At 72.8% G+C, this 57,671-nt stretch carries 51 protein-coding genes (2 of these 51 running past the window's edge); 28 read left to right on the top strand and 23 right to left on the bottom strand.

The genetic code is table 11. The features are described 5' to 3' along the window. A protein-coding gene (locus A8711_RS27420; RefSeq protein WP_043324375.1) for a cation diffusion facilitator family transporter crosses the window boundary here: on the bottom strand, positions 1-107 show its beginning. The gene continues 883 nt to the left of window position 1, outside the view; only the first 107 of its 990 coding nucleotides appear in the window; it begins with the start codon at positions 105-107; the stop codon falls past the left edge of the window. Between the two features lie 104 nt (positions 108-211). Between A8711_RS27420 and A8711_RS27415 the strand changes: the two genes are divergently transcribed. The 5 genes from A8711_RS27415 (at position 212) to tatC (ending at position 3,979) form a co-directional block, all read left to right on the top strand. Continuing rightward, on the top strand, positions 212-1,210 hold the full coding sequence (locus A8711_RS27415) for a YafY family protein (RefSeq protein WP_069089790.1): 999 nt from the start codon (positions 212-214) through the stop codon (positions 1,208-1,210). Further along, positions 1,207-2,214, top strand: coding sequence for a YafY family protein (locus tag A8711_RS27410; RefSeq protein ID WP_043324373.1), 1,008 nt, complete (start codon positions 1,207-1,209; stop codon positions 2,212-2,214). Before A8711_RS27415 ends, A8711_RS27410 begins: the two co-directional genes overlap by 4 nt. Positions 2,215-2,224: 10 nt before the next feature. After that, complete coding sequence (locus A8711_RS27405; RefSeq protein ID WP_043324371.1) at positions 2,225-2,473, top strand: hypothetical protein; 249 nt, start codon at positions 2,225-2,227, stop codon at positions 2,471-2,473. A 216-nt stretch (positions 2,474-2,689) separates the two neighbouring features. After that, positions 2,690-3,004, top strand: coding sequence for a Sec-independent protein translocase subunit TatA (gene tatA / locus A8711_RS27400; protein WP_043324368.1), 315 nt, complete (start codon positions 2,690-2,692; stop codon positions 3,002-3,004). Positions 3,005-3,025: 21 nt separating this feature from the next. Then, on the top strand, positions 3,026-3,979 hold the full coding sequence (gene tatC / locus A8711_RS27395; RefSeq protein WP_043324366.1) for a twin-arginine translocase subunit TatC: 954 nt from the start codon (positions 3,026-3,028) through the stop codon (positions 3,977-3,979). Positions 3,980-4,221: 242 nt separating this feature from the next. Here tatC and A8711_RS27390 read toward each other — a convergent pair whose 3' ends face one another. Further along, entirely contained in the window at positions 4,222-5,106 is an 885-nt protein-coding gene (locus tag A8711_RS27390; protein WP_069089789.1) for an ABC transporter substrate-binding protein, read from the bottom strand. 183 nt (positions 5,107-5,289) lie between these two features. On the opposite strand from A8711_RS27390, the gene A8711_RS27385 reads away from it, so the two are divergent. The 3 genes from A8711_RS27385 to A8711_RS27375 all read left to right on the top strand — a co-directional run bounded on the left by A8711_RS27385 (position 5,290) and on the right by A8711_RS27375 (position 7,783). After that, positions 5,290-5,988 (top strand): hypothetical protein, encoded by a 699-nt coding sequence (locus A8711_RS27385; protein WP_064446096.1) that lies wholly within the window; start codon positions 5,290-5,292, stop codon positions 5,986-5,988. 111 nt (positions 5,989-6,099) lie between these two features. Continuing rightward, positions 6,100-6,750, top strand: coding sequence for a fasciclin domain-containing protein (locus A8711_RS27380; RefSeq protein WP_176722893.1), 651 nt, complete (start codon positions 6,100-6,102; stop codon positions 6,748-6,750). Between the two features lie 106 nt (positions 6,751-6,856). Then, a complete protein-coding gene (locus A8711_RS27375) occupies positions 6,857-7,783 on the top strand; it encodes a diacylglycerol kinase (protein ID WP_069089787.1) in 927 nt (308 codons plus the stop codon). Here the strand turns inward: A8711_RS27375 and A8711_RS27370 are convergent. Further along, positions 7,746-8,702: a DMT family transporter gene (locus A8711_RS27370; protein WP_064446093.1), complete on the bottom strand. Its 957-nt coding sequence runs from the start codon at positions 8,700-8,702 to the stop codon at positions 7,746-7,748. The two genes, A8711_RS27375 and A8711_RS27370, sit on opposite strands and share 38 nt — an antisense overlap. A 57-nt stretch (positions 8,703-8,759) precedes the next feature. Then, complete coding sequence (locus A8711_RS27365; protein WP_043330167.1) at positions 8,760-9,524, bottom strand: HAD family hydrolase; 765 nt, start codon at positions 9,522-9,524, stop codon at positions 8,760-8,762. A gap of 86 nt (positions 9,525-9,610) precedes the next feature. Here A8711_RS27365 and A8711_RS27360 point away from each other — a divergent pair, with 86 nt between their 5' ends. Together A8711_RS27360 and A8711_RS27355 are read left to right on the top strand one after the other, a co-directional pair. Then, a complete protein-coding gene (locus tag A8711_RS27360) occupies positions 9,611-12,391 on the top strand; it encodes an RNA helicase (RefSeq protein WP_064446092.1) in 2,781 nt (926 codons plus the stop codon). 166 nt (positions 12,392-12,557) lie between these two features. Continuing rightward, complete coding sequence (locus tag A8711_RS27355) at positions 12,558-13,445, top strand: MHYT domain-containing protein (protein ID WP_064446091.1); 888 nt, start codon at positions 12,558-12,560, stop codon at positions 13,443-13,445. Between the two features lie 8 nt (positions 13,446-13,453). Here the strand turns inward: A8711_RS27355 and A8711_RS27350 are convergent, their stop codons facing one another. After that, positions 13,454-14,377: a 5'-3' exonuclease gene (locus A8711_RS27350; RefSeq protein ID WP_064446090.1), complete on the bottom strand. Its 924-nt coding sequence runs from the start codon at positions 14,375-14,377 to the stop codon at positions 13,454-13,456. A gap of 99 nt (positions 14,378-14,476) precedes the next feature. On the opposite strand from A8711_RS27350, the gene A8711_RS27345 reads away from it, so the two are divergent. The 4 genes from A8711_RS27345 (at position 14,477) to A8711_RS27330 (ending at position 18,111) form a co-directional block, all read left to right on the top strand. Continuing rightward, complete coding sequence (locus A8711_RS27345; protein ID WP_069089786.1) at positions 14,477-15,562, top strand: DUF4037 domain-containing protein; 1,086 nt, start codon at positions 14,477-14,479, stop codon at positions 15,560-15,562. 128 nt (positions 15,563-15,690) lie between these two features. After that, positions 15,691-17,055 carry a PHB depolymerase family esterase gene (locus A8711_RS27340; RefSeq protein WP_043324356.1) on the top strand — a complete coding sequence of 455 codons (1,365 nt, stop codon included), beginning with the start codon at positions 15,691-15,693 and terminating at the stop codon, positions 17,053-17,055. Between the two features lie 152 nt (positions 17,056-17,207). Further along, positions 17,208-17,330 (top strand): ribosomal protein bL36, encoded by a 123-nt coding sequence (locus A8711_RS27335; RefSeq protein ID WP_043324353.1) that lies wholly within the window; start codon positions 17,208-17,210, stop codon positions 17,328-17,330. Between the two features lie 4 nt (positions 17,331-17,334). After that, on the top strand, positions 17,335-18,111 hold the full coding sequence (locus tag A8711_RS27330; protein ID WP_069089785.1) for an SDR family oxidoreductase: 777 nt from the start codon (positions 17,335-17,337) through the stop codon (positions 18,109-18,111). Here A8711_RS27330 and A8711_RS27325 read toward each other — a convergent pair. From A8711_RS27325 to A8711_RS27310, 4 genes are all read right to left on the bottom strand, one after another. Further along, the gene (locus A8711_RS27325) at positions 18,071-18,826 is read right to left on the bottom strand and encodes a glycosyltransferase family 2 protein (protein ID WP_233607657.1); all 756 of its coding nucleotides are present in this window, start codon (positions 18,824-18,826) and stop codon (positions 18,071-18,073) included. The two genes, A8711_RS27330 and A8711_RS27325, sit on opposite strands and share 41 nt — an antisense overlap. A gap of 90 nt (positions 18,827-18,916) precedes the next feature. Then, entirely contained in the window at positions 18,917-19,555 is a 639-nt protein-coding gene (locus A8711_RS27320) for a YdcF family protein (RefSeq protein ID WP_069089783.1), read from the bottom strand. Positions 19,556-19,571: 16 nt separating this feature from the next. After that, complete coding sequence (locus A8711_RS27315; protein WP_069089782.1) at positions 19,572-19,841, bottom strand: DUF4873 domain-containing protein; 270 nt, start codon at positions 19,839-19,841, stop codon at positions 19,572-19,574. After that, positions 19,838-20,554 (bottom strand): TetR family transcriptional regulator, encoded by a 717-nt coding sequence (locus A8711_RS27310; protein ID WP_030504073.1) that lies wholly within the window; start codon positions 20,552-20,554, stop codon positions 19,838-19,840. The genes A8711_RS27315 and A8711_RS27310 overlap by 4 nt, the downstream gene beginning before the upstream one ends. A 48-nt stretch (positions 20,555-20,602) precedes the next feature. Between A8711_RS27310 and A8711_RS27305 the strand changes: the two genes are divergently transcribed. Beyond that, positions 20,603-21,493, top strand: a complete 891-nt coding sequence (locus A8711_RS27305) for a diiron oxygenase (RefSeq protein WP_069089781.1) — start codon at positions 20,603-20,605, stop codon at positions 21,491-21,493. Positions 21,494-21,536: 43 nt separating this feature from the next. On the opposite strand, the gene A8711_RS27300 is transcribed toward A8711_RS27305, so the two are convergent. The 5 genes from A8711_RS27300 to A8711_RS27280 all read right to left on the bottom strand — a co-directional run bounded on the left by A8711_RS27300 (position 21,537) and on the right by A8711_RS27280 (position 24,660). Next, a complete protein-coding gene (locus A8711_RS27300; protein WP_043324338.1) occupies positions 21,537-22,988 on the bottom strand; it encodes a cellulase family glycosylhydrolase in 1,452 nt (483 codons plus the stop codon). A 138-nt stretch (positions 22,989-23,126) separates the two neighbouring features. Next, positions 23,127-23,417 carry a BON domain-containing protein gene (locus A8711_RS27295; protein ID WP_043324334.1) on the bottom strand — a complete coding sequence of 97 codons (291 nt, stop codon included), beginning with the start codon at positions 23,415-23,417 and terminating at the stop codon, positions 23,127-23,129. Beyond that, the gene (locus tag A8711_RS27290; protein ID WP_043324331.1) at positions 23,411-23,977 is read right to left on the bottom strand and encodes an STAS domain-containing protein; all 567 of its coding nucleotides are present in this window, start codon (positions 23,975-23,977) and stop codon (positions 23,411-23,413) included. Before A8711_RS27290 ends, A8711_RS27295 begins: the two co-directional genes overlap by 7 nt. Continuing rightward, a complete protein-coding gene (locus A8711_RS27285) occupies positions 23,974-24,285 on the bottom strand; it encodes a hypothetical protein (protein ID WP_030504078.1) in 312 nt (103 codons plus the stop codon). Before A8711_RS27285 ends, A8711_RS27290 begins: the two co-directional genes overlap by 4 nt. A 9-nt stretch (positions 24,286-24,294) precedes the next feature. Then, complete coding sequence (locus A8711_RS27280) at positions 24,295-24,660, bottom strand: STAS domain-containing protein (protein ID WP_043324327.1); 366 nt, start codon at positions 24,658-24,660, stop codon at positions 24,295-24,297. A gap of 150 nt (positions 24,661-24,810) precedes the next feature. Between A8711_RS27280 and A8711_RS27275 the strand changes: the two genes are divergently transcribed. From A8711_RS27275 to A8711_RS27260, 4 genes are all read left to right on the top strand, one after another. Further along, the gene (locus A8711_RS27275; protein WP_043324324.1) at positions 24,811-25,485 is read left to right on the top strand and encodes a response regulator transcription factor; all 675 of its coding nucleotides are present in this window, start codon (positions 24,811-24,813) and stop codon (positions 25,483-25,485) included. Beyond that, the gene (locus A8711_RS27270) at positions 25,482-26,831 is read left to right on the top strand and encodes a HAMP domain-containing sensor histidine kinase (RefSeq protein WP_043324322.1); all 1,350 of its coding nucleotides are present in this window, start codon (positions 25,482-25,484) and stop codon (positions 26,829-26,831) included. Before A8711_RS27275 ends, A8711_RS27270 begins: the two co-directional genes overlap by 4 nt. Continuing rightward, positions 26,828-27,391, top strand: a complete 564-nt coding sequence (locus A8711_RS27265) for a GerMN domain-containing protein (RefSeq protein ID WP_064446082.1) — start codon at positions 26,828-26,830, stop codon at positions 27,389-27,391. The genes A8711_RS27270 and A8711_RS27265 overlap by 4 nt, the downstream gene beginning before the upstream one ends. 142 nt (positions 27,392-27,533) lie before the next feature. Further along, the gene (locus tag A8711_RS27260; RefSeq protein ID WP_069089780.1) at positions 27,534-28,343 is read left to right on the top strand and encodes a SigB/SigF/SigG family RNA polymerase sigma factor; all 810 of its coding nucleotides are present in this window, start codon (positions 27,534-27,536) and stop codon (positions 28,341-28,343) included. 56 nt (positions 28,344-28,399) lie between these two features. Here A8711_RS27260 and A8711_RS27255 read toward each other — a convergent pair whose 3' ends face one another. Further along, positions 28,400-30,397: a glycosyl hydrolase family 28-related protein gene (locus A8711_RS27255; protein WP_069089779.1), complete on the bottom strand. Its 1,998-nt coding sequence runs from the start codon at positions 30,395-30,397 to the stop codon at positions 28,400-28,402. A 199-nt stretch (positions 30,398-30,596) separates the two neighbouring features. On the opposite strand from A8711_RS27255, the gene A8711_RS27250 reads away from it, so the two are divergent. The 7 genes from A8711_RS27250 to A8711_RS27220 all read left to right on the top strand — a co-directional run bounded on the left by A8711_RS27250 (position 30,597) and on the right by A8711_RS27220 (position 44,383). Further along, positions 30,597-31,598 (top strand): LacI family DNA-binding transcriptional regulator, encoded by a 1,002-nt coding sequence (locus tag A8711_RS27250; protein WP_069089778.1) that lies wholly within the window; start codon positions 30,597-30,599, stop codon positions 31,596-31,598. Between the two features lie 376 nt (positions 31,599-31,974). Then, positions 31,975-33,351 (top strand): ABC transporter substrate-binding protein, encoded by a 1,377-nt coding sequence (locus A8711_RS27245; protein WP_043324313.1) that lies wholly within the window; start codon positions 31,975-31,977, stop codon positions 33,349-33,351. Positions 33,352-33,411: 60 nt separating this feature from the next. Next, positions 33,412-34,371 carry a carbohydrate ABC transporter permease gene (locus A8711_RS27240; RefSeq protein ID WP_069089777.1) on the top strand — a complete coding sequence of 320 codons (960 nt, stop codon included), beginning with the start codon at positions 33,412-33,414 and terminating at the stop codon, positions 34,369-34,371. A gap of 3 nt (positions 34,372-34,374) precedes the next feature. Continuing rightward, positions 34,375-35,262 (top strand): carbohydrate ABC transporter permease, encoded by an 888-nt coding sequence (locus tag A8711_RS27235; protein WP_069089776.1) that lies wholly within the window; start codon positions 34,375-34,377, stop codon positions 35,260-35,262. Between the two features lie 84 nt (positions 35,263-35,346). Continuing rightward, positions 35,347-36,972: a glycoside hydrolase family 13 protein gene (locus tag A8711_RS27230; protein WP_069089775.1), complete on the top strand. Its 1,626-nt coding sequence runs from the start codon at positions 35,347-35,349 to the stop codon at positions 36,970-36,972. 155 nt (positions 36,973-37,127) lie between these two features. Beyond that, positions 37,128-39,998 carry a discoidin domain-containing protein gene (locus A8711_RS27225; protein WP_069089774.1) on the top strand — a complete coding sequence of 957 codons (2,871 nt, stop codon included), beginning with the start codon at positions 37,128-37,130 and terminating at the stop codon, positions 39,996-39,998. A gap of 98 nt (positions 39,999-40,096) precedes the next feature. Further along, complete coding sequence (locus tag A8711_RS27220) at positions 40,097-44,383, top strand: discoidin domain-containing protein (protein WP_069089773.1); 4,287 nt, start codon at positions 40,097-40,099, stop codon at positions 44,381-44,383. A 213-nt stretch (positions 44,384-44,596) separates the two neighbouring features. On the opposite strand, the gene A8711_RS27215 is transcribed toward A8711_RS27220, so the two are convergent. Next, positions 44,597-45,820 (bottom strand): IS110 family transposase, encoded by a 1,224-nt coding sequence (locus tag A8711_RS27215; RefSeq protein ID WP_141707693.1) that lies wholly within the window; start codon positions 45,818-45,820, stop codon positions 44,597-44,599. A 232-nt stretch (positions 45,821-46,052) separates the two neighbouring features. Further along, entirely contained in the window at positions 46,053-47,444 is a 1,392-nt protein-coding gene (locus tag A8711_RS27210) for a PLP-dependent aminotransferase family protein (protein WP_069089772.1), read from the bottom strand. Between the two features lie 40 nt (positions 47,445-47,484). Between A8711_RS27210 and A8711_RS27205 the strand changes: the two genes are divergently transcribed. Then, the gene (locus A8711_RS27205) at positions 47,485-48,447 is read left to right on the top strand and encodes a DMT family transporter (protein WP_124778877.1); all 963 of its coding nucleotides are present in this window, start codon (positions 47,485-47,487) and stop codon (positions 48,445-48,447) included. Here A8711_RS27205 and A8711_RS27200 read toward each other — a convergent pair. Next, on the bottom strand, positions 48,385-49,596 hold the full coding sequence (locus A8711_RS27200; protein WP_069089770.1) for a hypothetical protein: 1,212 nt from the start codon (positions 49,594-49,596) through the stop codon (positions 48,385-48,387). The two genes, A8711_RS27205 and A8711_RS27200, sit on opposite strands and share 63 nt — an antisense overlap. A 330-nt stretch (positions 49,597-49,926) precedes the next feature. Here A8711_RS27200 and A8711_RS27195 point away from each other — a divergent pair, with 330 nt between their 5' ends. Further along, a complete protein-coding gene (locus A8711_RS27195) occupies positions 49,927-51,492 on the top strand; it encodes a polysaccharide lyase family 1 protein (RefSeq protein ID WP_069089769.1) in 1,566 nt (521 codons plus the stop codon). Between the two features lie 62 nt (positions 51,493-51,554). On the opposite strand, the gene A8711_RS27190 is transcribed toward A8711_RS27195, so the two are convergent. The 5 genes from A8711_RS27190 to A8711_RS27170 form a co-directional block, all read right to left on the bottom strand. Continuing rightward, entirely contained in the window at positions 51,555-53,285 is a 1,731-nt protein-coding gene (locus A8711_RS27190; RefSeq protein ID WP_069089768.1) for a cellulose binding domain-containing protein, read from the bottom strand. Between the two features lie 27 nt (positions 53,286-53,312). Then, positions 53,313-54,740, bottom strand: coding sequence for a non-reducing end alpha-L-arabinofuranosidase family hydrolase (locus A8711_RS27185; protein ID WP_069089767.1), 1,428 nt, complete (start codon positions 54,738-54,740; stop codon positions 53,313-53,315). Between the two features lie 261 nt (positions 54,741-55,001). Continuing rightward, complete coding sequence (locus A8711_RS27180) at positions 55,002-56,066, bottom strand: SRPBCC domain-containing protein (protein ID WP_064446069.1); 1,065 nt, start codon at positions 56,064-56,066, stop codon at positions 55,002-55,004. 21 nt (positions 56,067-56,087) lie between these two features. Continuing rightward, positions 56,088-57,419 (bottom strand): low temperature requirement protein A, encoded by a 1,332-nt coding sequence (locus A8711_RS27175; protein WP_069089766.1) that lies wholly within the window; start codon positions 57,417-57,419, stop codon positions 56,088-56,090. A gap of 87 nt (positions 57,420-57,506) precedes the next feature. Beyond that, positions 57,507-57,671, bottom strand: partial view of a TetR/AcrR family transcriptional regulator gene (locus A8711_RS27170; protein ID WP_069089765.1) — the 3' portion only. Its footprint extends 426 nt past the window's final position; the window shows 165 of its 591 coding nt (coding positions 427-591); its start codon lies off the right edge, out of view; the stop codon is at positions 57,507-57,509.

Here is a 57,671-nt window from a genome sequence, read left to right as displayed (position 1 = left end):
CCGGAGATCAGGCCCGCGACCAGCTTGGCGACGGCGATGGCGAGGTTCGCCGCGCCGGCCACCACGACCGTGCCGACGCTCTCGGTCTTGACCTCCGCTTCCACCATGCGCTCACCCTATGACCGGTCGATGCCCGTCGCCGGTCGGGAACACCTCCGCGCCGCGCCGCGCGGGTGCCCGCGCGCCATGCGCGGGCTGCTAGCGTTTGCACGTGTCCCGGACCCGTACCGAACGCCTGGTCAACCTGGTGATCTGCCTGCTGTCGACGCGACGCTTCCTGACCGCCGCGCAGATCGCCGCGACCGTGCCCGGCTACGAGCACGACCCGGACGACGCCAAGGACCACGAGGCGTTCCAGCGCAAGTTCGAGCGCGACAAGGCCGAGCTGCGTGAGCTGGGCGTGCCGCTGGAGACCGGCACGGCGAGCGTCTTCGACGCCGAGCCGGGCTACCGGATCGCGCCGCGCGCCTACGCGCTGCCCGACATCCCGCTCGAACCGGACGAGGCCGCGGCGGTGGGCATCGCCGCGCGGCTGTGGCAGCACGCCGGGCTGGCCGCTGCCGCGTCGTCCGGGCTGGCGAAGCTGCGCGCCGCCGGCATCGACGTGGACCCGCAGGCCACGCTCGGCCTGGAGCCCATGGTCACGGTCGACCCGGCGTTCGCGCCGCTGACCGCCGCTGCGCGGGACCGCCGCGAGGTCAGCTTCGACTACCGGGTGCCGGACCGGGACGCGCCCACCCGGCGCCGCCTCCAGCCGTGGGGGGTGGTCTGCTGGCGCGGCCGGTGGTACGTCGTCGGTCACGACCTGGACCGCGCGGCGACCCGCTGCTTCCGGCTGTCCCGGGTGGTCGGCACGGTCCGGGCGACCGGCGAGCCGGGCGCCTACGAGCCGCCCGTCGGCGTCGACCTGATCAGCCACGTGGCCCGCTGGTCCGGGCCGGTGGAGCGCACCGGCCGGGCCACGGTGCTGGCCACTCCGGGCCGCGCCGCCGGGCTGCGCCGCTGGGCGGTGGAGTGCCAGGCCGGCCCGGACGGCGACCGGCTGGTGCTGCCGTACGCCGACGCCGACTACCTCGCCGGCCAGATCGTCGGGTACGGCCCGGACGTGCGGGTCCTGGAGCCACCGGAGGTACGGGAGGCGGTCATCCAGCGGCTGAAGGAGGTCGCCGCCCGGCACGACGAGCTGGCGACCGCCGGGGGTGCCCGGTGACCCGCCCGGCGGCCCGCGCCGGCCGTGCCTCCGCCGACCGGCTGGCCCGGCTGCTCAACCTGGTGCCCTACCTGCTGGCCCGCCCCGGCATCGAGATCGCCGAGGCGGCGCACGACCTCGGGGTGACCGAGAAGCAGCTCCGGGAGGACCTGGAACTGCTCTGGGTGTGCGGGCTGCCCGGCTACGGCCCCGGTGACCTGATCGACATGGCGTTCGACGGCGACCGGGTCACCATCACCTACGACGCCGGCATCGACCGGCCGCTGCGGCTCACCCCCGACGAGGCGCTGGCCCTGGTGGTGGCGTTGCGGATGATCGCCGAGACGCCCGGGGTGGCCAACCGGGAGGCGGTCGAGCGGGCGCTCGCCAAGATCGAGAACGCCGCCGGTGACCTGGCCGGCGCGCCGGTGGAGGTCCGCCTGCCCGGCGACAGCGCCCGGGTACGCGAGCTGCGCGCCGCCGTCGAGCGCGGCCGGGCGCTGCGGATCACCTACTACACCGCGGCGCGGGACGAGACCACCGAGCGCACCATCGACCCGCTGCGGATGCTGATGGTCGGCGGCCGGGCGTACGTGGAGGCGTGGTGCCGCCGTGCCGAGGCGGTGCGGCTGTTCCGGGCCGACCGGATCGACGCGGTGGCCGAGCTGCCGGAGCAGGCGGTCGTGCCGCCGCAGGCCCGCCCGCACGACCTCAGTGACGGCGTGTTCCGCCCGTCGGCCGACCTGCCGCTGATCACGCTGCGGATCGGCCGGGGCGAGCGGTGGATCACCGAATACTATCCGTGCGAGCGCGTCGAGGCCGACGGCGAGCAGTGGCTGGTGTCGCTGCGCGTCACCGACCTCGGGTGGGCCCGGCGGTTCGTGCTCGGGCTGGGCCCGGAGGTGACGGTGGTCGCCCCGGCCGAGCTGGCCGAGCAGGTACGCGCCCAGGCCGTGGCCGCGCTCGACGCGTACGCGACCCCGGCCGGCACCGCCGACCCGGCGGCCGCCGGCGTCACCCGATAGGCTGACCGCCGTGGTGAAGTGGATCGTGCTCGGAGTCGTGCTGTTCGCGCTTGTCGTCCTGGCGCTGGCGGTCCGTCCGGTGGTGAGCCGCCTGTCCGGGCTGCGCCGTTCCGCGCTGGCGTTGCAGCGCCGGGCGGCCGAGGCGGAGTCGCTGCGTACCGCCGCCGAACAGCTGCAGGCGCGGGCCGAGTCGCTCCAGGAACGGATCGTCGTCGCGCAGGAGCGGATGACGTTGATCAAGGCCAAGCGCGGCGACTGATCGAGGGCCCCCGGCCCGGTGAGCGTCGTTTGCGCGTAACCGGGCGGTTGCGCGCAGAAATGCGCGGACCTGGACGGTTGACGGGACACTTCGGGTTGGTCGAAACTTCACCGATCGGGCCCGCACCAGCAGGCCCACCGGGGTGGCAAGCCGCTGCGACGCACGTACGATGGGCGGCGACCCACCCTCACCGACACAGAGCGACTGGAGCTTCCCATGGGTGCCCTCAAGCCGTGGCACATCGCCGTACTCGTGGTCGTGCTGATCCTGCTGTTCGGCGCGAAGCGGCTCCCCGACGCGGCCCGCTCGCTGGGCCGATCCCTGCGGATCATCAAGGCCGAGACCAAGAGCCTGCAGGACGACGACCGTAACCTCGCCGAGAAGGCGGACGCGCAGGCCGGCTACCAGCCGCTCCCGCCGCAGCAGCCGGTGCAGGGGCAGCCGTACGCGCAGCAGCAGCCGTACACGCCGCAGCCGCAGCAGCCGGTCGCGCCGCCGGCCGACCCGGTGCAGCGCGTCCGCGAGAACTGATCCGAGAGGGCCCCAACCACCGTGGCCTTCGGGTTGAAGAAGCGCGGCCCGAGCAACTTCGCGCGGGCCGCCGACGGCTCGATGACGCTCATGGAGCACATCCGTGAGCTGCGCAACCGGCTGTTCCGCGCGTCGCTGGCGATCCTGGTCGGCTTCGGCTTCGGCGTCTGGCTGTCCGGGCCGGTGCTGCACATCCTGCAGAAGCCCTACTGCGACCTGCCCAAGGCGCGGTTGATCGACGGCAACTGCAACTTCGTCCAGCTCGGTCCCGCCGACCTGTTCCTGCTGCAGATGAAGGTGGCCCTCTGGGTCGGCCTGATCATCGCCGCGCCGATCTGGCTCTACCAGCTCTGGGCGTTCATCGCGCCCGGCCTGCACCGGCACGAGCGGCGGTACGCGTACTTCTTCACCGCGCTGGCGGCCCCGCTGTTCGCGGCCGGCGCGGTGCTGGCGTACTTCGTCACGTCCAAGGGCCTGGAGTTCCTGCTCAACGTCTCCGGCGGCGGCGACGTGACCACCACTCTCGACATCACCCGCTACGTCGGGTTCGTCACGAACCTGATCCTGCTGTTCGGGGTGGCGTTCGAGTTCCCGCTGATCGTGCTGATGCTCAACTTCGTCGGCCTGGCCAGCGCCAAGCGGCTGCTCAGCTGGTGGCGGGTGGCGGTGTTCGTGTTCTTCGCGTTCTCCGCCGTAGTCACGCCGACGCCCGACCCGTTCGGCATGACCGCGCTGGCGATCTGCCTCTGCGCGCTCTACTTCGCCGCGGTGGGGGTGGCGTTCATCAACGACAAGCGGCGCGGTCGCGGGCGTGAGGTCTACGCCGGCATCGCCGACGACGAGGTGTCACCGCTGGACCTGTCGACCGAGCCGGTGCCCGCCGGGGGCCGGATCGAGGCGTCCGAGCCGATCGGGGCGCCCGAGCCCGTCGTCGCCCCGAAGCCGATCGAACGCCGCTACGACGACATGACCTGACCGACCCCGCTCACCCGGACGCCGTCCCCATCGCACGGGGGCGGCGTCCGCGTTTCCGCAGCCGCCCCTCGCCGCCGCGCCGAGTGCCCTCCGCCGACCTTGAACTCGATGCCCGCGCGACGGCCCGCCCTCACGTTGATCATGGACTTGCTGCCCCTCGGATGACCGGTTTCCGCACTTTGCCCGGGCAGGAAGTGCAAGATCGCCGGGGCCGGGGCCGGGGCCGGGCCGGGGCCGGGGGGTCAGGTGATGCGGCGGGCTGCGTTGGGAGCGGCGGCGGGGAGCGCGTCGGGGTGGAGGATGGCGGCTATGGTCTCGGCGCCGTCGACCAGGCGCGGGCCGGCGCGCACGATCAGGCCGTCCGCGTCCAGCGCCCACACCTGCGCGCCGGGGAAGTGCCCGGCCACGCCGGCGGCCTGCTCGGCCGCGCCGTCGAGACGGAAGCCGCACGGCGCGACCAGCACCACGTCGGGGCGGGCGGCCCGCAGGGCGTCCCAGGTGGTCGGGCCGGACCGGGCGCCGCGATGGGTGCCCACCGGCTCGCCGCCGGCCACGTCGACCAGGTCGGGAATCCAGTGCCCGGCGCCGAACGGCGGGTCCACCCATTCGACCACCGCGACCCGGGGCCGGGGCCGGCCGGCCACCGCCGCGCGGACCGCCGCGAGCCGGCCGCGCAGGCCGTCGACAAGCGCCTCGGCGCGGTCCGGCACCCGGGCCGCCGCGCCCACCGCGCGGATCGACTCCAGCACGTCGTCCAGGGTGTACGGGTCCAGCGACAGCACCTCCGCCCGGCACCCGAGGTGGTCCACCGCGTCGGCGACCCGGCCCGAGGGCAGCGCGCAGACCCGGCACAGGTCCTGGGTGAGGATCAGGTCCGGGTCCAGCCCGGCCAGCGCCCCGGCGTGCAGCGTGTACAGGTCGGCCCCGGCCGCGACCTGCGCCTTGACGTAGGCGTCGATGTCGCCGGGACTCATGCCCCGGGTGTCCCGGCCGCCGACGACCACAGTGGTGCCCGCCCGGTACGACGGGGGCACCTCGCACTCGAACGTGACGCCGACCAGGTCGTCGCCGAGACCCAGCGCGTACACGATCTCGGTGGCGGAGGGAAGCAGGGAGACCAGCCGCATGCCGCCATCATGCCGGTCCCGCGGACCGCCCGGTGCGCGGCACATCGGGCCGCCCTCGGGCCTTGCCGCGACGCCGTACGCGCTTAGACTCTGCTGACTCCGCCGAGCCCCCCGGGCGGTGTGCCGGGGTGCGTCGGCGCCCCGTTCCGGTCAGTCCGTCTGACCTGCGCTCCGGAGAACCCGATGAAGAGCCGTACCGCCGCCGTCCTGACCGTCCTCTGCGCGGCCACCGCGCTCACCGCCTGCGGTGACGACGAGCCCGCGCCGAAGGGCCAGCAGGTGCCGGTGACCGCCACCGACACCAGTTGTGAGGTCACCACCACGCTGTTCACCCCGGGCACCGTCACGTTCACCGTGACCAACCGGGGTCAGCAGGCCACCGGGGTCTACGTCTACGGCCGCGAGGGCGACGCCTTCACCAAGGTGATCGCCGAGGTGGCGGACGTGCCGGCGGGCCGTACCGGCGACCTGCGGGCCTCGCTGCAGACCGGCACGTACGAGGTGGCCTGCAAGCCCGGCCGGCAGGGCGACGGCGTGCGTACGAAGATCACCGTGTCCGACGACGGCAACCTGGCCAGCGCCGCAGCCGAGGTGGCCTACGACCGGTCGGTGACGATCGAGCTGACCGACGACGCGATGACCGGGGTGGACGCCCTGATCGCCGAGCCGGGCGAGAAGCTGGCGTTCAAGGTGACGAACAAGACCGCCGGGGCCCGGACGCTGTACGTGCTCAACCCCGACGGCAAGCGGGTCGCGGAGATGAAGGCGGAGGCCAACGGCACCGCCGAGACGGTGGTGACGCTCGGCGCGGCGGGGGACTGGTCGCTGAAGGTCAAGGGCGACGGCGTGCCGTCGGTGAGCAAGCGGCTGGTGGTGCGCTGAGGCGGCCGCGAAAACACCATCGATCCGGCTGCATCCACCGGGGACGGTGCGGGCGAAGCATTGGTCGTGACGACAGTCACGGACCTGGTCGCTTCGACGAAAGGCTCCCCGATGAACATCGCTCGTCTCGCCGCCCGGCTGGCCGTGGGCGCCACCGCGGCGGCGGTGGCCACCACCGCCGTCGCCGTGCCCGCCCGGGCCGGCGCCAAGCAGCCGGGCACGCGGTCGCTGGCCGCCGTGCTCACCGCGGACAAGAGCGGCTTCGACCGCAACTCGCGGGACTTCGACGTGCTCACCAAGGCGGTCCTGACGGTGCTGCAGGCCAAGCCGGACTCGCCGGTGAAGGTGCTCACCGACGGTACCGTCGCGCTGACCGCGTTCGTGCCGAACGACTACGCGTTCCGCGAGCTGGTCCGGGACATCACCGCCGCGAAGAAGCTGCCCGGGGAGAAGGCCGCGTTCGACGCGGTCGCCGGCCTGGGCGTGGACACGGTGGAGGACGTCCTGCTCTACCACGTCGTGCCGGGCGCGACGATCGACCGGAAGGCGGCGCTGAAGGCGGACGGCGCGGACCTGACCACCGCGCTCGGCGCCACCGTCGAGGTGGACGTGAAGCGCTGCTGGTACGGCCGCGAGGTGCGCCTGGTCGACGCCGACACCAGCGACCGCAACGCCAAGGTGGTGCGGTACGACATCAACAAGGGCAACAAGCAGATCGCGCACGCGGTGGACCGGGTGCTGCGCCCGATCGACCTTCCCTGAACCACCCCCGCCACGGCGCCCGGCACCCCCTGCCGGGCGCCGTCGGCGTGTGCCGCCCGTTCGCGGCTGACCTGGCTCTGGTGGGCCGCGCGAGCCGTGCCGTACGGTGCTCGCCGTGACCGCGCACGATCGTGTCCCGCCCGGCCCCGTCGCCGTGCTCGCCAACCCGACCGCCGGCCGGGGGCGGCACCGCGGTCTGCTGCCCGGGATCCTGGAGCGCCTCGCCGGAGCGGGCCGCCCGGTCGAGCTGCTGCGCGCGCGTACCCCCGAGGAGGCGGAGGCGGCGTGCCACGCCGCGGTCGCCGGCGGCGCCGGGGCGCTCGTCGCGGTGGGCGGCGACGGCACGATGCACCGCGCGTTGCAGGCGGTCGCCGGCACCGATGTGCCGTTCGGGCCGGTACCGGCGGGCACCGGCAACGACTTCGCGGTGGACACCGGCTTCCCGGCCGACCCGGTGGCCGCGGTCGAGGTGATCGCCGACGCGCTCGCCGCCGGCCGTGCCCGGTCGGTGGACCTGGCGCGGCTGTCCCGGCGCGGCGAGGCCGACCGCTGGTTCGGCGCGGTGCTCGCGGCGGGCTTCGACGCGATCGTCAACGAACGCGCCAACCGGATGCGCTGGCCGCGCGGCCCGCGCCGGTACGACCTGGCGATAGTGGTCGAGCTGGCCCGGCTGCGGCCACGCCGCTACCGGCTGGTTCTCGACGGGGTGGCGCAGGAGGTCGACGCGGTGCTGGTCGCGGTGGGAAACACGGCCAGCTACGGCGGCGGCATGCGGATCTGCCCGGACGCCGACCCGCACGACGGCCTGCTGGACGTGGTGGTGGGCGGGCGGTTCGACAGGCGCACGCTGATGCGGGTCAAGCCGCAGATCTACCGGGGCACCCATGTCACGCACCCGCTGGCGCGCGTCTACCGGGCGCGGACGGTGGAGCTGGCCGCCGAGGGCATCACCTCGTACGCCGACGGGGAACGCTCCCTCGACCTGCCGGTGACCGTCACGGCCGTGCCGGCGGCGCTGCGGCTGCTGCGCTGACCGCCGCCACGCCCTCGGCGTCCGGTGGGCCGGGAACGGGCGGCGGCGCGGTGGACGGGGCGGCGGCGCGGACCGCGCCGGCGCTCGCGGCGACCACCAGCCCGATCGCGAGCACCTCGACCGGGTGCAGCGCCTGGCCGAGCACCAGCCAGCCGGCCACCGCGGCGATCGCCGGGCCGAGGCTCATCATGACCGCGAACGTCGCGGTGGGCAGCCGCCGCAGCGCCGCCAGCTCCAGGCTGTACGGCAGCACGGAGGCGAGCAGCGCCAGCCCGGTACCGAGCCCCAGCACCACCGGGTCGGCGAGGCGACCGCCGCCGTCGGCCAGCCCGAACGGCAGCGTCAGCAGCGCCGCGACGGTCAGCGAGAGGGCCAACCCGTCCGCGCCGGGGAACCGCGCGCCGATCCGCGCCGAGCAGACGATGTAGGCGGCCCACATCGCGCCCGCCGTCAGCGCCAGCGCCGCGCCGACCGGGTCGAGCCGGTCGAACCCGCCCTGCCCGAGCAGCGCCACCCCGCCCAGCGCCAGCGCGGCCCAGAACCAGGCCGCCGCCCGGCGCGCGCCGAACACCGACAGCGCCAGCGGGCCGAGCACCTCCAGCGTCACCGCCGGACCGAGCGGGATCCGCTCGATCGCCTGGTAGAAGATCGAGTTCATGCCGGCCAGGGCCAGCCCGAACGCGACCACTGCGGCCCAGTCCCGGCGCCCGTACCCGCGCACCCGGGGGCGGCACACCACGAGCATCACCAGCGCGCCGATGGTCAGCCGCAGCGTCACCGCCCCGGCCACCCCGGTACGCGGGAAGAGCAGCGCCGCCAGCGCGGAGCCGAACTGCACCGACAGCGCCCCGCCGAGCACCAGCGCGACGCCGCCGAGCCGGCCCGGCGCACGCGGCGGCAAGGGGTGGACACCGGTCATGCCCCTGACCGTAGCCGGTGCGCCGGGACGGGTTCGCGCCGCTGGCGGGGTGTGCGCTCAGCCGACCCCGGCCAGGTCGAGCACCGCGCCGAGCCCGTTCGGGCGGCCGGCGTCGGCGCACGGCAGCACCAGCACCCCGCACCCGGCCGCGACCGCGCCCGCGTCGGCCGGGGTGTCGCCCACCATGAGCGTGCGCTCCGGGTCGACGCCGAGCATCCCGCAGGCGCGCAGGAAGATGCCCGGGTCCGGCTTGCAGCGCCCCACCTCGTACGACAGCGCGTACGCGTCGACCAGCCCGTCGAGATCCCAGGCGGCGAACAGCGGTCGCAGGTCGAAGCCGATGTTGCTGACCACCGCCACCTTCACCCCGGCGGAGCGCAGCGCGCCGAGCACCGGCTCGGTGTCCGGGTACGGCACCCAGCCCTCGGGCACCAGCACCCGCTCGTAGAGCGCGTCGGCGAACCCGTCGATGCCGGTGTCCACCGTCTCGGCCAGCCCGGTGTACGCGCCCCGGTGGGCCTGCGGGTAGAGATCGCGGTCGGCCCACAGCTCGGCCAGCCGGGGCGGCACCCGGGCCGGCAGCGGGCCACCCGCGCGCCCGGCGGTGAGCAGCCGGTCGGCCAGCGACGTGGCCCGGATCCGGTCCAGCTCGACGCCGCAGGCGGACGCCGCGGCGAGCACCCAGGTCAGCGGCTCCTCCACCTGGGCGAGCGTGCCGTGGAAGTCGAAGAGCACCGCCTCCACGGGCCGGCGGGACGGGCGCGGGCCCACGACGTCGTCGGCGCCGCTGGCGGCATGGGGCAGTTCGGTACGGTCCGGCACGTCGTGCACCCTACCGACCCGCTCCGACCGTCCTGCCGGATGGCCTTGACCGGTACTCGTCGGCCGTACCGATTAATCTTGGATCCATGTCGAGCCCCGCCGAGCGGTACGCCGCGGCGCGCCGCCGGGCCGCGCAGGCCTCCGCCTTCCCGGCCCTGGACGAATTCTCCCTGGATCTCGGGTTCGATCTCGACGACTTCCAGCGCGAGGCGTGCGAGGCGCTGGAGCGGGGCAGCGGCGTGCTGGTCTGCGCGCCCACCGGCGCCGGCAAGACCGTGGTGGGCGAGTTCGCGGTGCACCTGGCGCTGCGCGGACGGCCCGGCGGCGACGCGCCGGCGGCCCGCCGCAAGTGCTTCTACACCACGCCGATCAAGGCGCTGTCCAACCAGAAGTACCACGACCTGGTGGACCGCTACGGCGCCGAGCAGGTCGGCCTGCTCACCGGCGACAACGCGATAAACGGCGACGCGCCGGTGGTGGTGATGACCACCGAGGTGCTGCGCAACATGCTCTACGCCGGCTCGGCCACCCTCGAGGGCCTGGCGTACGTGGTGATGGACGAGGTCCACTACCTGGCCGACCGGTTCCGTGGCGGGGTCTGGGAAGAGGTGATCATCCACCTGCCCGAGTCGGTCACGCTGGTGTCGCTGTCGGCCACCGTCTCCAACGCCGAGGAGTTCGCCGACTGGCTGGTCACCGTACGCGGCGAGACCGCCGTGGTGGTCTCCGAGCACCGCCCGGTGCCGCTGTGGCAGCACATGCTCGTCGGCAAGCGGATGTTCGACCTGTTCCACGACGCCGACGCGGCCCGCAAGCACGACGTGCACCCGGAGCTGCTGCGCTACACCCGGGACACGATGCGCCGGCTGGAGCTGGGCGAGGGCCGCAGCGCCGGCCCCGGTGGCGGCCGGCGCGGCCCGCGTTGGCGCGGTCCGATGCGCCCGGACATCGTCGACCGGCTCGACCGGGAGGGGCTGCTGCCGGCGATCCTGTTCATCTTCAGCCGGGCCGGCTGCGACGCCGCAGTGCAGCAGTGCCTGGCCGCCGGGCTGCGGCTGACCTCCCCGGAGGAACGCGCCGAGATCCGCCGGGTGGTCGAGTCCCGGGTCACCGCCATCCCCGGCGAGGACCTGTCCGTGCTCGGCTACTGGGAGTGGCTCGACGGGCTGGAGCGCGGGCTGGCCGCCCACCACGCCGGCATGCTCCCCGCGTTCAAGGAGGTCGTCGAGGAGCTGTTCGTCCGCGGGCTGGTCAAGGCCGTCTTCGCCACCGAGACGCTGGCGCTGGGCATCAACATGCCGGCCCGCTGCGTGGTGCTGGAACGCCTGGTCAAGTTCAACGGCGAGGCGCACGTCGACCTCACCCCGGGCGAGTACACCCAGCTCACCGGCCGGGCCGGCCGCCGGGGCATCGACGTCGAGGGCCACGCCGTGGTGGTCTGGTCGCCGGAGACCGACCCCCGGCACGTGGCCGGGCTCGCCTCCACCCGCACCTACCCGCTGCGCTCCAGCTTCCGGCCGTCGTACAACATGGCCGTCAACCTGGTCGGCAGCGTCGGCGCGGCGCCGGCCCGCGAGCTGCTGGAGTCCTCGTTCGCGCAGTTCCAGGCCGACCGGTCGGTGGTCGGCCTGGCCCGGCAGGTGCAGCGCAACACCGAGACCATCGAGGCGTACGGCGCGGAGGCCGCCTGCCACCACGGCGACTTCGACGAGTACTTCGCGCTGCGGGTGGCGATCGCCGACCGGGAACGCGCCATCGCCCGGCAGGGGCAGAGCCAGCGCAAGGCGGCGGCTGTCGCCTCGCTGGAGCGGCTGCGGGTCGGTGACGTGATCCGGGTGCCGTCCGGGCGGCGGGCCGGCCTGGCGGTGGTGCTGGACCCGGCCACCGGCGGGTTCGGCGAGCCCCGGCCGCTGGTGCTCACCCAGGACCGCTGGGCCGGCCGGGTCACCCCCGGTGACTTCACCACCCCGGCGGAGGTGCTGACCCGCATCCGGGTGCCGAAGCACTTCAACCACCGTTCGCCCGCGGCCCGGCGGGACCTGGCGGCGGCGGTCAGCGGCACCGGCCTGGACCGGCACGGCGGCCGGCGGGGTGGCCGGTCCCGTCAGGCGGCGGGGGAGGACCACCGCCTCAGCCAGCTCCGCGTCGAGCTGCGCGCGCACCCGTGTCACGCCTGCCCGGACCGGGAGGAGCACGCCCGCTGGGCGGAGCGGCGGCGCCGGCTGGAACGCGACACCGAGGAGCTGCGCCAGCGGGTGTCCGGGCGGACCGGCTCGCTGGCCCGTACCTTCGACCGGATCGTGGCGTTGCTCACCGCGCGCGGCTACCTGGCCGCCGACGGTGAGGTCACCGACGCCGGCCGGATGCTGGCCCGGATCTGGACCGAGGCGGACCTGCTGGTGGCCGAGTGCCTGCGCCGCCGGGTGTGGGACGGCCTGTCCCCGGCGGAGCTGGCCGCCGCCGTGTCGGTGGTGGTCTTCGAGGCCCGGCGGGACGTCGACGAGCGGGCGTCGTTGCCGCGTGGTGGGGTCGCCGACGCGGTCGACGAGACGCTCAAGCTGTGGGGCGACATCGAGGCCGACGAGGCGGCGCGCGGCCTGGCGGTGACCCGCGAGCCGGATCTCGGGTTCGCCTGGCCGATCTACCGGTGGGCGCGCGGCGAGGCGCTGGCCAAGGTGCTCGCCAGCGGGCACCAGATCGACGGGGAGATGCCGGCCGGCGACTTCGTCAGGTGGGCGCGACAGGTGGTCGACCTGCTCGGGCAGGTCGCCGACTCGGGTGGCGCTTCGGCCGAGCTGCGCGGCACCGCACGGCAGGCCATCGCGGCGGTCAACCGGGGCGTGCTGGCCTACCACGCCTCCGCCTAACGGTCACTTTCGGTCACCGATCTCCGGAAACCGACGCATCGCTGCGTCACCGCGCTGACACCCCGCGAATTGTCGGGGGGTCGATGCATGCCCTGGTCAGGGCCTATCCCATCATTGCCCCGGGGCGCCGTGGGTCGCGCTGCGTCGATGGTGAGGAAAGGGCGTCGTGGGCGAGATCAATCACTTCGAGTACGGGTGGATCACACCCGCGCTCAGCTACGCGTTGTCAGTGCTCGGCTCGGCGCTCGGACTGGTCTGCGCCGGGCGGATCCGGACCGCCACCAGCGGCGGCCAGCGCGCCTGGTGGGGCCTGCTCGCCGCGTGGGCGCTGGGTGGCACCGCGATCTGGGCCATGCACTTCATGGCGATGCTCGGGTTCGCCGTCTCCGGCACCCGGATCCGCTACGACGTGCCGCTGACGGCCGCCAGCACCGCGATCGCGGTGGCGTCGGTCGGCATCGGGCTGGCGATCGTGGGCACCGGCCGGCTCGCCGCGCCGCGTCTGCTGGCCGGCGGGTTCTTCACCGGCGCCGGGGTGGCCGCCATGCACTACACCGGCATGGCCGCGATGCGCCTGGACGGCTCGTTCGGCTACGACCCGCTGCGGGTGACGCTGTCGGTGGTCATCGCGATCGTGGCCGCCACCGTCGCGCTCTGGCTGGCGATGACCGTCCGGCGCGGGCTCGCCATCGCCGCCTCGGCGCTGGTCATGGGCATCGCTGTCAACGGCATGCACTTCACCGGCATGAGCGCGCTGTCGGTGCACCTGCACGAGAGCCGCGGCCCGGCCTCCGGCACCGAGGTGAGCGGACTGCTGGTGCCGATCGTGCTGGCAGTGGTCTTCGGCGTGGTCGGGCTCGTCTACGCGCTGCTCGCCGCGCCGTCGGACGACGACCGGGCCGGGGCCGCGTACGTCAGCTCGCGGCTCGGTGACGCGCCGCGGACGGTCGCCGCCGAGCCAGCGCCGGACCCGGTGGGCCTGCGTGCCCGGTCGACGCTGGCGCAGCCCGGCGCCCAGTTCCCGAGCCGCCGGAGCACCGACCGCCCTTCGTGATCAACTGATCACGATCGGTCGCCCGCCAGCGCGTCGACCAGGCGGCGGCAGGACCCGGCCAGGTTCCAGCGCTGCGCCAGCTCCAGCAGCCGCTCCGGGTCGGCGGGCGACGTCGGCAGCGTCGGGTCCAGCTCGGGCAGCGGCACGTCGGTGGCGACCCGGACCACCTTCGGCGCCACCGCCAGGTAGTCGCGGGCGGCGTCGAGCTTGGCCCGCAGCCCCGGGGCGAAGCCGGAGCCGGGGTCGTCGAGCGCGGCCAGGATGCCGTCGAGCCCGCCGTAACGGTCGATCAGCCGGGCGGCGGTCTTCTCACCCACCCCGGCCACGCCGGGCAGGCCGTCGCTGGGGTCGCCGCGCAGCGCCGCGAAGTCGGCGTACCGGTCGGCGGGCACGCCGTAGCGGGCCCGCACCGCCGCGTCGTCGCAGTCGTCCAGCTTGGCCACGCCCCGCCCGACGTAGAGCAGCCGCACCGGGCGCGCGTCGTCGACGAGCTGGAACAGGTCGCGGTCGCCGGAGACCACCTCGACCGGGCCGGGCTGGGTCACCGAGAGCGTGCCGAGCACGTCGTCGGCCTCGTAGCCGGTGGCGCCCACAACCGGGATGCCGAGCGCGTCGAGGACCTCCAGGATCATCGGCACCTGCGGGGACAGCGTGTCCGGCACGACCTCGCCGCCCTCGGGCGCGACCCGGTGCGCCTTGTACGACGGCAGCAGCTCCACCCGCCACGCCGGCCGCCAGTCGTGGTCCATCGCGCAGATCATCCGGTCGGGACGGCGGGTGCGGACCAGCTGGGCGAGCATGTCGAGGAAGCCGCGCACGGCGTTCACGGGCTGGCCGTCGCTGGTCTTCGCGGCCGACTCGGGAATGCCGAAGTAGGCGCGGAAGTAGAGGCTGGGGGAGTCGATCAGGAGGATCGGCTGTCGGTGTGCCACGGCGACAAGCCTTCCACAGCCCTCTGACGAGATGGGGGAGGCGACCGCGGGACCGGAAACCCGGGCGCGCGCGGGTCCCCGGATGCGCAGACTGGCGGGGTGAGCTTCGTACCCGGCCTGACCCTGGCCCGCCGGTTCCACGACGAGGTGGTGGGTCCGCTGCTGGCGCGGCGGCTGCCCGGCCTGCGGTACTCCGCCGGTCTGCTCGACGGCGGCTCCGAGCTGCTCGGCCTCGACACGCCCCGCTCCACCGACCACGACTGGGGTCCGCGTACCCAGGTCTTCGTGGACAGCGCGCACGACGTGGCGCCGGTACGGGCGGCGCTGGACGCGGACCTGCCGGCGCGGTTCCTCGGCTGGCCGACCCGGTACGCCGGCGGCCCGGCGGTACGGCTCGGCACGGTGCACGCCGACGGCGACCGGCACGGCGTGAGCGTGGACGAGCTGGGCGCGTGGCTGCGGGACCGGCTGGGCGCCGACCCGCGCGCCGGCATGTCGGTGGCGGACTGGCTGGCGACACCGACGCAGCGGCTGGCGGAGCTGACCGGGGGAGCGGTGTTCCACGACGGGCTCGACGGGGCTCTCACCGCCGCCCGCGCCGCGCTGGCCTGGTATCCGGACGACGTGTGGCGGCACGTGCTGGCGTCCGGGTGGCAGCGGGTCGCGCAGGCCGAGCACCTGGCGGGCCGGTGCGCCGAGGTCGGCGACGAGCTGGGCAGCCGGGTGGTGGCCGCCGGGCTGGCCCGGGACCTGATGCGCCTCGGGCTGCTGCTGCGCCGCCGCTGGCCCCCGTACGCGAAATGGCTCGGCACGGTGTTCGCGACGCTGCCGGGCGCGGCGCCGGTGGTGGACGGGCTCGCCGCCGCGCTCGGTCCGGGCGAGTGGGCGGTCCGCGAGCCGGGCCTGGTCCGGGCGCTGGAGACGGTGGCCGGCTGGACCAACGACGTCGCGCTGGCGCCACCGGTGGACCCGGCCGCCCGGCCCTTCCACGGCCGGCCGTTCCTGGTGCTCGACGCGGGCCGCTTCGTCGAGGCGCTCCGCGCCGCGATCACCGACCCGCGGCTGCGCGACCGGCCGCCGATCGGCGCGGTGGACCAGTACGTCGACAGCGTGGACGTGCTCACCCACCCGGACCGCGCCCGCCGGGTGGCCGCGGCTGTTGTCCGTCCGCCGGGCGCGGCCTAGACTCCGATTCGAGTCGCATCGATCCGCGACTGTCTATCTCGTCTCCGAGGGTCCGGGCCGCCCGTCGCAGGCGCCTCGCCGGCGAGAACGCCGCTCCGTGCGGCGTTCCCACCACCGAGGAGAACAGCATGCTGTCCAGAATGAGCAGACTCCGGCTGCTCGGCGCGGCGCTCGCCGCCGCCGGGCTCGCCGTCGGAGCGGCGCTCGCCGTCCCCGGGCCGGCCTCGGCCGCCGCGCTGACCGAGGTGACGAACTTCGGCACCAACCCGAGCAACCTGCGCATGTACCTGTACGTCCCGGACACCGTCGCGGCCCGTCCCGGGCTGCTCGTGGTGAACCACTACTGCACCGGCAGCGGCCCGGCCATGTACTCCGGCACCCAGTTCGCGTCGCTGGCCGACCGGTACGGCTACATCGTCGTCTACCCGTCGGTGACCCGCAGCAGCAAGTGCTTCGACGTGTCCTCACCGCAGGCGCTGCGCCGCGACGGCGGCAGCGACCCGGTGGGCATCAAGTCCATGGTGGACTACGTGCGGCAGCGCTACCCGGTCGACTCGCAGCGGATCTTCACCACCGGCACCTCGTCCGGCGCGATGATGACGAACGTGCTGCTCGGCGACTACCCGGACGTGTTCCGCGCCGGGGCGGCCTTCGCCGGGGTGCCGTTCGGCTGCTTCGCCACCACGAACGGCTCGGAGTGGAACAGCGAGTGCGCCAACGGCCAGGTGCTGAAGACCCCGCAGCAGTGGGGCGACCTGGTGCGCAACGCCTACCCCGGCTACACCGGCCCGCGTCCGCGGATGCAGATCTGGCACGGCACCAACGACGAGACGCTGCGCTACCCGAACTTCGGCGAGCAGATCGACCAGTGGACGAACGTGCACGGGCTGAGCCAGACGCCCGACTACACGGACAGCCCGCAGTCCGGCTACACCCGGACCCGCTACGGCGGCACCGGCGGCACCGCGACCGTCGAGGCGATCAGCATGCAGGGCGTCACGCACAACCTGCCGGTGGACGCGGCCCAGGCGATCCGCTTCTTCGGCCTGGACACCGTGCCGCCGACCAGCCCGCCGCCCACCACGGCCGTCCCCACCACGCCGCCACCCACCACGCCCCCGCCGACGACGCCCCCGCCCACCACGGCGCCGCCGCCCACGACGCCGCCGCCGTCGGGGGCCTGCCGGGTCGGGTACGTGGTGAACGCCTGGAACAACGGCCTCACCGCCTCGGTGACGATCACCAACACGTCCACCACGGCGATAAACGGCTGGAGCCTCGCGTTCACGCTGCCGGGCGGCCAGACGATCACCGGCGGCTGGAACGCCACCTACAGCCCCACCAGCGGCGCGGTGACCGCCCGCAACGTCTCCTACAACCCGGTGATCGCACCGGGCGGCTCGGTGGACATCGGCTTCCAGGCCACCCACACCGGCAACGCCGGTAAACCCGGCTCGTTCACGCTCAACGGAAGCCCCTGCACGGCCGCCTGATCCGCACGCCAGTACGCCGAGGTGGCGGCATCCCGGACACGGTGATGCCGCCACCTCGGCGAAGCGGTGGCGATCACGCGGGACCGGGCATGAGCACCGCCGCGGCGGGTACCCGTACCGGACGGACACCGGCGGGAACCGAAGGAGCGGATATGAAGGTCCGAAGCTCCCTGCGCGCACTCAAGCGCAAGGCCGACTCGATAGTGGTCCGGCGCCGGGGCAAGCTGTTCGTGCTGAACAAGTCCGACCGGCGGCAGAAGGCCCGGCAGGGCTGAGCCGGTGGCGGACATCCTGATCACCGGGGCCGGCAGCGGGCTCGGCCGGGGCGCGGCGCTCGGGCTGGCCCGCGCCGGCCACCACGTGATCGCCGCGGCACAGATCTGGCCGCAGGTCCGCGAGCTGCGCGCCGAGGCCGAACGGGCCGGCGTCGCGCTGGACGCGATCAAGCTGGACGTCACCGACCCGGCCGACCGGGCCGCGGCCGCCCGCCACCGTGTCGACATCCTGGTGCTCAACGCGGGCCTGCAGGAGGCCGGCGCGGTGGTGGAGATCCCGATGGAGCGGGTCCGCCGCTCGTTCGACGTGAACGTCTTCGGCCACCTGCACCTGGCACAGGACCTCGTGCCGCCGATGCTGGCCCGGGGCGCCGRCAAGGTGGTCTGGGTGTCCTCGGCGGTCGGCGTACGAACCCGGCCGTTCATCGGCGTCTACGCCGCCACCAAACACGCGATCGAGGCGCTCGCCTGGGCCATGAAGGGCGAGCTGGAACCGCGCGGCGTGCGCGTCGCGGTGATCAACCCGGGCCCGTACCGGACCGGCTACAACGACACCGGCGTGGAGACCATGTCCCAGTGGTGGGACGAGTCCACCGCGCTGCTGCCGCGCCCTGACTTCGGCGACTACCTGGGCCACCAGCGCGACCCCCAGGAGCTGATCGACGAGATGGTCCGCGCGGTGCCCGCCGACGACGGTCACCCGTACCGCACCACGTGCCCGCCGTCGCTGCGCGAGCAGCTCAGGGAGTTCGAGTCGCAGGTGTGGGACGCGACGTCGTGACGGCGGTGTCCGGGATGCGCTCCGGGTGGGCACCGCCGGTCAGCCGGGCCGCGGCGAAGCCGACCAGCGGACGGTAGATGCGCACCGAGTCGGCAAGCGCGGAGAAGTGCGAACCCGCGTTGTCCGCGTGGTAGCGGGTGGCGATGTCCACCTGTTCGACCGGCAGCCCGGCGCCCACCGCGCGCAGCAGCACGTCCATCTCGTACTCGAAGCGGTCGCCGGGGACGGTGACCAGCCAGTCCAGCAGCCCGGCCGGGTACGCCCGCAGCCCGGTCTGGGTGTCCCGCACGTCCCGGCCGGTCGCCAGCCGGAACGCGACCCGGGTCGCGGCGTTGCCGAACCGGCTGCGGGCCGGCACCTCGCCGTCGAAGCGGCGCACGCCGAGCGTCATCGCGCCGGTGGCGCGCATCCGCCCGGCCACCCGGCACACGTCCTCCACGCGGTGCTGACCGTCGGCGTCCACACAGGTCACGTCGTGTCCCGGGTGGCGCGTGGCGGCGTACCGGAAACCGGTGCGCAGCACCACGCCCTTGCCCCGGTTGACCCGGCGGCGCAGCACCTCGGCGCCCCGGTCGCGGGCCGCGCGCAGCACCCCGGCGGCGGCCGGGCCGCTGCCGTCGTCCACGACCAGCACCCGCGCCCCGGGCAGCGCGGCCCGCAGGTCGGTGACCAGCGGCGGAAGCCGGTCACCCGGCCGGTACACGGGCACGAGCACGATCACTGGACCTCCCGGGGTGGACTCGCCCGCCGGCACGGTCCGCCGGGTCGATCGAGGAGCGTCGTACCCCGGGCCCGCGACCGCGAATCACCGCCGGGGCGTGAGGCGTCCGATCCGGTCGGCCGCGCGGCTCAGCGCGCGCTCGCGGCGCAGCGACGCCTCCGGGGTACGCACACCGAGATAGCCGAGCCGGCTGAGCGCCCGGACCGCCCGCTCACGCCGGGCCGGCACCGGTTCGGGCGCGGTCACCGGCACGTCGGCCAGCGCCGGGCCGGACAGGCCGAGCACGCGCGCGGCGAGCAGCCGGACGCGGGGCAGGTGCCACGGGTGCGTGACCAGCCCGAGCGGGCGCCGCGCGGTGAACTCGGCCGCGCCGAGCAGCCCGTCCTGCACCGTGTGCGCCAGGTTCTGCAGCGTGGTGCGGGACCGGGTCTCGGCCGCCGACCGGGCGTACGCGTCGAGGCCGGCCTCGCGCGCCAGCGCCCGCATCAGCTCGCCCTCCCGGAATCCGGGCGGCGGACCGGGCGCCCCGGCCGGGCCGTGCGGCCAGCCGCCGGTGAACACGACCCGGGCGCCGGGCGCGCGGCGGAACTCCTCGGCGTGCGCGCGGACGTACGCCACCGCGGCCTCGGTGCGCGCGACGCTCTCGGCGGTGAGCCGGTAGCCGTCGTCGCCGGCCACCACGCCACGGCCGAAGACCAGCAGCACGGTGGCGGTCGGTGTCATCCCCTCACCGTACGTGTCACTCCTCCTCGGGGGGCCAGGGAGGCGTGCCGACGCCGGTGATGCGCACCCCGCCCCACGGGTCCACCTCGGTGAGCCGGGCCCGGGTGACGCGCTCGCCGATGCGGATCTCCACGTCGCGGCGGCCGGAGCGCAGCAGCCGCACCAGGCGTGGCTCCGGCTCGACGCGCCCGGCCCAGTGGTAGCGGCCGTCGACCGGCTCGAACCGGCCGCCGGCGTGCAGCCGTACCCGGGTGCCGGCGATCTCGGCCGTGCCCTGCCAGGTCACCTGTCGATCCGTTCGTGCGCGCGGGTCAGCTCCGGCGGCAGGTCCGCGCCCCGGCGGACCCCCTCGATGCCGCTCCACAGCAGCGTGGTCAGGTACTCGGTGAGCGCGGACCGGTGGATCGGCTGCCCGTGCGTGGTCCACCAGTCGCCGACCGCCTGCACGAACCCGACCAGCCCGTACGCCCACGGCTCGGCCGGCCCGGCGTCGAGGCCGAGCGCGCGCAGCCGGTCGCCGATGACCCGGGCCAGCCCGGTGGCCACCTGCCGGCTGGTGCCGGCGACCACCTGCTGGATGCCGGGATGGCCGGACTCGTGCACCAGGAACCGGTAGAGCGAGGGCTCGAACTCCACCACGCTCAGGTACGCGTCGATCGTCGCCTCGACCAGCGCCCGCTCCTCGCGGACCTGCTCCACGGCGGGCGCGACGGCGGCCACCACGCGCGCCGCGACCACCTCGCTGACCGCGAGCCAGAGCTGCGCCTTGTCGGCGAAGTAGCGGTAGAGCACCGGTTTGCTGACCCCGGCGGTGGCCGCGACCTGGTCCATGTCGACGTTCGGGCCGTGCCGCAGCAGCGCCTGCACGGCGGCGGCGATCAGTTCCTGGCGGCGCTGTTCGCGGTGCTCCGCCCAGCGGTCACGCCGCCCTCCGGACCGTGGCGGGGACGGCTCCGGCGAGGGGTCGGGGCCATTGACATCGGTGGTGGTGCGTCGCATGCTACCACTCGTAACAGTTACTGGAAGTTACGTCAATATGGAGGGGTCATGGCCGGATTCCCGCGCGAGGCGGTAGCCGCCCGCCTCCTCACCGCCTCCGTGCGTACCAGCTACGACCCCCTGGTGGACGTCGACTGGTCGGCGCCGCCAGTGCCCGGCGCGTACTGGCTGCCGCCGTCGCGCAGCAGCCTCTACGGCACGCCACTGTGGGACGGGCTGACCGAGGAGCAGCGGGTCGAGCTGACCAAGCACGAGGTGGCCAGCGCCGCCAGCGCCGGGATCTGGTTCGAGACGATCCTCATGCAGATGCTGATCCGGCACTACTACGACGCGGATCCGACCAGCCGGCACGCCCAGTACGCGCTGACCGAGGTCGCCGACGAGTGCCGGCACTCCATCATGTTCGGCCGGCTCATCGAGGCCACCGGCGCGCCCGTCTACCGCGCCGAGCCCGTCGACCACCTGCTCGGGCGCTGGCTCAAGGCCACCGCCACCGGCCCGCAGATGTACGCGGCCATCCTGATCGCCGAGGAGATCCTCGACTCGTTCCAGCGCGAGATCATGGCCGACGAGTCGTTGCAGCCGCTGATCCGGATGGTGTCGCGCATCCACGTGGTGGAGGAGGCCCGGCACGTGCGCTTCGCCCGCGACGAGCTGGCCCGGCAGGTGGAGGCGGCCGGGCCGGTCGCGCTCACGTACGCGCGGCTGGTGATCGGGCGGGCCGCGTACTCGATCACGCGGCGGCTGGTGCACCCGTGGGCGTACGCGTCGGTCGGGATCGACCCGGCGGCCGGTCACGCCGCGGCGCGGGCCAACCCGCACTGGCGGGCCACGCTGCGCTGGTCGGCGCAGCGGATCGCCGAGCATCTGACCGAACTGGGTCTGGTGGCCGGGCCGGGCCGGCTGCTGTGGCGCCGGGCCGGGTTGATCGAGGGCTGACCGGCGGCGACCCGAAGGGGAAGGATCGCCGCCGGCCGCCCGGTCAGGAGGTCGGGAAGTTGTCGGGGGTGCGGATCCGGTCGCGCATGTACGCGCCGGACTGCGTCAGCACCGACGTCCCGCTGAACGAGCCGGACGCGCACGTGCCCGGCCGCAGCGCGGCCGAACCCTCGGGGGCGTCGGAGAACGTCCAGTTGGCGTAGCTGATCTTCAGCCGGTCGAGCAGGTCGAGCCAGGCGTTGCTGCTGGCGACGTCGACGGCGCCGTCGCCGGTGTAGGTGACGGTGCCGAACTCGGTGACGAACAGCGGCAGCCGGGAGGCGGCCCGCTGCACCTCGTTGCGGTAGTTGTCCTGGTGCGAGGCGGCGTAGAAGTGGAACGTGTACATGATGTTCTGCGCCCGCACCGGGTTGTTCACGATCTCGTCGGAGTTGCTGCCGTCGGACACGCCCAGCGAGGACCAGCCGCGGGTGCCGACGATGATCACCGCGTCCGGGTCGTTGGCCCGGATCACCGGGATGACCTGCTCGGCGTAGTTGCGGATGGTGGACCAGCTGACCCCGTTGGGCTCGTTGGTGATCTCGTAGATCACGTTCTTCTTGGCCGCGTTGCGCGCCGACACGTTGGCGAAGAACGTCTTGGCCCGGTCCAGGTTGTACATCGGGTCACCGGGGGTCAGCGTGTGGAAGTCGATGAGCGCGTACATGCCCCGGGCCTCGGCCTTGTCCACGAGCGTGTTCACCTGGGCGGTGAAGCCGGCCGGGTTGGTCTCGTAGCCCTGCTCCTGCACGTACATCGAGATGCGCAGCAGGTCCGCCTGCCACTCGTCGGCCAGCACGTCGAGCGAGGTGTCGGTGTAGCAGTTGGCGAACCACTGCAGGCCGTGGGTGCTCATGCCGCGCAGCTGGATCGGCCGTCCGTACTGGTTGCAGAGGTTGACCCCGCAGACCTGGAGCTGGCCGTTGATCGCGACCGGGGTGGTGCCGGTCGGCGGCGGCGTCGTGGGCGGGGGAGTGGTCGGCGGCGGGGGCGTGCTGGGCGGCGGGGTGCTCGGCGGGGGCGTGCCGGTGCCGCCGGTGCAGACCGTGCCGTTGAGCGTGAACGAGGTGGGGTTCGGGTTCGACCCGGTCCAGGAGCCGTTGAAGCCCACAGTGGTGCTCGCGCCGGTGCCGAGCGCGCCGTTGTAGTCCGCGCTGCGCGCGGTGACCGAGGAGCCGCTCTGCTGCCAGGTGGCCGACCAGCCCTGCACCACGCGCTGGCCCCCGTCGGGGAAGGTGAAGCCCAGCGTCCAGTTGCTCACCGGGTCGCCGAGGTTCTTCACCGCGACGGTGGCGGTGAAGCCCCCGGGCCACGAGTTGGTGGTGTAGGTGACGGCACAGCCGGTCGCGGCCATCGCGTTCGGCGACGGCAGGACGGCCGTCGCGGCCAGGGCGAGCGCGCCGACCGCGCCGCCGACGAGCAGGTGCCGCCGGGACGGGCGGGGAATCGAGAACATACGGGAAGGTCCCATCGCTTGATGGTGATCGGACGGTGCCCGTCGTGAACCTGCCCGGAAAGCCCGACGCGGCGGCCTGGGGGAGCGCTCCCAGGGCGAGCGTAGAGGCGGATGTCGATCCGTGCAACAGCCGGTGGCTCAGCGGCCGCCGCGCCGCCCACCGTAGAGCCGCAGCGCGTTGCAGACGTCGAACACGCCCGGCACGTCCCAGGCCAGCTCGGCGGCGACCAGGCGGGTTTCCGGATCGGCCACCAGGCCGGCGAGGATCACCACCCGGTTCTGCACGGTGACGGTGATCTGCTGCCGCCGGGTGGTCCAGTCGGCGCTGAGCCGCTGGGCGACGAGCGAGGCGAGCCGGGTGTCCGCGTCGTCGGGCTCCGGCTCACGGCCGGTGTACGGGAACTCGGGGTACGGCCAGGGCATCACCACGGGGAGGGCTCCTTCTGTTCGGTCATGACCGCGCGCCGGGACGCGGATCCCGGCGCCGGGGCGCGGCCGTCGACGACTGTGAAGACGCCGTCGAGCCGCATCGTGTGCAGCACGGTGAGCACGAAGCGCGACGGCGAGAGCAGGCACAGCCGGCGGCCGTCGCGCCGGGCGTCCTGGTGCGCGCGCACCAGCAGGCCGAGCCCGGCCGAGTCGATCACCTCGAGCGCGGACAGGTCGACCAGTTCGCGGTCGCCGCGCACGGAGCGTTCCGCGAGCGCCCGGCGTACCGCCTCGGCGGGATCGACGTCGGCGGCGGCCGGGGTGCCAGCCACCTGCTCCAGGTCCTCGGTGCCCAGGCCGTCCTCGGCGACCGTAGCCCGAACGCTGCACCGGGGGCAGTGGTGCGGGCCGGACGCGAAGGGCGAGCCGACCCAGTCGTGCTCGAACACGAGCGTCCACACCACCTCGGCGTCGGGCAGCGTCGCGCCCGCGCCGGTGACGCTGTCGCCGCAGCCGTCGCAGATGAGCATCATCAGGTGGTCCGCGGGGACGACTGTCACACCTCCTCCTTCCGTCGGGCGCCCGGATCGGGCGCCTGCCGGTCCGCGCCCGTGCCGCCCGCCGTCACCACCGCCAGCACGACCGCCACGGCCGCGAACGCGGTCTGCGTCACCAGGGACAGCAGCGGCGAGGCGTCGGGGCGGCGGTCCACCAGCCCGACCACGATCGCGCCGAGCAGCGCGGCGGCCACGCCGAGCGCCAGCGTCAGCCAGACCGGGACGGCCTTGCGTCCCGGCACGACGAGCCGGCCCACGCCACCGACGGCGAGACCCACCACGAGTGCTCCGACGAGCGTGCTTCCGGTCACGGCCCCTCCTCAGCGGGGTGCGGACGCGACCCGGGCCCGGCCGCGCGCGGCCGGACGGGGCGTGTCGACGACGGGTACGGCGCCCAGCCCGGAGGTCTGCAGGATGCGCCGGATCCGTGGGTGCGGGTTGCTCAGCGTGAGCACGCCGTCCTGCCGCGCCAGCCGCCGGTGCACGTCCAGCAGCAGCGCGACCGCGGCGGCGTCCACATGTCGGCACCCGGCGAGGTCGATCGTCAGCTCGCGGGGGCGCAGCGCGAGGATGCGGTCCAGCACGTGCGCGACCTCGGGCAGCCCGGCGAGGTCCAGTTCGTCGGTGATATCCACCCGCACGTGCGGCACGGCGGACTCCGGCGGGGACGGCAGGGTAGCGGGCATCAGGTCGCTTCCGTGGCGGGTTCAGTGTCGATCCCCACTCTGCGCAGCGATCTTGGAGGTCCCCGGACGGTTGTATGACGGTTCGATGACAAAAACCACGAACGGCCCACGCGGTTGGGCTACCCGTGCCGGGCCGGTCATGATGCCCATATGACGGCCGTACTGGTGATCGAGGACGACGACCGCATCCGGCTCGCGCTGCAGCTCGCCCTGGAGGAGGAGGGCTACGAGGCGTACGGCGCCCCGACCGCGGAGGACGGGCTGCGACGGCAGCGGGAGAAGCCGTCCGACTACGTGCTCGTCGACCTGATGCTGCCCGGCATGAACGGGTTCGACTGCATCCGCCAGCTGCGCCGCGACGACGACGTGCCGGTCGTGGTGATCAGCGCCCGCGACGACACCCACGACATCGTCGCCGCGCTGGAGGCCGGCGCCGACGACTACGTGGTCAAGCCGGTCGCGATCAAGGAGCTGTCGGCCCGGCTGCGGGCGCTGCGCCGGCGGGTCCGCACCGTGTCCGGGCCCGCCCCCGCCCAGTTCTTCGGCGAGCTGGAGATCAGCGCCGAGGCCGGCGAGGTGCGCCGCTCCGGACGGCCGGTCCCGGTCACCCGCACCGAGTTCCGGCTGCTCTGCGAGCTGGCCGAGCACGCCGGCCGGGTGCTGTCCCGCCAGCAGCTGCTCAGCCGGGTCTGGGGCTACGAGACCGGCGACGAGCGGCTCGTCGACGTGCACGTCGGCCGGCTGCGGCAGAAGATCGAGTCGGACCCGGCGAACCCCCGCCACCTGGTCACCCTCCGCGGCCTCGGCTACAAGCTGCAGCGATGACCCGTCCCGGACTGCGCGCCCGCGTCACCGCGGCGTTCGCCGTCGGCGCGTTGCTGCTGTCCGCGCTGATGGCCCTCTTCTCGTATGACCTGACCCGGCGCTCGCTGCTCGACGAGCGGGAGCGCACCGCGGTGCGGGCCGCCTACTACGACGCGGCGGTGGTCCGCTCCGGCCTGGACACCGGCACGCCGGACGTGGTGGCGGTGCTGCGCTCGCTCGACACCGGCAGCGCCCGCCGCCCGCTGCTGCACCTGCCCGACGGCTGGTACGCCCGCACCGCCGACGTGGGCGCCAGCTCCGTGCCGGTGGAGTTGCAGCGCATGGTCGCCGACGGCAAGCCCGCGGTGCAGCGGATCCGCCTCGACGGGCAGCCCGCGCTGCTGGTCGGCGTGCCGCTGCCCGGCGCGCTCGGCTACTACGAGCTGACCTCGCTGCGGGAGGTCGAGGAGACGTTCCAGGTGGTGGGCCTGGCGCTGATCGCCGTGGCGATCATGGTGGCCGGGGCGGGCGCGGCGCTCGGCTGGTACGCCACCCGGCACAGCCTGCGGCCACTGACAGCGGTCGCCGACGCGGCGGAGCGGATCGCGGGCGGGGACTTCGCCACCCGGCTCGATCCGACCACCGACCCCGACCTCACCCGCCTGTCCAGCTCGTTCAACGAGATGGTCGACAAGCTGGTGCACCGCATCGAGCGGGACCGGCGCTTCGCCGCCGACGTGAGCCACGAGCTGCGCTCGCCGTTGCAGACGCTGGCCGCGGCGGCGAGCGTGCTGCACCGCCGCCGCGAGCACCAGGACGAACGCACCGCCACCGCCGCCGGCCTGGTGGCCGACGAGGTGACCCGGTTCCAGCGCCTCGTCGACGACCTGATCCAGCTGGCCCGCACCGAGCAGCCGGCGCACCGCGAGACGGTCGACGTGGTGGAGCTGGCCCGGGCCGCCTGCCGGGAACGATCGCTGCCGGAGAGCCTGGTGCAGGTGGCAGGCGACGTCCCGCACGAGTGGTGGGTCGACCGGCGCCGGTTCGCGCAGACGCTGCTGAACCTGGTGGAGAACGCCGAGCGCTACGGCGGCGGCCCGGTCGCCGTACGCCTGGGCGGGGGCGACGGCGTGGGCGTGCTGGAGGTCGACGACGACGGACCGGGCGTGCCGCCGGGCGACCGGGAGATCATCTTCGACCGGTTCGTGCGGGGCCGGGCGGCGCACGACCGCGCCGGCACCGACGGCACCGGACTCGGCCTCGCCCTGGTGGCGCAGCACGCCGACGCGCACGGCGGGTCGGCGCGGGTGCTGGACCGCGCGCCCGGCGCCCGTTTCCGGGTCGAGCTGCCCGGAGCGCTCCGGTGAGCCGGCGGCGGCTCGCGCCCGCCCTGCTCGCCGTGGCGCTGCTCGCCGGCTGCGGGGTGCCGGTGGACGACGAGCCCCGGCTCGTGCAGACGCCGCCCGGGGCCTTCCCGACGCCTGCGGTGTCCTCGACCGCCGACGGGGACGGGCGGGTGGACGAGCCGTTCTGCTTCGTCCGGGACGACGGCCTGGTCGTGGTCAACCGCCGGGTGGACGGGCTGCCCGGGGTGGACACGCACCTGCAGCACCTGCTGGCCGGTCCCGGTCCGGGGGAGCGCCGCCAGGGGCTGTCCACGGCGCTGCCGGGCACGGTGGCGGTGGCCGGGGCCACGCTGGCCGGCACCGTGGCGACAGTCGACGTGCGCCAGGCCGGTGAGGAGACCGGCCGCAACGACGAGGTGCTGGCCTTCGGGCAGATCGTGTGCAGCCTCACTCAGCGACCGGACGTGTACAGCGTCGCGTTCCGCCGCGGCGGGCAGCCGCTGGAGGTGCCACGCGCGGACGGAAGCCTCTCGGTGCTGCCGCTCACCGCTGCCGACTACCGCCCGTTGATGCCACGCTGATCGTCGTTGCTCGCCTCTATGTCCGGATATGACACTAAATCTCCATCGTCCGTTCGGTTGATTTGGCCATGGCCTTTGGTCTAGTGTGGCTGGCACGACCGGTGTGGGAGGCCACCCGTTCTCCGAGGACAGGAAGGGCAGCATGACCACGATGACCATGGCATCGACCGCGACCGAGGTGCAGCGCGCGCCGCAGACCGGCGAGGAGTCCCGTGCCAGCGAGCTGATCGCGGCGCTCGCCAAGCTGCCCGCCGGCCACCCGCAGCGGGCCGCCCTGCGCAACCAGGTCATCGAGGCGTGGCTGCCGCTGGCGAACCACCTGGCCGCCCGCTACAGCGGGCGCGGCGAGCCGGCCGGCGACCTCGCGCAGACCGCGGCGCTGGGCCTGATCAAGGCGGTGGACCGGTTCGACGCCTCGCGCGGCGTCGACTTCGCCGGCTTCGCCATCCCGACGATCCTCGGCGAGATCAAGCGGCACTTCCGCGACCGCACCTGGAACATCCGGGTTCCGCGCCGCCTGCAGGAGCTGCGGCTGCGCATCTCCGAGGCGAACAGCACGCTGACCCAGACGCTCAACCGGGCACCGACCGTCGCCGACATCGCCACCCACCTCGACGTCACCGAGGAAGAGGTGCTCGAAGGCCTGGAAGGCGCCCGCGCCTACAACGCGGTGTCGCTGTCCACCCCGATCGGCGACGGCGACAGCGCCACCGAGCTGGGCGACACCCTCGGCGCCGAGGACAACGAGTACGAGCTGGCCGAGCTGCGCGCCTCCCTCGGCCCGGCGCTGGCCACGCTCGACGAGCGGGAGCAGAAGATCCTCACGCTGCGCTTCTACGGCAACCTGACCCAGAGCGAGATCGCGGCCCGGGTCGGTGTCTCCCAGATGCACGTGTCGCGGCTGCTCGCCCGCGCCCTGACCAAGCTGCGCGGCCAGCTCACCGAGGCCTGAGCCACACACGTACCGCGACCCCCGCCGGCCCGTGACGGCGGGGGTCGCGTCGTGTGTCACCAGCGCGACGGCGGTGGCGGCGGCACCAGCGGCGGACGGTCGTCGCAGGTGATGGTGTTCGGCAGCAGCCACGGGGCCAGCCAGCCGCCGTCGTTGCCGCCGAGGTCGGTCAGGGCGAACTCCGACCCGGCCGGGGTGAAGTGGAACGACCCGCAGTTGTTCACGCCGACCGCGCCCACGTTGCGGGCGTCGACGTTCGCGAAGCTCGCCCCGCCCGCCGTACGCGCGCTGACCACCGACGTCCCGGCGCCGTCGACCCGGATGTCCCGGAAGCGGACGTTGTCGATTCGGACGCTGTCCTTCACCGGCCAGTCGCTGACCAGCATGATCGCGTTGTAGGTGCTGTCCAGGTACGCGTCGCCGCTGACCAGGATGTCCGCGTCGATGCTGCGGTCCAGCGCGTAGAACCAGATCGCGCCGAGGCCGATGTTCCAGTTCAGGTCGTACGTGCCGGCCCGGACCGTGGTGTTGCCGGTGATCCGCAGGCGGCCGGTGAACGGCTCCGCCCCGAAGCGGGAGCCCACCTGGATCGCGCTGCCCTCGCGTACCGGGTCGGCGACCAGGTTGTGCGCGACGGTCAGGTCCGCGCCGCCGTACAGCGCGATGCCGTTGGCGAGCACCGGCGACTGCACCGTGTTGTACGCGAACGTGTTCGACGCGTTCGCCGTGCCCTCCGACCACATGGCGAGGGCGTCGTCGCCGCTGTTGCGGACCACCGAGTTCGTCACCGAGGAGCGGGTGACGCCGGTGTGGAAGTTCAGCCCGTCGGCGATCTGGTCGGCGATCACGGTGTTGGTGACCCGCAGCCCGGTCATCGGCCCGTCGAACCACATGCCGACCTTCGTGTGGTGCAGGTAGAGGCCGTCGATCGTGCTGTGGCTGAGCGCCCCGCCGATGGCGTTCACCTGGTCGGTGTCGATCCGCTCGCGTACGTCGCCCTCGATCGCGAAGCCGGACAGGTGCACGTCGCTGCTGCCGCCGTCGGCGGCGTCGCGGCCGTAGAAGCCGACGCCGGTGTGCCGGGAGCCGTCGGGCGCGGGCGTGTCCAGCGTGACCTCGCGTCCCCGCACGATCGTGTACCAGCTGCCCGCACCGGCGATCGTCACGTCGTCCACGACGATGTGCCGGTTGACCTGGTAGGTGCCGGGCGGCAGGTAGAGCGGGCGGTCCACCCGCCGCGCGTACGCGACGGCCCGGTCGAGGGCGTCTGCGGACTCCCGCCGGCCGGTCGGGTCGGCGCCGAAGGACAGCGCGTTCACCGCGCGGGGGACCACGCGCGGCGGCGCGACCAGGTGCGCGTCCACCAGGTCGATCACCGTCCACGCGGCGGCGGTGCCGCGCGGCGCGGTCAGCCGGACCACCTCACCGGCCCGATGGGTACGGCCGAGCAGCAGCCGCTGCTCGTCGTAGAAGTGGTGCGGCCGGAACGGCTTGCTGATCACCGGCGCGGGCGTGGTGGCCGCCGGCACGCAGGAGCACTCGGTGATCCACCAGTCCGGGTGCAGCAGGTCGGCGCCGGGGTCGTTGGTGAACGGGTACTGGTTGTAGAGCCAGGCGTACTGCGAGGTCAGCGTCATGGTGCGGGCGGGCGCGTGCCCGACGGACACCCGCAGCGGCGCGGTGATCCCGCCGCCGCCCGGCGCGTCCGGGATGCTGTAGCGCACGGTCAGCGCGTTCGTGGGCCGGGGGAGCGTGAGTTCGACGTGCTGGCCGGGCAGCAGGCGCACGGCGCGGCGGCCGGACGCCTCACCGGCGAGTGTGTACGCCGACCGGTCCGGCCCGATCACGGTGCCGGTGGTCCGGCCGTGTTCCGCCTCCTGCTCGACGTAGTCCACAGTCGCACCGCGACCGGCGACGAGCGCGGGGTCCAGCCCGGCGCGCGTCACCACGGGGGCCGGTCCGCGCGGCGGGCCGGCCGTGGCGGCGCCGGGCGGTACGAGCAGGGCGGCGGCGGCGAGCGCCGCCGCGAGGATCCTCGGCACGCTCCGCGACATCGGAGCACCCACTTTCTCGGGGGACGGGTGGCCTCGGCGGCGCAGGCCATCGACAAGGGCCCTCATGTTATTCCGGTGTTCTGCTGCCTTTCAAGCATCAATCTGCTCGTATCTTTCGGACGTCTTGTCGCCCGTCTTGGCAAGAACCGGCCCGTCCGGCTGTTCATTTCTTGCAAGAATCCGACGTACGATTGCCGCCGTGACGAAGCGCCTGACCGAGGTGGCCCGCAAGGCGGGCGTCAGCGAGGCGACGGTGAGCCGGGTGCTCAACGGCCGCGGCGGCGTGTCCGAGGCGACCCGGACCGCCGTGCTGACCGCCCTCGACGTGCTCGGCTACGAGCGCCCGAGCAAGCTGCGCGGCGAACGCGCCCGCCTGGTCGGCCTGGTGCTGCCGGAGTTGCAGAACCCGATCTTCCCGGCGCTGGCCGAGGTGGTCACCGGCAGCCTCGCGCAGCGCGGCTTCACCCCGGCGTTGTGCGCCCGCACCATCGGCGGCGTACCGGAGTCCGGGTACGTGGAGATGCTGCTCGACCACCAGGTCAGCGGCGTCATCTTCGCCGGTGGCTCGTACGCGCTCGTCGACGCCTCGCACGAGCACTACCGGCGCCTCACCGACCGAGGCCTGCCGGTGGTGCTGGTGAACGCCGGCGTCGAGGAGCTGGGTTTCCCGCGCGTGTCCACCGACGACGCGGTCGCCGTCGAGCAGGCGTACGGCCACCTGCGCTCGCTCGGCCACGACCGGATCGGCATGGTGCTCGGCCCGGCCGACCACGTGCCCTCGCGCCGCAAGCTCGACGCCATGGTCCGGGCCGCCGGGTGGGGCGAGGACCGGTCCATGGTGGAGCGGTCGAGCTTCTCCATGGAGGGCGCGCGGGTCGCCGCCACGAAGCTGATCGAGCGCGGCGCGACCGGCATCGTCTGCGCCAGCGACGTGCTCGCGCTGGGCACCATCCGGGCCGCCCGGCGTCTGGGCTGCGCGGTGCCGGCCGACGTCTCGGTGGTCGGCTTCGACGACTCGGCGTTCATGACCTGCACCGACCCGCCGCTGACCACGGTGCGCCAGCCGATCGAGACCATGGGCCAGGCCGCCGTGGACCTGCTGGTGACCCAGATCGAGGGCGCCGGGGTGCTGCACGACGAGCTGCTGTTCGAGCCCGAGCTGGTGGTACGCGGCTCCACCGCCCCCGCCCCCCGCCGCTGACCCCGGGGCCCACGCCGCCCCCACGCCGCTCCCCCACGCCGCCTCACCCCACCCCACCGCATCCGTCGATCTTGGAGTTGTGGTGCCCGGAATGCGGCACTGATGCCGGTATCTGAGGCGCCACAACTCCAAGATCGACGACATGGCCGACTGGAGCCGCGTCCTTCCGAGGCCAAGTCGAATTCTTGCGTTTGTCAGTCGGCATCTTGCTGGGTTCGGTTCGCGTCGCTACAGTGACTCCACTCACACCTGACCCGGGGCGCGGTTTCCGGAGGCAGGGCGCGTGCCGGCTGCCGTTCCACCACCAGAGGCAGCCGCGCGGTCACCGCACATCAGTGAAGGCCATGGATACACCCGTTCCCGAAGGGATGGACAGATGTCCGTACCGCAGTATCGGAAGGTCGCGGCGCTCGCGCTCGCGACCGGCCTCGGGCTCAGCCTTGCGGCGTGCTCCACCAAGAGCGACGACAGCGGCGACGCCGGCGGCAAGGTCACCATCACCGTCGACTGCCAGCCGGTCGGCGCGCAGAAGGAGCTGCTGAAGAACTGGAACGACGACGTCGCCGAGTTCCAGCGGCAGAACCCGGACATCGTCGTCAAGAGCGTCAGCGTCGGCGAGCAGTGCAACAACCCGCCGGACTTCACCGCCCGCCTGGCCGGCGGCACCGTCACCGACGTGTTCTACGGCTACATGACCGACCTTCAGCAGGTGCTGGACTCCGGCCAGGCGATGGACATCGGCCAGTACGCCACGAAGGACACCATCCCCACCTGGGACAGCGTCGACCCGGCGCTCAAGGAGGTCTTCACCGACGGCGGCAAGCTCTACGCCGTACCGGTGAAGAACTACTCGATGGGCCTGATCTACAACAAGGCGCTGTTCCAGCGGGCCGGGCTCGACGTGAACAACCCGCCGAAGACCTGGCCGGAGGTGCGGGCCGCGGCCAAGAAGATCTCCGCGCTCGGCGACGGCATAGCCGGGTACGCCGAGTACAGCGCGGGCAACACCGGGGGCTGGCACTTCACGTCGCTGCTCTACTCGCAGGGCGGGCAGGTGCTCAGCGCCGACGGCAAGAAGGCCGACTTCAACAACGCGATGGGCAAGCAGGTCCTGCAGAACCTCAAGGACATGCGCTACGGCGACAACAGCATGGGTGCCCGGCAGCTGCTCCAGTGGGGTGACCTGCTCACCAACGCCGGCGCCGGCAAGGTCGGCATGTTCATCGGCGCGCCGGACGCGACCCAGGCGATCGTCAGCCAGTTCCAGGGCAAGTACCAGGACTGGGCGATGGGCCCGCTGCCCGGCCAGGACGGCCCGGCCAAGGCCACGCTCGGCGGCGGCGAGGGCTACTTCTTCAAGAAGGGCCTGAGCCCCGAGCAGGTCAAGGCCGGCCTGAAGTGGCTCGCCTACCAGAAGCTCACCCCGGGTAAGGGCCAGTTCGACTACGTGCGCGCCAAGCCGCAGAACTACCCGGTCGGCCTGCCCCAGCCGCTGCTGTTCACGAACGGCAGCGACGCGCAGAAGCAGGAACTGGAGCTGCGCAAGGCGAACGCCAACGTGGACACCACGAACTTCGCGGTCTTCGAGGCCAACCCGGTGCCGATCAAGGGTGAGCCGCGCAACGCGCAGGCGATCTACGCGGTGCTCGACGCGGCGATGTCCGGGGTGCTGACCAACCCGAACGCGAACATCGACGCGCTGCTCAAGACCGCCGAGGACAAGGTCAACCAGCTGCTGGCCGCCGACAGCTGACCCGACCGGAGGTGGGGCCGGCGCACCGGCCCCACCTCCCCGAGCACCGCAGGAGTCGCCTTGGCGCTCACCACCGCCCCCGGCGCCACCCGCCGTACCGGTCCTGTCGCGCCGACGCCGTCGCGTACCGCCGGCCGCCGCGCCGGTCTCGGCCGCAAGGTCCGGGACAACCTCACCGGGCACACGTTCCTCATCGGCGCTGTCGTCTGCTTCGCCGTCTTCTCCTGGTACCCGATGGTCCGCGGCGTCGTGATGAGCTTCCAGCGCACCCGCCGCGGCGAGACCACCTGGGTCGGCTGGGACAACTACAGCCGGATCATCGCCGATCCGAGCTTCTGGACCGCCTGGAAGAACACGTTCGTCTTCACCGGTTTGGCGCTCGTCCTCGGCTACCTGGTGCCGTTCTTCGTGGCGATCCTGCTCAACGAGCTGCGCCACGCCAAGGGCTACCTGCGGGTGCTCGTCTACCTGCCGGTGATGCTGCCGCCGGCGTCCGCGCTGTTCCTGTTCAAGTTCTACGCCTACGACCCGAGCGAGGCGGGGCTGTTCAACGCGGTCCTCACCGCGCTGGGACTGCCCACGTCGGAGTGGATGCAGTCGCCCACCATGACGATGCCGGCCATGGTGATCGCGTCGACCTGGATGAACATGGGCGGCGCCGTGCTGATCTACCTGGCCGCGCTGCAGAACATCCCCGGCGAGCTGTACGAGGCCGCCGAGATCGACGGCGCCGGGGTGTGGCGGCGCATCGTGCACGTGACGATCCCGCAGACCCGGCTGATCCTGGCGCTGCTGGCGATGCTCCAGATCGTCGCCACCATGCAGCTGTTCATCGAGCCGCTGATCCTCGCCAACGGCGCCGGTACGCAGGACTCGGCGACCTCCGTGGCGTACCTGATCTACCAGCACGGGTTCTTCCAGAACGACCTCAACGGCGCCGCCGCGCTCGGCGTGATCATGCTGGTGGTGCTGGCCGGGTTCTCCGCCGTCTACCTGCGACTGACCGCGAGACAGGACTAGGACATGGCCGCCGACAGCACCACCCGTACCCTCATCTCCCACGCCCAGATGCGGCGCGGTCGCGGCCGCGTCCTCTACTGGGCCGTGCTCTCCGTGGTCGTGGCCGGGTTCACGCTGGTGTTCCTCGGCCCGCTGTACTGGATGGTCACCGGCGCGCTGAAGTCCGGCCAGGAGATCGCCCAGACCCCGCCGACGCTGTTCCCGCGCGACCCGCAGCCGGGTAACTACGTCGACGCCTGGACCAACCTGGATCTGGCGAAGCTGCTGTTCAACACGTTCTACTACGCCACCGGCGCGGTGGTGTTCCAGCTCGTGTTCGACACCGCCGCCGCGTACGCGTTGTCGAAGCTGCGTCCGGTGCTGGGCGGGTTGATCCTCGGCATGATGCTGGCGACGCTGATGATCCCGGCGATGGTGCTCATCGTCCCGCAGTACGTCACGGTGATCGACCTGCCGATCGTGCACGTCAACCTGCTCGACTCGCCGTTCGCGATCTGGCTGCCGCTGGTGGCGAACGCGTTCAACATCTTCCTGCTGAAACGGTTCTTCGACTCGATCCCGGAGGACCTGATGGCCGCCGCCGTGATGGACGGCGCCACCCCGCTGCGCACACTCTGGTCCATCGTCCTGCCGATGTCCCGCCCGATCCTCGGCGTGGTGGCGATCTTCGCGGTGACGGCGGTCTGGAAGGACTTCCTCTGGCCGAAGCTGGTCATGCCGTCGCCGGAGACGCGGACCGTCAGCGTCGGCATCTACGCCTTCGCCGGCGGCACCCCGATGAACGTGGTCATCGCCGCGTCGGTGATCGCCGCCATCCCCACCGTCGTGCTGTTCCTGATCTTCCAGCGCAACATCATGTCCGGCCTGACCACCGGCGGCCTCAAGGGCTGACCGGGCGAACCGCGGCCCGCCGCAAGCCGGCCGCCCAGCCCGCCGCCGCAGAACCGACCCCGCAGAAAGCAGGTGCCCGTGTCCATGGCCGACAACAGCCCGTGGTGGCGCTCCGCGGTGATCTACCAGGTCTATCCGCGCAGTTTCGCCGACGGCAACGGCGACGGGATCGGCGACGTCGCCGGCATCCGGTCCCGCCTGGATCACCTCGCCGCGCTCGGTGTCGACGCCATCTGGTTCAGCCCCTGGTATCCGTCGCCGATGGCCGACGCCGGCTACGACGTGTCCGACTACCGCGACATCGACCCGGTCTTCGGCACGCTCGCCGAGGTGGAGGCGCTGATCGCGGAGGCGCACGCGCTCGGCATCCGCAGCATCGTCGACGTGGTGCCCAACCACTGCTCCGACGCGCACCAGTGGTTCCGGGCCGCGCTCGCCGGCGGGCCGGGCGCGCCCGAACGGGACCTGTTCTGGTTCCGCCCCGGCCGGGGGCCCGGCGGCGACCTGCCGCCCACCGACTGGACCGGCGAGTTCGGCGGCCCGACCTGGACCCGCACCACCGATCCGGACGGCACTCCCGGCGACTGGTACCTGCACCTGTTCGCCCCGCAGCAACCCGACTTCAACTGGGACCACCCCCGCGTCCGCGAAGAGTTCGAGGACATCCTGCGGTTCTGGTTCGAGCGGGGCGTGGACGGCATCCGCATCGACTCGGCCGGGCTGCTCGTCAAGGACGGCACGCTGCCGGAGGTCCACCCGGACCGGCCGCACCCGTTCCGCGACCAGGACGGCGTGCACGACGTGTACCGCGCGTGGCGGCGCATCGCCGACTCGTACCCGGGCGGGCGGGCACTGGTCGGCGAGGTGTGGCTGCCCGACCGGCAGCGGTTCGCGAACTACCTGCGCCCGGACGAGCTGCACACCGCGTTCAACTTCGACTTCCTCGGCTGCGCCTGGGACGCCACCGCGCTGCGGGAGAGCATCGACGGCACGCTGGCCGCGCACGCCCCGGTCGGCGCGCCCGCCACCTGGGTGCTGTCCAACCACGACGTCACCCGGCACGTCACCCGGTACGGCCGCGCCGACACCCGGTTCAGCTTCGCCGCCAAGCGCGAGGGCATCCCCACCGACCTGGAACTGGGCACCCGCCGGGCCCGCGCCGCCGCGCTGCTGTCCCTCGCGCTGCCCGGCGCCGCCTACGTCTACCAGGGCGAGGAGCTGGGCCTCTGGGAGGTCGAGGACATCCCGTACGAGCTGCGGCAGGACCCGATGTGGGAGCGGTCCGGACGGGTCGACCCCGGCCGCGACGGGTGCCGGGTGCCGCTGCCCTGGCAGGGCGACACCCCGCCGTTCGGGTTCAGCCCCGACGGCGCGTCCGCCGCGCCGTGGCTGCCGCAACCGGCCGACTGGAAGGACCGCACGGTCCGCGCCCAGACCGGCGACCCGCACTCGATGCTGGAGCTGTACCGGGCCGCGCTGACGCTGCGCCGCGCCGAACCCGCGCTCGGCGACGGCACGCTGACCTGGCTGCCCGCACCGGACGGCGTGCTCGCGTTCGCCCGCGAACCCGGCTTCACCTGCGTGGTCAACCTCGGCGGCGCCGCCGTGCCGCTGCCCGCGCACGACGAGCTGCTGCTCGCCAGCGGCCCACTCGACGACGACCGGCTGCCACCGGACACCGCGGTCTGGCTGCGTACCCGATCGGCCTGACCGCGGCGCCGGCGGCCCCGTCCCGCCGCCGGCGCCGCCGAACCACCCGGCGGCCCGTCCCGGCCGCCACAGACGCCGCACACCTGGGGAGGAGGAAGGAGAGGCAACGCCGCACGGGGGGGATCTGGCCACCGACGAAAGGGAGCACACCCCGCATGGCCGAGCACCGCACCGCGCACCGCCACCGCAGCACCGGCGTGGCCGCCCTCGCCGCCGCCGCGCTCGCCGCCTCGACACTCGTCGTCGTGGCGCTCACCACGACCGCCACCCCGGCGTACGCCGCCGGACTGTCCCCGTTCGACATCACCGGACGCGGCGCCACCGTGCCGTTCCGCGAGCAGGAAGCCGAACAGGCCACCCACAACGGCACGAAGATCGGCCCAGACCGGCGCTACGGCACGCTGCCGTCCGAGGCGTCCGGCCGGGAGGCGGTCACGCTCGACGCCGTCGGCGAGTACGTCGAGTTCACGCTCACCGCCCCCGCCAACGCGGTCACGTTCCGGTACAGCCTGCCGGACAACGCCGCCGGCACCGGCCGCGACGCCACCATCGACCTGCGCGCCAACGGCACCCTGGTCAAGGCGGTGCCGGTCACCTCCCGGTACGGCTGGTACTACGGCGGCTACCCGTTCAACAACAACCCGGGCGACACCAACCCGCACCACTTCTACGACGAGACCCGCACCATGTTCGGCACCACGTACCCGGCCGGCACGAAGATCCGCCTCCAGGTGTCCTCGACCGCCCAGTCACCCACGTTCACCATCGACCTGGCCGACTTCGAGCTGGTCGGCGCGCAGATCACCAAGCCGTCCGGCGTGCTGGACGTGGTGACCGACTTCGGCGCCGACCCGACCGGAGCCACCGACTCGACGGCGAAGTTCCAGGCCGCGGTGGACGCCGGCAAGGCGCAGGGCCGGGCGGTGTGGATCCCGGCCGGCACGTTCACGCTCTGGGACCACGTGGTGGTCGACGGCGTGACGCTGCGCGGCGCCGGGCCCTGGTACTCGGTGCTCGGCGGCCGGCACCCCACCGACCGTAAACGTGCCGCCGGCATCTACGGCAAGTACGTGCCGGGCGGCGGCTACTCCGGCGAGATCCGGTCGCACGAGGCCGGTGGGCCCAGCCGCAACGTCACGCTGCGGGACTTCGCCATCATCGGCGACATCCGGGAACGCGTCGACGAGGACCAGGTCAACGCCATCGGCGGCGCGATGAGCAACTCGGTGGTGGACAACCTGTGGTTGCAGCACACCAAGGTCGGCGCCTGGATGGACGGGCCGATGGACAACTTCACCATCCGCAACAGCCGCATCCTCGACCAGACCGCCGACGGGGTGAACTTCCACTGGGGCGTCACCAACTCCACAGTCACCAACACGTTCGTCCGCAACACCGGTGACGACGCGCTGGCCATGTGGGCGCAGAGCGTGCCGAACGTCGGCAACTCCTTCACCCGCAACACCATCGGCGTGACGATCCTGGCCAACCACCTGGTCACGTACGGCGGGCGGGACATCACCATCGCCGACAACGTCACCGCCGACTCGGTCACCAACGGCGGCGGCATCCACGTGGCGAACCGCTATCCGGGCGTCACCGGACCGACCGCCGTGGCCGGCACGATCACGGTGGCCCGCAACACGCTGATCCGCAACGGCAACTCCGACTACAACTGGCAGTTCGGCGTGGGCGCGATCTGGTTCTCCGCGCTCAACGAGCCGATCCAGGGCGCCGCGATCAACGTCACCGACACCGACATCCTGGACAGCTCGTACGCGGCGCTGCACTGGATCGAGGGGCAGACCAGCGGCATCTCGTTCGACAACGTCCGCATCGACGGTGCTGGCACGTACGCGCTCCAGGTGCAGGCGCCCAGCCAGGTCCGGTTCACAAACGTGCGGGCCACCGGCATCGCGCAGTCGAACCCCATCCACAACTGCGTCGGCAGCGGCTTCCAGATCACCCAGGGCGCCGGCAACTCCGGCTGGTACACGCCCACCCCGTACTGCGGGCCGTGGCCGCAGCCGCAGTGGGGCAACGGACCGTCCAGCCCGCCGCCGACCAGCCCGGCGCCGACCACGGCAGCGCCGACGACGGCCCCGCCGACCACCGCGCCGCCGACCACACCGCCGCCGGCCGGCGGGAACCTGGCCCTGGGCCGCCCGGCGACAGCCACCAGCACCACCCAGACGTACGCCGCCGGCAACGCCGTCGACGGCAACCCGGCCAGCTACTGGGAGAGCGCCAACAACGCGTTCCCGCAGTCGCTCACCGTCGACCTCGGCACGTCCCGCACCGTCGACCGGGTGGTGCTGAAGCTCCCGCCCGGCTGGGAACGGCGCACCCAGACGCTGTCCGTGCTCGGCTCCACCGACGGCTCCTCGTACACGACGCTCGCCGCGTCGGCGGGCCGCGTCTTCGACCCGGCCGTCGGCAACACCGTGTCGATCGCGCTGCCGTCCGGCGACCGGCGGTTCGTCCGGGTCACCGTCACCGGCAACACCGGCTGGCCGGCGGGCCAGCTCGCCGAGCTGGAGGTGTACGGCGGCGGCACCACCACACCGCCGCCCACCACGACCCCGCCGCCCACCACCGCGCCACCGACCGGCAACCTGGCGGCGGGCCGGCCGGTCGCGGAGACCAGCCACGCCGACGTGTACGGCGCCGCCAACACCGTCGACGGCGACGCGAACTCCTACTGGGAGAGCGCCAACAACGCCTTCCCCCAGTCGGTGACGGTCGACCTGGGCAGCGCCCGGCCGGTCGCCCGGGTGGTGCTGAAACTGCCCCCGTCGGCGGCCTGGCAGACCCGTACCCAGACCGTGGCGGTGCTCGGCTCCACCGACGGCTCGTCGTTCTCGACGCTGAAGGCGGCGGCGGGCTACACGTTCGACCCGGCGGGCGGCAACAGCGTGTCGATCGCGCTGCCCGCCGGTGACCGCCGCTTCGTGCGGCTGACGTTCACCGGCAACACCGGCTGGCCGGCCGGCCAGCTGTCCGAGTTCGAGGTGTACGCCTCCTGACCCGGCGCGGCGGGGGCCGCCCCGGTCCCCGCCGCGCCACCGCACCCCCACCCCCGAACGCCTCTCCACCTCCCCCGGGAAGAAGGTGTCCGTCCACCATGTCCAGACTCCGTACCGGAATCGTCGCGGTGCTCGCCGCGGTCGGCCTGGTCGTCACCGCGGCCCCCGCCCCACCGGCCCTCGCCGCCGGCGGCCCGAACCTCGCCGCCGGGCGCACCGCCACCGCCAGCAGCGTCAACGGCCCCTACGTCGCGGCCAACCTGACCGACGGCAACCAGGGCAGCTACTGGGAGAGCAGCGGCGCGCTGCCCCAGTGGGCCCAGGTCGACCTCGGCACCAGCCGCGCCGTCGACCAGGTCGTGCTGAAGCTCCCTGCCGCCTGGGAGGCCCGCAACCAGACGCTGTCCGTGCAGGCCAGCGCCGACGGCAGCGGCTTCACCACTGTCGTCGCGTCCGCCGCCCGGACGTTCAGCCCGGCCGCCGCCAACACCGTGACGCTCGGCTTCACCGCCACCGACGCCCGCTACCTGCGGGTCGTGATCACCGCGAACACCGGCTGGGCCGCCGCTCAGCTCGCCGAGCTGGAGGTGTACGGCGCGGCCACCTCCTCGACCAACCTGGCGCTCGGCCGGACCATGACCGAGAGCGGTCACGCCGACGTGTACGGCGCGGGCAACGCCAACGACGGCAACGCCGGCACCTACTGGGAGAGCCCGAACAACGCGTTCCCGCAGTGGATCCAGGCCGACCTGGGCGCCGCCACCAGCGTCAACCGGCTGGTGCTGCGGCTGCCGGCCGGCTGGGGCGCGCGCACCCAGACGATCACCGTGCAGGGCAGCACGAACGGCTCCACGTTCGGGACGCTCGTCGCCTCCGCCGCGTACGCGTTCGACCCGGGCGGCGGCAACACCGTGACGGTCACCGTGCCCACCGCGTCCACCCGGTACGTGCGGCTGCTGTTCACCGCGAACAGCGCCTGGCCCGCCGGGCAGCTCGGCGAGCTGGAGGTCTACGGCCCGGTCACCGGCGACACCCAGGCGCCGAGCGCGCCCGGCAACCTCGCGTTCACCGAGCCCGCCACCGACCAGGTGCGGCTGACCTGGACCGCGTCCACCGACAACGTGGGCGTCACCGGCTACGACGTGTACGCCAACGGCGTGCTGCGCACCACCGTCGGCGGCACCACGCTGACGTACACCGACACCCAGCCCGCCGGGACCACCGTCTCCTACTACGTGCGGGCGCGGGACGCGGCCGGAAACGTGTCGGCGAACAGCAACACGGTCACCCGCACCGGCAACACCGGGGACACGGTCGCGCCCACCGCGCCCGGCAACCTGGCCTACACCCAGCCGGCGAGCGGGCAGATCCGGCTGACCTGGACCGCGTCCACGGACAACGTGGGCGTCACCGGCTACGAGGTGTACGCCAACGGCTCGCTGCGCACCACGGTCAGCGGATCCACGCTCACCTACACGGACAGCCAGCCGGACAGCGCGACCGTCTCGTACCACGTGCGGGCCCGCGACGCCGCCGGGAACGTGTCGGCGAACAGCAACACCGTCACCCGTACCGGCAGCAGCACCGGCGGCACGAACCTGGCGGTCGGCAAGCCCGCCACCGCGTCGTCGATGGTGCACGTGTTCGCCGCCGCCAACGCCGTCGACAACGACGTCACCACGTACTGGGAGGGCGGGCCCGGCGCGTACCCGAGCACGCTCACCGTCGCGCTCGGCGCCAACGCCGCGATCAGCGCCGTCGTGGTGAAGCTCAACCCGGACCCGGCGTGGGGCGCGCGCACCCAGACGTTCCAGGTGCTCGGCCGGGAGCAGTCCGCGTCCGGGTTCACCAGCCTGGTCGGCTCCGCCACGTACTCCTTCAACCCGGCCAGCGCCAACACGGTGACCGTCCCGGTCTCCGCGACCGCCGCTGACGTCCGGCTCCAGTTCACCGCGAACTCCGGTTCCGCCAACGGCCAGGTCGCCGAACTTCAGGTCATCGGCGTCCCGGCGCCGAACCCGGACCTCACCGTCACAGCGGTCACCGCGTCGCCGTCCGCGCCGGTGGAGACCGACGCGATCACGCTGTCCGCCACCGTGCGCAACGCCGGCACCGCGGCCTCCGCCGCCACCGACGTCAACCTCTACCTGGGTACGACGAAGGTCGGCACCGCCGCCGTCGGCGCGCTCGCCGCGGGCGCGTCGAGCACCGTCTCGGCCACCATCGGCGTACGCGACGCCGGCAGCTACCAGCTCACCGCGAAGGTCGACGAGTCGAACGCGGTGATCGAGCAGAACGAGGCGAACAACTCCCACACCAGCCCGACCCCGCTGACCGTCAGCCCGGTCGCCAGCTCCGACCTGGTCGCCTCCGCCGTCACCTGGTCACCCGGCACGCCGAGCGCCGGCGCCACCGTCTCCTTCGCGGTGACGCTGCGCAACCAGGGCACCATCGCGTCGGCGAGCGGCGCGCACGGCATCACGCTGACGGTGCGCGACCAGTCCGGCGCGGTGGTCCGCACGCTCACCGGCTCGTACAGCGGCACGATCGCGGCCGGTGCCACCGCCGGACCGGTGTCGCTCGGCACGTGGACCGCCGCCAACGGCCGGTACACGGTGCGGGTGGTGCTCGCCGACGACGGCAACGAGCTGCCGGTGAAGCGGCAGAACAACACCAGCGACCGAGCGCTGTTCGTCGGCCGCGGGGCGAACCTGCCGTACGACGCGTACGAGGCCGAGGACGGCACGACCGGAGGCGGCGCGCAGGTCATCGGCCCGAACCGCACCATCGGCGACCTCGCCGGGGAGGCGTCCGGGCGTCGCGCGGTCACGCTCAACACCACCGGCGCGTACGTCGAGTGGACCACCCGCTCGGCCGCGAACGCCCTGGTGGCCCGCTACTCCATCCCGGACGCGCCGGGCGGCGGCGGGATCGACTCGACGATCAACGTGTACGTCAACGGTGTGCTGCACAAGCCGATGAGCCTCACCTCGAAGCACATCTGGCTCTACGGCGCCGAGGCCGGTCCCAGCGACTCGCCGAGCGCGGGCGCGCCCCGGCACCTGTACGACGAGGCGAACGTGCTGCTCGACACCACGGTCCCGGCAGGCAGCCGGATCCGGCTCCAGAAGGACCCGGCGAACAGCACCACGTACGCGATCGACTTCGTCGACACCGAACTGGTGTCGCCGCGCGCCAACCCCGACCCGGCCCGCTACAAGGTGCCGACCGGGTTCAGCCACGCCGACGTGCAGAACGCGCTCGACGCGGTACGGATGGACACCACCGGCACGCTGGTCGGCGTCTACCTGCCCGCCGGCACGTACGAGACGGCGCAGAAGTTCCAGGTGTACGGCAAGGCGGTGCAGGTCGTCGGCGCCGGCATGTGGTACACCCGCTTCCAGACGCCGCGCAACCAGCAGAACACCGACGCCGGTTTCCGGGTCGAGTCCTCGGCCAGCGGCTCGACCTTCGCCCACCTGGCGTTCTTCGGCAACTACACCAACCGGATCGACGGTCCCGGCAAGGTGTGGGGCGAACTGAAGGACGTGGACGACCTGACGCTGGACAGCGTCTGGGTCGAGCACACCGTGTGCGCGTACTGGGGGGTGAGCGTGGACGGGCTGACCATCCGGGACAGCCGGTTCCGCAACACCTTCGCCGACGCGGTGAACATGACCAACGGCAGCACGAACAACCTGGTCACCAACTCGGAGGGCCGCTCCAACGGCGACGACGCGTTCGCGTTGTTCTCCGCCACCGACCAGGGTGGCTCAGGCGGCAACCACGGCAACGTGTTCGAGAACCTGACCGCCACGCTGACCTGGCGGGCAGCCGGGCTGGCGGTGTACGGCGGCTACGACAACGTGTTCCGCAACCTGTACATCGCCGACCAGCTCACGTACTCGGGCATCACGATCAGCTCGCTGGACTTCGGCTACCCGTTCGTCGGGTTCGGCGCCAGCCCGCCCACCCGGTTCGAGAACATCTCGCTGATCCGCTCCGGCGGGCACTTCTGGGGCGCGCAGACGTTCCCGGCGATGTGGTTGTTCTCCGCGTCGAAGGAGTTCCGTGGCATCCGGGTGAGCGACGTGGACATCGTCGATCCGACGTACTCGGGGATCATGTTCCAGACCAAGTACAACGGCAGCCAGCCGGAGAACCCGATCACCGACACGGTCCTGACGAACGTGTCGATCTCCGGCGCGCGGCGCAGCGGTGACGCGTTCGATGCGAAGTCCGGCTTCGGTATCTGGGTCAACGAGATGCCCGAGGCAGGTCAGGGCCCCGCGGTCGGCGCGGCCACCTTCACCAACCTCCGCCTGACCGACAACGCCCAGGACATCAAGAACACCACAAGTACGTTCACGATCACCCGCAACTAACCTCGCGGCCTCTCCCACCCCCGCGATCTTGCACTTTCGGCCCCCGCGATGCCGGATTGCTCCTGGTATGGGGGGTGCCAAAGTGCAAGATCGCGGGGGCTGCGGGGCGGCGCGTCGATCTTGGAGTTGTGGCGCCTCTGATAGCGGGGCGAAGCCGACAAGCTGTGGCACCACAAGTCCAAGATCGACGGGGGGGTGTCCCTATGGGTTTGGTCAAGCGGGGACGGGGCTGGTGGGGCGTGGTTGGTAGGGGATCTTGTCGCGGAGCATGGCGTATAGGACGTCGCAGCGGCGTCGGGCGAGGCAGATGAGGGCGGCGTTGTGGCGTTTGCCTTCGGCGCGTTTGCGGTCGTAGTAGGCCCTGCTCACGGGGTCGGCTAGGGCGGCGAAGGCGGCGAGGAAGAAGGCGCGTTTGAGGTTCTTGTTCCCGCCTCGGGGCGGATGCTCGCCGCGGATGCTGCTGCCGGATCGTCGGGTGATGGGGGCCAGGCCGGCGTAGGCGGCGAGGTGGCCGGGGGTGGGGAACGCGGTGCCGTCACCGACTTCGAGCAGGATCCGGGCGGCGGTCCTGACGCCGATGCCTGGCATCGAGGTCAGGACCGGGGCGAGAGGGTGAGCATCGAGGATCCTCTCGACCTCGCCGGCGACTTGGCCGCGCTGGCGCAGGACATCGCGGAGGCTGTCGGCGAGGCGGGGCAGGATCGTCTCCGCCGCCTGGGTGCCGGGGACGGTGACGGTCTGCTCGTCGAGGGCGGTCATGATCTGCTCGACCAGTCGTTCGCCCATGCGTGGTGCGTGGACGGCGACGATCGAGAGCAGCTTGCGGCGGCCGGCCTTGCGCAGTCCGACGGGGCCACCGCAGCGGGACAGCAGTTCAAGGACCGCCTTGTGGTGGACCTTGGGGCCGAGGACTCGTTCCAGAGCGGGATGGATCTGCGTCAGCAAGCCACGGATCCGGTTGGACACGCGGGTGGCTTCGCCAGCGAGGTCGTCATCGAAGCCGACCAGGACTTCCAGCTCGGCCAGGGCCTCGTCGCCGACGTCGACCCGTCGCAACGTGTGGGGCAGGGTGCGGGCGGCATCAGCGATGACGTAGGCATCGCGGGCGTCGGTCTTCGCCGCACCCGGATGCAGATCAGCGATGCGCCGCATCGCCAGGCCGGGCAGGTAAGCAACCTGATGACCACACGCCCGAGCCACCGCTACCGGCAAGGCGCCGATCGAGGCCGGCTGGTCGACCACCACCAAGACCGTGCCGTGGCGGGCCAGCTTGTCGAACAGCTGCCGCAGGCGGGCCTCGGTGTTCGGCAGCGCCGCGTCATGCAGCCGCTTTCCGCCAGGAGCTAACCCGACCGCGTGGTGACCCTCTTTGCCGACGTCCAAGCCGAGGTAGACGCCGTATCCGTCGTGCACCGCACCTGCCTCCACGTATCTCATCGTGGCCTCGGCCGCTGGTCTGAGCGTCGGACTGCCGGCAGCCACGTTACGAAGAGACCTACCCCAACACGGGTGGCCGTGTCCCTATCAGCGGTCCGCCAACGCCACCCGACCCGGCGACAACACCCCCCGGATCATCGAAACGACAGGGGCAGGAAGTCATACCGGGCCGGGCAACCGAGGGTCCCCGGCTGGGGACGATCAAAAAGGTAACGGGGTAGGGCCGCTGCGGTCAGTGGGGGAGGGCGGTGGAGAGGCGGCGGATCGCCTCGTCCATCTGCTCGGGTGGGGCGGCGGCGTACGTGAGGCGCAGGTGCGGGGCGGGGGGTTCTGCGGCGTACCAGGGGCGGCCGGGGAAGACGGTCACCCCCGCTGCCGCGGCAGCCGTGGTCACCGTTACGTCGTCGGTGTTGTCGGGCAGGCGTACCCACAGGTGCAGGCCGCCGCGCGGGACGTCGCGCGGCGCCAGCTGCGGCAGATGCCGGTCAAGCGCGGCGAGCAGCGCCTCCCGGCGGGCCCGCAGTTGTCCGCGCAGGCTGCGGCGGTGCCGGTCCCAGGCGGGCGCGGTCAGGAACTCCAGCGCCGCCTGTTGCAGCGGCCCGGCGACGAACAGGTCGTCGAGCAGGCGGGCGGCGCGCAGCCGGGCTCCGGCCGGCCCGCGCGCCCCGAGCGCGGCGATGCGCAGGCCGGGCGCTGCCGGTTTGGTCAGTGAGCGCAGGTAGACGACGTGCCCGTCGGGGTCGTCGGCGGCCAGCGGTGGCGGGGCCTCCCCGTCGATGGTGAGGTCGCGGGCGTAGTCGTCCTCGATGAGGAACGCCCCGGCGTCGCGTACCGCCTCGGCGACCTGGGCGCGCCGTGCGGGGGAGAGCGTCGCGCCGTGCGGGTTGGCGTGCAGCGGCTGGCAGTAGAACAGGCGGGCGCCGGTGCGGGCGAACGCGGCGGCGAGCTGGTCGGGGCGTACCCCGTCGGTGTCGGCGGGCACCGGCACCACCCGCAGCCCGGCGGCGCGCGCGGCGGCGAGCGCGCCCAGGTAGGTGGGGGATTCGACGAGCAGCGTGTCGCCAGGTGTGGTGAGCGCCCGCAGCGTGGTGGAGAGCGCGGCCTGCCCGCCCGGGCAGATCACCATGTCCTCGGCGCGCAGGCCCCCGCCGGCCGCTCGGGCGAACCAGGCGCGCAGGTCGGCGCGTCCCTCGACCGGGCCGCGCTGCCACGCCGCCGGTTGCCGGGCGGCGCGGGCGAGCGCCGCGCCGAGCGCGGCGGCCGGCTGGAGGTCCGGGTCCAGGTAGCCGCCGGTCAGCGGAATCGCGCCCGACGGCGGTAGCGCCAGCAGCGCCTGCATCTCCTCCTCGCCGTCGCGCCGTGAGCCGAGCGCGACTGTCTGCCACGACAGGTCCGGCCGTGGTGGGTCGGCGCGCCGGTTCGACACGTACGCGCCACGTCCCGGCCGTGTCTCGATCAGGCCGTCCGCGACGAGCCGCCGGGTCGCCTCGGCGACGGTGACGGGGGAGACGTGATGGTGGGCGGTCAGCTCCCGTACCGACGGCAGTCGCGTGCCGGGGACGGCGTCCGCCGCCAGCGCACCCAGATGCCGGACGACACGCTCGATAGCGCTACCATCATTCATGACGGCACAGAGTAGCGCTACTGCACCAACGACGGTAACGGTGGGAGCGGGCGGCGGAGTCGCCCTCGGCGCGCTGGGCGTGCTGGCCTTCAGCATGTCGCTGCCGGCCACCCGCGTCGCGGTGCACACACTCGACCCCTGGTTCGTCGCGTTCGGACGGGCCGTCGGCGCGGCGCTGCTCGCGTGGGCCTACCTGCGGTTCACCGGCGCCCCACGCCCCACCCGGGACCAGTGGCGACGGCTGTCCATCGTCGCGCTCGGCGTCGTGGTCGGCTTCCCGCTGTTCACCTCGCTGGCGCTCACCACGCAGACATCGGCGCACGGCGCGGTGGTGGTCACCGTGCTGCCCGCCATGACGGCGGTGTTCGCGGTGCTGCGGGCCGGGGAACGGCCGCCGCCGCTGTTCTGGATCGCCAGCATCGCCGGACTGGCGCTGGTGCTCGCGTTCCTCGCCGCCGGCGGCTCGATCCGCGGGACGCTGGCGCCCGCCGACCTGTACCTGCTCGCCGCCGTGGTGCTCTGCGGACTCGGGTACGCCGAGGGCGGCCGGCTGGCCCGCGAACTCGGCGGCGCCCGCACGATCTGCTGGGCGTTGCTGCTGTCGCTCCCGGTCATCGTGCCGGTCACGGCGGTTGCCGCTTTCGTCCACCCGCCGCACGGCGGCATCGCCGCCTGGGCCGGGTTCGGCTACCTCACAGTGGTGTCGATGTTCCTCGGCTTCTTCGCCTGGTACGCCGGGCTGGCCCGGGGCGGCATCGCCAAGGTCGGCCAGATCCAGCTCGTCCAGCCGGTGCTCACGCTGATCTGGTCGGCACTGCTGCTCGGCGAGGCGGTCACGCCCGGCGCGCTCGTGGCGGCGGGCGCGGTGCTCGCCTGCGTCGTGCTCATCCAGCGCACCCGGGGCGGCGCGACACCGTCGCGCGCCCCGGGCCGGTCGCCCTCAGCAGGGCGCGATGGTGCCGGTCACGCTGGAGACGTACGCGTGGCTGACGAAGTGTCCTGACGCGAGGCGGTTCCACTGGGTGGTGGTCCGGTACGGGCCGCTCACCGACTGGCCGCTGACCGAGCACTCGATCGGCACGTCGGCGTACGTGGCGGCCAGCCCGACGACCGGGTTGCTCGTGCTGGGACCGGAGCGGATGTTGAGCGGCCCGCTGCCGATGCGACCGCGCGTGCCGGTGCCGGTCCAGAGGTAGGCGACGTCGACCCAGGCGTTGTCGGTCAGCAGCAGGCCGTCCCAGAACGTGCCGTCGGCGAGGTCGATGCCGGCCGGGCTGCCTACCACCCGTCCGAACTGGTCCCGCCCGCCGTTGTAGCCGCTCTGGTACGCCGCCTGCGCCTCGGGCCGGCCCTGCGGCAGGTCCTTCCACATCTCCCGGGTGCTGCTGGGGTTCCAGTAGTCGTCCTTGGTGTTCCACGGTCCGACGTCCCAGACCGGCGCGTACTCGCAGCGGCTGCGGGTCGTGGTGCAGACCCGCACGGTGTAGTCGCCGGTGTTCTTCGGCGCGAGTCCGCGGAACGAGGGCAGCGCGACGAAGTGGTCCCGGGAGACGATCACGTGCCCGTTGGCGGTGGTGCCGCCGACCAGGCCCTCGCGGGTGGCGTACACCCGGTAGGTGAGGCCGGGCGTGGCGGCCGTGACGGCGGCGACCGAGTCGGCGGTGAGCCGGAGCGTGCGCAGGCTAGGCGCGGCGGACGGCCGGTCGGCGGTGAGGACCACCCGGATCTGCACCCGGGTGACCGGCTGGTCGAAGACGGCGGCGCCGGTCACGGCCCGCCATTCGGTCCACGCGCCCGATCGCCAGCCGCGCGCCGCCACCTCGACGGCGCCGTCGCGGGCGGGGACTGCGACGACGTCGGCCCGGACCCGGTTGGCCGGTGCGGCGAGTGAATGCGGCGCGACGAGGAGCGTGCCCTCGGCCGCGATGCCGCGCCGGGCCGCGGGCCGGTGCGCCGGGTCGGCGAGGCGCAGTTCCGTGCCGGTCCAGTGGACGTTGACGTCGTCGGAGTCGACTCCGGCCAGGTCGGCGCTCCAGGTGTTGCCGGTGGCCGGTGCCGCCAGGGGCGCGGCGGGGGCCGGGGAGGCGGCCAGGACGGCGGCGACTGCGCCGGCGACGACCGCCGGGGTGCGGGTCCTGCGGGATCGGGACATGGCGCTCCTCGTGGGGGCAGAGTTAGACGGACGTCGATGCGAGGGTGAGGTGCAGGCAACCATCGATCTCGCCGCCCGTCAAGGTGGCGTCCCCGGCGTCCGGCCGCCCTGAGCAGTGCAAAAAACCTGCAAACGCTACCTCTTGCCCTGAGCGAAAGCGCTTTCATACGATCGCGTTACATCGATGTTTCGTTTGCGGCCCGGGCATCGCAGATGAACGACATCCGCCGGCGACGCGCCTGATCGCGTCGCGGCTCCGCACTATTCCCATTCGGTTGCTGCCGCGGCTCGGCGGCAATTCCCGCGTGCTCGAAAAAGGAATGAGGCGACATGAGAAGACCAGTCGCGCTGCGACTCCACGCGGCACTGGCCACGGCGGTCGTCGGTATCGCCGTCGCCGTGGCGCTGCCGTCCCCGCAGGCGTCGGCGGCGGCCGGCAGCGCCACCGGCTACGCCACCCAGAACGGCGGCACGACCGGCGGCGCGGGCGGGCAGACCGTACGCGCCACCACCGGCACCGCCATCCACGCCGCGCTCTGCGGCCGGGCCAGCAGCAGCACCCCGATCATCATCGAGGTGACCGGGACCATCAACCACGGCAACACCAGCAAGGTCTCCGGATCGAGCTGCAACACCGCCGACGGCGTGATCGAGCTGAAGCAGATCAGCAACGTCACCATCATCGGGGTGGGCAGCGGCGCCGTCTTCGACCAGCTCGGCATCCACATCCGCGACTCCCGCAACATCATCATCCGCAACGTGACGGTGCGCAACGTCAAGAAGTCCGGCTCGCCCACCTCCAACGGTGGTGACGCGATCGGCATGGAGAGCAGCGTCCGTAACGTCTGGGTCGACCACGTGACGCTGGAGGCGTCCGGCGGGGAGTCGGAGGGCTACGACGGCCTGTTCGACATGAAGGACGACACCCAGTACGTGACGCTGTCGTACAGCATCCTGCGCAACTCCGGCCGCGGTGGCCTGATCGGATCGAGTGAGAGCGACCGCGGCAACGGCTACATCACGTTCGAGCACAACCTGTACGAGAACATCGACTCCCGTACGCCGCTGCTGCGCGGCGGGATCGCCCACATGTTCAACAACCACTACAACGGGCTGCACGAGTCGGGCATCAACTCCCGGGCCGGCGCACGGGCCAAGGTGGACAACAACTACTTCCGCAACTCCAAGGACGTGCTCGGCACGTTCTACACCAGCGAGCGCGGTACCTGGCAGGTCGGCGGCAACATCTTCGACAACGTGACCTGGTCCTCGCCCGGGACCGACAACTACCCGGCGGGGCCGAACGTGACGTCGACGACCACCGTGAGCGTCCCGTACTCGTACCGGCTCGACGCGGCGAGCTGTGTGCCGGACATCGTGCGGCAGACGGCGGGCGCGAACACCGGCCTGCGGGTGTCCGACGGCAACTGCACGCCGCAGTCCCCGGCGCCGACGACGCCGGGGCCGACCACGCCCGCACCGACCACGCCGCCGCCCGGGACGACCACCCCGCCGCCGTCCGGCGGGACCAACCTGAGCCTCGTCTCCGGTGCCGGCGCGGACGGGTCCAGCAAGGCCGACGGCACCAGCTACGGCAACGTGCGCGACGGCAACCTGAGCACGTACTGGTCGCCGTCCGGGTCGACCGGCACGGTCTCGATCAAGTGGGGCTCGGCCACCACCGTGTCCCGCGTGGTCATCCGCGAGCCGTCCGGCACCTCGGGCTCGATCGGGTCGTGGCAGCTCGTCAACAACGACACCGGCGCGGTGCTGGCCTCCGGCAGCGGGGCCGGCCAGATCACCTTCGGTGCGACCTCGCTGAAGAAGATCAACTTCAAGATCAACAGCTCCAGCGGTACGCCGAGAGTCGGCGAGTTCGAGACGTACGCCAGCTAGCACGTCACACACGAGCGGGGGCGGCCGATCCGGCCGCCCCCGCCCTTGTTGCGTGTCCCCGGTCAGAGGGTGAGCACGACGGTGGAGATGCTCCGCGCGCCGACGTTCACGGTGACCTGGTTGCCGTTCACGCCGACCGGCTGGCTCGCCGCGCTCGCGTTCTGCGACGTGGCCACGTACTCCGCCCGGCTGACGTTCTGCGGCGCCTGGATGATCGCGTTGTTCACCGCGCTGGTGGACCGGTTGAGGATCACCAGCGTGACCTTCCCGTCGCCCTGATAGGCCGTCACCTCCAGCGGCGACGCCTTGGAGCTCTTGGTCAGGGCGACCCGCTGGTAGCCGGGACGCACGTACTTCGCGTACTGCGAGAACGCGTACCCGCGCTTGAGCGGCGCGCCCGCCACGGTGCCGTACGCGGACTCGCCGTCACCGATGAACGAGTAGTAGCGCTTGCCGTACCACCAGACGTACGCGCTCCAGTTCGACTCCATCGACTTGTGCACGGTGCGCATGATGTCGTCGAGCGTCTCGTTCCACGCGGCGGCGTTGGCCGGGTTGCCCCAGATGTTAGAGCCGCCGCCGTCGGCCTCGTGCAGGTTCCACTCGGTCATCCACACCGGCTTGTTGTACTGCTGCGCCAGCGTGTACGGCTTCAGCCGGCCGGACGCCTCGGTGCCGTAGAGGTGTCCGCCGATGTAGCCGATGTTGTTGCGGGCGGCCGCGTCGTTGAGCGTCGGGTCGGTGTAGCCGTAGTTCAGGTTCACCGCCTCGGCGACCATCAGCTTGGTGTTCTGCACCTTGGCGCCCTGCTCCCGCACGAAGGTCTGGAGTTCGGTGCCGCTCCAGTCCATCGAGTCGTAGTCAGGGTGCCAGTCCGGCTCGTTCTGCACGGACGTGACGTCGATCGTCACACCCTGGTTGCGCATGTACTGGACGTAGCTGTTGAGGTGGTTGGCGTAGTCGTCGTAGTAGTCGGTGCGCAGCTTGCCACCGTTGATCCGGCTGTTGTTCGTCTTCCAGGCCGCCGGGGCGGTCCACGGCGACGCCATGATCTTCACGTTCGACCCGTACGACTTCGCCGTGCGCAGCGCGCTGACCTGGGTGCCCCACTCGCCGGACACCGGCGAGATGCCGGTACGCACGATGGACAGGCCGAGCTGGTTGGGGCCGAGCCCGACGAGCGTCTGCGTCTCGGCCGTCGACCAGGCGCCGCCCCAGATCGACACGGCGGCGCCGAACCCGTCGATCGTCTGGTAGCGGCTGGCGGTGTTGACGGTGATGTCCGCCGCCCCGGTCGGCGGCGGGGTGCTGGGCGAGGTGGTCGGCGAACTCGTCGGTGACGTGGACGGCGAGGTGGACGGCGACGTGGGCGTCGTGCCGCCGGTGCAGGTCACCCCGTTGAGCGCGAAGCTCGTCGGCGCGGGGTTGCTGCTGGTCCAGGCCCCGTTGAACCCGAACGACGTGCTGCCGTTCGTGGGGATGGACCCGTTGTAGTCGACGTTGCGGGCGGTCACCGCCGCTCCGCTCTGGGTAACTGTGGCGTTCCACGCCTGGGTGACGGTCTGGCCGGCGGCGTAGGACCAGGTGAGCGTCCAGCCGTTGACCGGGTCACCGAGGTTGGTGACCGTCACGTTCGCGCCGAAGCCGCCCTGCCACTGCGACGACACGGCGTAGGTGACCGCGCATCCGGCGGCTGCCGCTCCGGCCGGCAGCGCCGCGGCCATCGCGGTGGACGCCAGCAGGACCGCGCCGGCCGACAACACCGCGGTACGGGTCGTTCTGTGCCTTCTCATGCGACCTTCCTTCCTGGACGGTCCGGCTCAGCGCTGGAGGGTGAGCAGTCCGGGGCGGTAGGGCAGGAGGCCGTAGTCGCCGCCGGAGTTGGGGGAGCGGCCCTGGTAGAGCAGTTGGAGGTTGCAGGGGTCGACGGTGAAGGTCTGGTCCGCGGTGGTGCGGATGAGTTCGCCGTGGCTGATGTCGTTGGTCCAGGTGGCGCCGCTGTTGGCCTTGCCGGCGAACGGGTTGGACTCGGTGGCCGCCTGCGGCGTCCACGATCCGTTCAGGCTGGTGGCGGTGAACGAGCGGAAGTAGCGGCCCTGCGAGCCGATGGCCTCGACGATCATCAGGTAGCGGGTCTGGCCCTGCAGCTTGTAGACCTGCACGGCTTCGAACAGGTTGTTCGTGCTGTCGGACATGATGGTGGTGTAGTTGGAGCCGAAGCTGCCGGGGAAGTTCCCGATCGGCATGCTGGAGCGGTAGATCTTGCCGTTGTCACCGGCGAAGAACAGGTACATGTTCTGGTCGTCGGCGATCAGCGTCTGGTCGATCGGGCCGGTGCCGGAGCCGGAGATGCTGCCGGTGAACAGCGGCTGCGCCGACGACCACCCGTTGGGGTTGGTGGGGTCGTTGGAGGTGCGGTAGGAGAACGCGGTCGGTCCCCACTGGTACGCCAGGACCCAGATGTTGCGCGGCGCGAAGTAGAACAACGTCGGCGCCACGGTCCCCGACGACATCGCGTTCTGGCTGGCCGACGCCATCTGCGACCAGTTCGAGAACAGACCGAAGTTCATCGACCCCCACCTCGTGCCGGTGTCGTGGGTGGTGGCGTAGACCAGGTGCTGCCCGTTGTAGGGCACCACCGTGAAGTCCTTCAACGACACCCAGCCCGACCGCGGCTGCGCCAACGCGCCGGTCGAGGACCACCGGTACGACGACGGGAGACTGCAGGTGTTGCCCGGCGGCGGCGTCGTGGGTGGCGCCGTGGTCGGCGGTGCCGTGGTGGGTGGCGCGGTGGTGGGTGAGCCGGTCGGGCCGCCGGTCGGCGTGGTGCCGCCGGTGCAGGTCACGCCGTTGAGCGCGAAGCTGGTCGGCACCGGGTTGCTGCTGGTCCAGGAGCCGTTGAAGCCGAACGACGTGTTGCCGTTCGTCGGGATCGACCCGTTGTAGTCGACGTTGCGCGCGGTGACCGCGGACCCGCTCTGGGTCAGGCTCGTGTTCCACGACTGGGTCACCGTCTGCCCGGCGCCGAACGACCACGTCAGCGTCCAGCTCGACACCGGGTCGCCGAGGTTCGTGATGGTGACGTTGGCGCCGAAGCCGCCCTGCCACTGCGACGAGATCGCGTAGTTCACGGAGCAGCCCGCGGCGGCGGCCCCGGCGGGCAGCTGCGCCACGGCGACCGACGCCGACGCGAGCAGCGCGGCGCCGGCCGACGCCAATATGGCATTGACTGACCTGGATCTGGACATGAATTGACCTCCTGCGGGGGCGGCGGCTCTGGCATTGGCGGTGGCGATTGTTTTGTGAGCGTTAACAGCCGCGTCAGGGATGTTACGGGAGCGCTCCCATGCGCTCAACAACTCATTTCCGCACCCACCGAATCAGCGCGGCCCCCACTCGCCCGCCCCGGACGCGACGATCATGAAGTTGACCGCGTCCAATGCGGACAAGTCCGCGGCCTAACTTCATGATCAACGGGGTAAAAGGGGAGGGGGAGAAGGGTGGGGGCGTCAGGCGGGGGTGCAGGGGGTGTTGTCGGCGGTGCACGCGACGGGGGCGTCGTGCTGGGGGTCCGGGTCGCGTACGTCGAAGCGGATGGTGGCGGACTCGCCGCCCGGCAACGCGCCCCCGGTGAAGGTGACCACGGTGCCGTCCTGGGTGGCCTCGGCTCCGCTGACACTGCCCACAGTGGCGCCCTCGTGCAGCGTCACGGTGACCGTCCAGCCCGGACGCGGTGACGGGCCGGGATTGCGCAGCACCACCTCGCCCCGGTAGCCGAAGATCCGGTCGTTCACCGTCTCGTAGGTGGCGCTCAGCGGCGTCGCCGCCACGGTCGAGGGCGTCGCGCTCGGCGTACGGCTGGGGGTGGGTGACGGCGTCGGCGAGGGCGACTCGCTGCGGCGGCTGGCGCTGGGCGTGGGCCGCGCGGTCGTGGGGCGCGCGGAGGGCGTCGCGGTGGACGGCATGACGAGTGACGTCGTGGGGGCCGGCGCGGCCGGGGCGGGCGGCTCGTCGCCGGTGGTCCATACCGTTGCTCCGGCTGCCGCGGCCAGCAGCGTGACCGCGCCCGCCGCGAGCAGCGCCCGGCGCCGTCCGGGCCGGCGGGGTTCGTCGCCGAGCAGCCGGACCACAGGCAGTTCGGCGGTCAGCCCGCCCTCGGCCCGGCGCAGGTCCACGTTCTGGAACGCCAGCCAGTCCAGAATGGCCGGCAGCCGTCCGGTGACCGCCTGCTCGTGCTGCTCGGCGCGGGCGTCGGCGTCCCAGTCGCCCTCTTCGAGCACCTCGCGTACGGACAGCCGGGTGCCGTGTGCGGTGGGGGCCAGGTCGCAGGCCAGGCGGGTGGCCCGGTCGGCCTCCCGGCAGCGGACGACCAGCCGGTGCGGCGCGCGCAGCTCGACGGTCTCGACCTCGGTGTCGGTGTCGTAGCCGGGCAGCGCGGCGGTGGCGAGGATCCACCGGTCGGACCCGGGCGCGCTGTCGGTGAACCACTTGGCCAGCAGCGCGCGTTCCGTCAACGCCCGCCAGGTCCGGGCGGGCGGGTGGAACAGGTCGACCTCGGTGACGATCTCGATCACGCGGAGACTCTAGGGCCTGTGTCAAGGTTGGTGCGGGGCGCTGTCGCCGCCGTCGTGCCAGCGGGCCCGCCAGGCGGCCTCGCTCTCCTCGGCGCTCGACTTCTCCTCGTGCATGAGCCGGCGCAACGCGATCCGGGAATCGGCGAAGATCACCAGCTCGGCCGCCACGAGCGCCACGCAGATCGCGGTGAGCAGACCCAGCGCGCCGAGCGCCGGCAGGTGCCGCCCGACCGGCAGCGCCACGGCGAGCAGGACCACGGCGCCGACCCGGGTCCAGGACAGCGTCCGCAGCGCGCGCCACTGGAACGCCATGTTCGCGGCGAAGTAGACGAGCACGCCACCGAAGAGCAGCGGCACCGCCGGGCCGTGGCCGCGCTCCATCGGGCCGCCGGCCGGGTCGGTGACGATGCGGACCAGTTCCTCGGCGCCGATCGCGAACAGGATCACCCCGGCGATCATGGGCAGGTAGAGGTAGGCGTACGCGTCGCGGGCAAGCGCCACCCGCGCGTGACCCTGGGTGGCGTGCAGCGCGATCCGGGCGGCCGGGCCGATCATGTCGAAGTGCGCCCACCAGAGCGCGGCGGTGAACAGGATGCCGAAGATCGCCGCCGGGATCGCCGGCCAGGTCACCGGCTGGCCGAGCAGGTTGCCGCCCACGCCGACCGAGATGACCGACTCGCCGAGCGCGATGATCAGGATCAGGTCGTACCGCTCGGTCCAGTGCTCGGCCGAGGTGATCTTCCAGCCGTCGGTGCCGGCCAGCAGACCACTGCTGTACTGGATGGCCACCACGGCGATCCACAGTCCGTCGCGCAGCCACGGGCCGACCTCCGGGGACACTCGCGGCGGCAGCAGCGCCGCCACCAGCAGCAGGGTGGCGGTGACCAGCGCCTCGGGCAGGAACAGCCGCAGCTTGTGCCGGGCCGGCGGGTCGTCGCGCGTGGCGTACCAGTACAGCGCGGTGTGCACGGCCCGGATCACCACATAGCTGATCGTGACCAGGATCGGCCCGGCGCTGCCCTGTTGCAGGTCGCCGAACGTCTGCGGCAACGCGAGCGCGAACGTGAACAGCGCGATCATGCCGACCACCATGAGGATCGGCACGAAGCCCTCGCCGAGGCGCAGCCGGGCGGCCACCGCGCTGTGCACCACCCAGCACCACCACAGCACGGCGAGCACCAGCAGCGCGTGCAGCAGTTCCCCGGGGGTCACGTTGGCGGCGGTGGCCCGCGTGATGATGAAGAAGGACACCACGAAGACGAGGTCGAAGAAGATCTCGAACCGGTCGACCCGGGTGGCGGGGGCGACGCCGGTCGCCGGCCCGAGCCCCTTGCGCCACCGGTCGCCACCCACCGGGCGAGTCTGTCAGCCCAGGTCAGGCAGGGTGCCGCTTTCGCCGGCCATTCCACCGGTCCGACCGGGCGGCGGGCGGGGGAGTGCTCAGCCGGCAGCCGGGGCGGCTAGGGCGAGCACGTCGCGCAGCACGTCGCGCAACGGGCGCCCGGGGCGCTCCAGCCACTCGTGGGCGGCGATCCGCAGGGACGCGAGGAACGTCGCGGCGATGATCCGGGCCCGCAACGCCGCGTCCGGTCCGGTCACCCGGCG

The organism is Micromonospora sp. II, from assembly GCF_001709195.1.
GTDB classification, from domain to species: Bacteria; Actinomycetota; Actinomycetes; order Mycobacteriales; family Micromonosporaceae; genus Micromonospora; species Micromonospora chalcea.
This window is presented reverse-complemented; position numbering and strand designations above follow the sequence as displayed.

Coding starts and splice junctions, on each gene's coding strand:
- A8711_RS27385 (WP_064446096.1), top strand. CDS start 5,290: ATGAAGAGCCGTACCGCCGCCGTCCTGACCGTCCTCTGCGCGGCCACC.
- A8711_RS27200 (WP_069089770.1), bottom strand. CDS start 49,596: ATGTCCCGATCCCGCAGGACCCGCACCCCGGCGGTCGTCGCCGGCGCA.
- A8711_RS27310 (WP_030504073.1), bottom strand. CDS start 20,554: ATGCGACGCACCACCACCGATGTCAATGGCCCCGACCCCTCGCCGGAG.
- A8711_RS27380 (WP_176722893.1), top strand. CDS start 6,100: ATGAACATCGCTCGTCTCGCCGCCCGGCTGGCCGTGGGCGCCACCGCG.
- A8711_RS27190 (WP_069089768.1), bottom strand. CDS start 53,285: ATGAGAAGGCACAGAACGACCCGTACCGCGGTGTTGTCGGCCGGCGCG.
- A8711_RS27340 (WP_043324356.1), top strand. CDS start 15,691: ATGCTGTCCAGAATGAGCAGACTCCGGCTGCTCGGCGCGGCGCTCGCC.
- A8711_RS27215 (WP_141707693.1), bottom strand. CDS start 45,820: ATGAGATACGTGGAGGCAGGTGCGGTGCACGACGGATACGGCGTCTAC.
- A8711_RS27220 (WP_069089773.1), top strand. CDS start 40,097: ATGTCCAGACTCCGTACCGGAATCGTCGCGGTGCTCGCCGCGGTCGGC.
- A8711_RS27230 (WP_069089775.1), top strand. CDS start 35,347: ATGGCCGACAACAGCCCGTGGTGGCGCTCCGCGGTGATCTACCAGGTC.
- A8711_RS27225 (WP_069089774.1), top strand. CDS start 37,128: ATGGCCGAGCACCGCACCGCGCACCGCCACCGCAGCACCGGCGTGGCC.
- A8711_RS27390 (WP_069089789.1), bottom strand. CDS start 5,106: ATGCGGCTGGTCTCCCTGCTTCCCTCCGCCACCGAGATCGTGTACGCG.
- A8711_RS27235 (WP_069089776.1), top strand. CDS start 34,375: ATGGCCGCCGACAGCACCACCCGTACCCTCATCTCCCACGCCCAGATG.
- A8711_RS27300 (WP_043324338.1), bottom strand. CDS start 22,988: ATGTTCTCGATTCCCCGCCCGTCCCGGCGGCACCTGCTCGTCGGCGGC.
- A8711_RS27335 (WP_043324353.1), top strand. CDS start 17,208: ATGAAGGTCCGAAGCTCCCTGCGCGCACTCAAGCGCAAGGCCGACTCG.
- A8711_RS27260 (WP_069089780.1), top strand. CDS start 27,534: ATGACCACGATGACCATGGCATCGACCGCGACCGAGGTGCAGCGCGCG.
- A8711_RS27210 (WP_069089772.1), bottom strand. CDS start 47,444: ATGAATGATGGTAGCGCTATCGAGCGTGTCGTCCGGCATCTGGGTGCG.
- A8711_RS27185 (WP_069089767.1), bottom strand. CDS start 54,740: ATGTCCAGATCCAGGTCAGTCAATGCCATATTGGCGTCGGCCGGCGCC.
- A8711_RS27360 (WP_064446092.1), top strand. CDS start 9,611: ATGTCGAGCCCCGCCGAGCGGTACGCCGCGGCGCGCCGCCGGGCCGCG.
- A8711_RS27280 (WP_043324327.1), bottom strand. CDS start 24,660: ATGCCCGCTACCCTGCCGTCCCCGCCGGAGTCCGCCGTGCCGCACGTG.
- A8711_RS27195 (WP_069089769.1), top strand. CDS start 49,927: ATGAGAAGACCAGTCGCGCTGCGACTCCACGCGGCACTGGCCACGGCG.
- A8711_RS27245 (WP_043324313.1), top strand. CDS start 31,975: ATGTCCGTACCGCAGTATCGGAAGGTCGCGGCGCTCGCGCTCGCGACC.
- A8711_RS27270 (WP_043324322.1), top strand. CDS start 25,482: ATGACCCGTCCCGGACTGCGCGCCCGCGTCACCGCGGCGTTCGCCGTC.
- A8711_RS27275 (WP_043324324.1), top strand. CDS start 24,811: ATGACGGCCGTACTGGTGATCGAGGACGACGACCGCATCCGGCTCGCG.
- A8711_RS27370 (WP_064446093.1), bottom strand. CDS start 8,702: ATGACCGGTGTCCACCCCTTGCCGCCGCGTGCGCCGGGCCGGCTCGGC.
- A8711_RS27320 (WP_069089783.1), bottom strand. CDS start 19,555: ATGACACCGACCGCCACCGTGCTGCTGGTCTTCGGCCGTGGCGTGGTG.
- A8711_RS27255 (WP_069089779.1), bottom strand. CDS start 30,397: ATGTCGCGGAGCGTGCCGAGGATCCTCGCGGCGGCGCTCGCCGCCGCC.
- tatA (WP_043324368.1), top strand. CDS start 2,690: ATGGGTGCCCTCAAGCCGTGGCACATCGCCGTACTCGTGGTCGTGCTG.
- A8711_RS27305 (WP_069089781.1), top strand. CDS start 20,603: ATGGCCGGATTCCCGCGCGAGGCGGTAGCCGCCCGCCTCCTCACCGCC.